The organism is Lysobacter hankyongensis, assembly GCF_039543145.1.
GTDB classification, from domain to species: Bacteria; Pseudomonadota; Gammaproteobacteria; order Xanthomonadales; family Xanthomonadaceae; genus Lysobacter_I; species Lysobacter_I hankyongensis.
In genome coordinates, this window is sequence record NZ_BAABJE010000005.1 from 228324 (window position 1) to 283637 (window position 55314).

The following is a 55314-nucleotide window of genomic DNA, read 5'->3' on the forward strand; positions in this document are numbered from 1 at the left end:
CGTCGGTGGCCCAGTGTCCGATCAGGCGCGACGCGGGGTCGCCGTGCGCGGACAGGTCCGGTGCGGGTTGCGAACAGCCGCCCGTGAAGGCGAGCGACAGGGCGAGCAGGCAGAACGCGATACGCATCGGATGCTCCAGTGCGTGCGACGTCAGCGGGCGGGCGATGCGTTCGTTTCGACGGCCGCGGCGGGCGGCGTGAAGCCCAGTTCTTCGCGGAAGGCGTCGCCGACATCGCAGTAGGGCCGCTTCGCGTTCGTGGTGCGCACGCGTTCGAACCACCAGGTCGGGCGGCCGACCTCGCTGTCGGCATTGCGGCGCAGCGCGTACCAGGTGAAGGTCACGTCGGCGGCATCGGCGTAGCTTTCGCCGAGCGCACGGTCGGCGCGGATCAGCGTCGCCGGTTCGCCGGCCCGACCGGGCACGAGACGCAGATCGTGCAGCACGCAGTCGGCGCCGCCACGGATGGTCGCGAACTGGGTCTCGTCGTCGCCGTCGAACAGCGGCACCTGCAGCAGTCCACCATCGTCGGCCTGGAACGTCACCACGTCGAAACCGTGGGCGTTGTAATTCTCGCGACGGGCGATCGTCACCAGATCGGGCTTGCCGTCGCCGGTGAAATCGACCCGGTTGAGTCCATTGCGGAGCGGCAGCGGCTCTGCGGCCTGTGCGAAGGCGGGCAGCAGCAGGAAGGCGAGGCAGACGAGCGAACGCGACATGTGACGTACCGGAAGAGGCGGAAGGACGCGCGCGACGGGCTCAGGGCGCGGGCGTTTCGCGCGTGGCGCGACACAGCCCCGAGACCACGGTCAGCAGCCCGGCCAGGGAGACGACGTTGAGCACGACGCGCAGCGAGGTCAGCACGTCGACCATGCGCTGGATGTCGCCACCGGCGGCCTCGAATGCGAACGACTGCGCCACGTTCAGCGCGAAGCCGGCCAGCGAGGCGACCAGCATCACCGCGATGCCGATCATGCCCAGGCGACGGCCCGCACCGGGACGCGCGTTGCCCGCCAACAGCGCGAACGCCACGCCCAGCGCCAGCAGTTCGGGAATCGCGAAGGACATCAGGGTCAACCACTGCATGCATGCACTCCCGGAGTTCGAAGTCGGACGGATCCGCAGATCAGTCGGCGGTGATCAGCGCGGCATGCCGCGCCTGCAGCTCGGTGTAGACCGGGTCGGTATCCGGACGGACGCCGTGCCAGAGGAAGAAGCTCTCCGCGGCCTGTTCCACCAGCATGCCGAGGCCGTCGACGGTCGTGTGCGCATGCGCCGCGCGCGCCCAGGCGAGGAACGGGATCGCGGCTTCGCCGTAGCTCAGGTCCACGGCCGCGGTACGCGGGCCGACCAGCGACATCGGCAGGGTCGGCAGCGTGCCGTGGCGCGTGGCCGACGTGGCGTTGAGGATCAGGTCGAATTCGCCGAGCGTGCCCAGATCGTCGAAATAGCGCGCATGCATGCGCCCGGGCTCGCCGAGCTGGTCGATCAGCGCGTCGGCCTTCGTGCTGTCGCGATTGACCACGAACACATCGCCCACGCCCGCTTCCAGCAGTGCCGGGGCCACGCCGCGGGCCGCGCCGCCGGCGCCGAGCAGCAGCGTGCGCCGGCCGCGCAGGTCCAGGCCCTGGCGCCCGGTGAGATCGCGCACCAGACCGACGCCGTCGGTGTTGTCGCCCAGCCAGCCGTTGTCGTGGCGGATCAGCGTGTTCACCGCGCCCGCGCGCCTGGCGCGGTTGCTCAGCAGGTTGCACAGCTCGGCCGCGCGCTGCTTGTGCGGCAGGGTCACGTTCGCGCCCTGCCCGCCGCTCTTCGCGAACGACGACAGCGCCGCCGCGAAATCGCCGGGGGCGCATTCGATCGCGACGTAGTCGAGCTCGATGCCGCTCTGCTGGCCGAAGGTCCGGTGGATCTTGGGCGAGAGCGAATGCAGGACCGGGTGTCCGAAGACGGCATAACGTTTCATCGGCGACTCCTCAGTCGTGCGCGTCGCGCAGCCAGCGCGCCGCATCCAGCGCGAAATAGGTCAGGATGCCGTCGCAGCCGGCACGCTTGAACGCCACCAGCGCCTCCAGCGCGCAGGCGCGTTCGTCCAGCCAGCCGTTGCGCGCGGCAGCCTTCAGCATCGCGTACTCGCCGCTGACCTGATAGGCGAAGGTCGGCACGCCGAATTCGTCCTTCACCCGGCGCACGATGTCGAGGTAGGGCAGGCCCGGCTTGACCATGATCATGTCGGCGCCTTCGTCGAGATCCAGCGCGACCTCGCGCAGGGCTTCGTCGGAATTCGCCGGGTCCATCTGATAGCTGTACTTGTTGCCCTTGCCGAGCGCGCCGGCCGAGCCCACCGCGTCGCGGAACGGGCCGTAGAAACTGCTGGCGTATTTCGCGGCGTAGCTGAGGATGCGGGTGTGGATGTGGCCCGCGGCCTCCAGCGCCTCGCGGATCGCGCCGATGCGGCCGTCCATCATGTCGCTGGGAGCGACGACATCGGCACCGGCGCGCGCGTGCGACAGCGCCTGCTGCATCAGCGCCTCGACGGTCTCGTCGTTGACCACGTAGCCGCTGTCGTCGATCAACCCGTCCTGGCCGTGCGAGGTGTAGGGGTCCAGGGCGACGTCGGTGATCACGCCCAGTTCCGGGAACCGCTGCTTGAGCGCGCGCACCGCGCGCTGCATCAGGCCCTCGTCGTCCCAGGCGGCCACGCCGTCGAGCGATTTGGCTTCCGGCGCGGTCACCGCGAACAGCGCCAGCGCCGGCACGCGCAGCGCGCTGGCCTCTTCGGCGACCTTCAGCAGTTCGTCGATGGACAGGCGTTCGATGCCGGGCATCGAGCCCACCGGTGCGCGGCCGGGCAGTTCGTGGACGAAGACCGGATAGATGAGATCGTTCGCGGTCAGCACGTGTTCGCGCATGAGCCGGCGCGAGAACTCGCTGCGGCGCATGCGGCGGAGGCGGGTGTAGGGAAAGGTCATGGCGGGATGATACGCGCGACGGCATGCGTCCGGCTTGATCGGACGCAAGGCCGACCGGCCGCGACCCGCGCCGCATCCGGTCCGATCCGCCGCGGTGCAGGCTCTACAATCGACCGATGCGATTGCTGCGAACCCTGCCGCCGATGGCCCGCGCCTGCCTGCTGTTCCTCGGCGGGTTGGCGCTGCTGTGCTGGCTCGGGCCGCTGTGCATCGGTTTCGATCCGCATCGTCCGGACTGGGACGCGCTGTCGGTCGCGCCGGGCACCGCCGGGCACTGGTTCGGCACCGACGCCATCGGCCGCGACGTGCTGGCGCGCACGCTCGCCGGCGGGCGCCTGTCGTTGACGATCGGACTGCTCGCCAGCCTCGTCGCGCTGATCGTCGGCCTCGGCTTCGGCGCCAGCGCCGGCCTCGCCGGCGGCCGGATCGAGCGGCTGATGCTGCGCGTGCTCGACATGGCCAGCGCCCTGCCGTTCCTGCTGATCGTGATCCTGCTGCTGACCCTGTTCGAGCGTTCGCTGTGGCTGTTGCTCGTGGCGATCGGCGGCTATGTCTGGATCGATCTGGCGCGGGTGATGCGCGCCGAGGCCGCGCGCCTGCGCGAGACGCCGTTCATGCTCGCGGCCACCGCGATGGGCGCGAGCTTTCCGCAGCGCCTGCGCTGGCACGCGCTGCCGAACCTGCTGCCGCTGGCGTTCGTGTATCTCGGCCTGATCCTGCCGCAGGCCATTCTGGTCGAGAGTTTCCTCGGCTTCCTCGGCCTGAGCGTGGACGAACCGTCGGCCAGCTGGGGCACGCTGTTGTCCGAAGGTGTGCAGGAACTCGACAGCGCGCCTTGGACGCTGCTGTTTCCGGCGGGCTTTCTGGTGGCGACGCTGGCGGCGTTCCAGTTTCTCGGCGACAGCCTGCGCGACTGGCTGGACGTGCGCGGCGACGCGCGGCGCGACATGCCGCGCGACATGCCGCGCGAGCACGAATCGGCCGCGGCATGACGCTCGCGCTGCGCCAGCTCGACGTACATGCCGGCGCGCGCCGGCTGCTCGGGCCGCTCGATCTCGCGCTTGCGCCGGGGCGGTGCCTCGGCGTGGTCGGCGAAAGCGGTAGCGGCAAGAGCCTCACCGCGCTGTCGCTGCTCGGGCTGTTGCCGCCGGGCCTGCATGCGCGCGGCGCGCTGACGCACGACGGCGCCGACATCGTTTTCGGTTCGCGCGCGCATGCGGCGCTGCGCGGTCGCGTGCTGGGCTGGGTGCCGCAGGACCCGCTGGCCGCGCTGCATCCGCTGCGCACGATCGGCGCGCAACTGCGCGAAACGTTGCGCGTTCACGATCAAGCGGAAACGCAAGCGCGCGCGCTGCTGTCGCGGGTGCGCCTGCCCGATCCCGACGCCGCGCTGAAGCGGTTTCCGCACCAGTTCTCCGGTGGCCAGCGCCAGCGCATCGCGATCGCGCTGGCGCTGTGCAGCGCGCCGCGGTATCTCATCGCCGACGAACCGACCTCGGCGCTCGACGCGCGGATCGCGCGCGAGGTGCTCGATCTGCTGGACGCGCTGCGTCGCGAGGACGGACTGGGGCTGATGCTGATCAGCCACGATCTGCCGCTGGTCGGTGCCTACGCCGAGGACGTGCTGGTGCTGCGTCGCGGCGACGTCGTCGAACGCGGCGCGACCCGCGCCGTGTTCGCGCATCCGCAGCATGCGTACACGCGCGAGTTGATCGAGGCGGATGGTTTACCCGTAGGAGGGCCTTCAGGCCCGATCTCTTCCGAAACCGCCATCGACTCAAAGCTCGGGCCTGAAGGCCCTCCTACGAAAAACCAGGCTTTGCTGCGCGGCGAAGCTCTGTCCATGCGCTACCCGCGTTCGGCGACGCCCGCGCTCGACGGCGTCGACATCGCGCTGCATCGCGGCGAAGGGCTCGCGCTGCTCGGCGAGAGCGGCAGTGGCAAGAGCACGCTCGGGCGCGCGCTGCTGCGCCTGCTGCGCGGTGCGCAGGGACGCGTGTGGCTGGACGAGGTCGAACTGACCGCGCTGTCCGGCCGTGCGCTGCGGGTGATGCGCAGGCGTATCGGCGTGGTGTTCCAGGATCCCTACGCGTCGCTCGATCCGCGCATGCGCGTCGGCGACATCGTCACCGAACCGCTGCGCATCCAAGATTTCGGCGATGCGGCCGCGCGTGCGGCGAAGGCCGGCGAATTGCTGGTGGCGGTCGGGCTGGAAGCGGAGATGGCCACGCGCTGGCCGCACCAGTTTTCCGGCGGTCAGCGCCAGCGCATCGCGATCGCGCGCGCGCTGGCCTGCGATCCCGACCTGCTGGTCTGCGATGAAGCGGTCTCGGCCCTCGACGCGCATCACCGCCGCGAGATCCTCGCGCTGCTGGCGACGCTGAAACGCGAACGCGGTCTGGCGCTGCTGTTCGTCACCCACGATCTCGCCGCCGCGGCCGCGGTGGCGGAACGCATCGCGGTGCTGGACGCGGGGAAGATCGTCGAACTCGGCGATGCCGCCGAGGTGCTGCGCAACCCGCGGCATGCGCATACGCAGGCGCTGGTCGACGCACGGCGGTTGTAGGGCGGGCCCTGGGCCCGCCCTACGCCATCGTGCGTTCGAGCGGCGTCAGATAACGCCGCCGCCCATGCTCAACCGGATCACGGCGACCACGATCACGATGGTGTTGAGCACCAGCCCGGCCTTGGCGCGGCCGTTCTTGCCGCTCTTGCCGAACAGCACGCCGAGCGCGGCGATGATCGCGCCGACGCCGGCGAAGGGGATCCACAGCCAGTTGAGCCAGCCCAGCAGCGGAATCAGGCCGATGAACATCAGGAGCATCGCGACGATGCCCCAGAGCAGACTGATCAGACCCATCGTGACGTTCCCCTCGGGAAGGGCCGCGGATGCGCGGCCGGTAGGAGCGTAGATGGATGCGCCGCCGCCGGAATCAAGCGCCGGGGCGCAGGCGTTCAGGCATGGACGCCGTCGATCTCCACCGCCAGCTCGCGCCGGCAGATCGCGGCGTGCAGCAGCAGCCGCGGCACGCTGTTGCCGAAGCGGGCGTCGAGCGCCTGCGCCACCACCGGTAGGTCTTCGGCGTCGCGCACGTACACCTTCAGCCGGGTGCCGCTGCCGAAGCCGGCCGGCAGCGACGGCTGGTGGCGGCGCGCTTCGGCCAGCAGCGCGTCGAAGTTGGCGAAGGTCTCGCCGATCTGCGCCTGCAGTTCGCCGATGTGCTGCGAGGCGTGGCCGACCACGCTGGCCGTGCCGGACAGCAGCAGCGGCAGGGTGCTGCCCGCCGGCGGCAGCATGGCGCGGGCGAAGCTGGGCGACTGCGGGCCGTACTGGCGGGGATAGCGGTAGGCGCTGACCTGGCGCGGGTTCTCCACCGGAATGCCGCGGCGGCTGGCCGAGAGCCAGTACACCTGCAGCGTGCGTCGGCCGTCGCAGCGGCCGATGGCGGTGGCCGCGGGCAGCTCGAAGGTTTCGAAGCGGCCCATGCCGCGGGCGCGGCCGACGCAGAAGCGGCGGTAGCGCTCGGCGTCGCCGTCGCCCAGGGTGATGGCGTCGAGATAGTTCCAGACCCGCAGCAGGTGCGGGGTGCGGCTGCCGGAGACGAAGCCGATCAGTTGCGCGTAGGCGCGTTCGGCGGCGTCGCCGACGTCGCTGTGGTCCGGATGCTCGCCGGGCGGTTCGTCGACTTCGATGACGCCGAAGGTCAGCTGGCCGTCGCTGGCCCAGCGGATCTCGCCCTGTTCGGAGGTGCCTTCGCGGCCATGGTCGACCGGGCCGGTGCAGCGCCAGTGTTCGAACGGCGCGATGCCGTACGGCTGCAGCGGCACCCGCAGATAGCGCGGGTCATCGCAGTGCGGCGCGTCGTTGCCGAAGCCGAACACGGCGAGGGTGTCGCTGCCGAGCAGCGACTGCGGCGAGTCCGCCTGCAGATAGTCGATCGACAGGGCGGCGGGATAGGGCATGGTGGCTTCCATCAGGAGTCGGGCTGCAGGGTATCGCCACGGAATGCGGTGCGTCGCTCGCGTCGCCGTCGCCGCCATTCGCGCAGCGCCTGCGGTGCCATCGTGACGGCGGTGACGAAGTAGATGCACCGGAACAGGCGCAGGCGGCGGATCACCGCCGGGTTGTCGAACACGTCGCCGGCGAGCATCGAGATGACCGCCTGTTCGATCTGCAGCACGTTCCGCGGGTTGGCGAACAGATGCCGCATCACCGGCGTGGTGAAGCGGTAGATGAACCACGAAAATTCCTTCAGGCCGCGGTCGAAGCCGCGCGTCATCGCACGCTGCAGCGCCTGCTCGCGCGCGGGTTCGCGCAGGATGGCGTCGACCGTGTGCGCGGCGCGCTCGGCGCTGTGCATGGCGAGATACACGCCGGAGGAGAAGATCGGATCGATGAAGACGTAGGCGTCGCCGACCGTGGTCCAGCCCGGTCCGCACATCCGGGTCGAGACGTAGGAATAGTTGCCGGTGGCGTGCACCGGCGCCGCGCGCTCGGCGCCGCCCATCCGCATCCACACCGTGGGAATCTGCTGCAGGGTCTCCAGCAGGAAGCCTGCGCGGTCGCCGCTGCGCCGTTTCAGATACTCGGGCGAACACACCGCGCCGATGCTCATCAGGTCGTCGCGCAGCGGAATCATCCAGACCCAGCCGTGGGCGAAGCGTTCGATGGTGATGTTGCCGGCGTCCTCGCCGGGCCGGCGTTCGACGCCGCGGAAATGGCTGAACAGGGCCGCGGACTGGTGTTTCGGGTTGCGGCGCTTGAGCTTGAGCCGGTTGCCCAGGAAGGTGTCGCGGCCGCTGGCATCGATGAGATGGCGCAGCGAGATCGCATATTCGGTGCCGTCGTCGCCGCATGCGCGGGCCCCGACCGGGCGACCGTCGGGGCCGAAATCCACCGCCGTGACCGTGATTCCCTCGCGCGCGTCCGCGCTGGCGTCGCGCGCCGCCCGGAACAGCAGGGCGTCGAATTCGTCGCGCCGCACCTGGAAGGCGTGGGTGCAGCCCGGGGTCAGGGCCCGGTCGAACCTGAACACGTGGGTCGTGCCGTCGGCGGCGGGCCGGGGGAAATCGGCGCCGATCTTGCGCACGCCGATGGCTTCGACCGCCGCCAGCACCCCCAGGCGGTCGAGGATCGGCAGATTCATCGGCAGCAGCGATTCGCCGATGTGGAAGCGCGGGTGACGGTCTTTTTCCAGCAGCAGCACCCGCCGGCCGAGGCGGGCCAGCGCGATCGCGGCGGTGCTGCCGGAGGGGCCGCCGCCGATGATCAGGACGTCGCAGTCCAGAGGGGTGGGCGCCGATGCGGGGCGCTCGCGATCCCCGGCGTCCGCGCCGAGAGGGACAGTCATGCTCTTCTTGTTGCAATGCGAGGCTGGCATCATACCGCGTGGCGTGCCGCCGCCGCCCCGACCGGGCGGCGAAACAGGCTCCGGTACGCATTCCCCCGCGATAGAGCGTGTTGATCGACGGCCCGGCATCGAACGCGTGGTCCGCCCGCCCGGCCGTCGGACAGGCGCCGCGGTGCGGCGCTCGACCGGCGGCTTTCCGATGCCTTCTCCGTTCTTTGTCCTCAATTACTGCCGAAACTGGATCCTTGTCATGCCTGAGCTGAGCCCTCCCGAACGCGAACTCGCGGAACTGCTGGTCGAGAGTCTGAATCTCGACGGCGTTTCCGCCGCGGAGATCGACCCGGAGGCGCCGCTGTTCGGTGCCGGCCTGGGCCTGGATTCGATCGACGCGCTCGAACTGGCGCTGGCCATCAGCAAGAAATACGGCTTCCAGCTGCGTTCGGACAACGACGACAACCGTCGCATCTTCGGCTCGCTGCGGGCGCTGTCGGCCCATGTCGAACAGCACCGGACGGTGTGATCGCCTGGCTGCGGTTGCTGCTGCTGCCGGCCTACGTCGCGCTGGCGCATTACGCGGGCGCGCTGCAGTCGCCGCTGCTGGCGGTATTGGCGCTGGCGGACCTGGTCCTGCTGGTGCTCATCGAACCCCTGGTCAAGCCGCGGCTCTGGGCGTGGCTGGCGCTGGCCGTCGTCGCGGCCGGGTTGGCCGCGCTGTCGCGCACGCCGCTGGCGCTGCTGCCGCTGCTGCTGGTGCCGCCGCTGTTCACCGCGATCTTCGCCTGGTGCTTCGCGCGCAGCCTGCGTGCGGGCCGGGTGCCGCTGATCACGAAGGTGGTCGCGGCGCTGTACGGGACCACGCCGGAAGGCCTGTCGCCGCGGCATCGCGGCTATACCCGCGGCCTCACCGCCACCTGGGCCGGGCTGCTGGCGGCACTGACCGTGCTGAATCTGGTGCTGGCGCTGGTCGCCGTGCCCGGCGGCATCCTGCCGCGGCTCGGTGTCGATTCGCCCTGGCCGATCACCGAGGCCCGGGCGTCGCTGATCGCGAACGTGGGCAACTACGGCCTGCTGATCGGTTTCTCGGTCGCCGAATATCTCGTCCGCAAACGGGTGTTCCCGGTGCGGCCCTACGGCAACGTCTTCGACTTCGCGCGCCGCATGGCCGCGCTGGGGCCGGCGTTCTGGCGCGATTTCTTCCGTTGAGGCGCGCCGCGTGACCCACGAACACACGATCCAGAACGACATGGTCCACAACGACATGGTCCGGGGCGACATGGCCCGGGACGGCGTGCCGCGCGCCGATCTGCCCGTGCAGCGTCTGCCGCGGCCCGAGCCGAGATGGCTGCGGGCGCTGTGGTCGGTCTGGAACCTGCCGCAGCTCGCCTTCACCCTGCTGTGGACCGCCGGTCTGATTCCGATCGCGCTGGCGCTGCGGGTCGCGCGCGGCCCGACGCTGCCGCTGCGGATGGCGTCCCGGGTGTGGGCGCCGGGGTTGCTGTACGGCGCGGGCGTGCGCTTCACGGTGGAAGGCGCCGACGCCATCGACTGGTCGAAGCCGTATCTGATCGTGGCCAACCATCAATCGGTGATCGACATCTGCGCGCTGTTCCGCGCGGTGCCGGTGCCGCTGCGATTCCTGCTGAAGCGCGAGATGACCCGGGTGCCGTTCGTGGGCCGCTACGCGAAATCCACCGGCATGCTGTTCATCGATCGCGACAACCGCCGCGCCGGGCCGCGGATGCTGCGCGATGCCGCGGCGATGCTGCGCGACGGCAACTGCCTCTGCGTGTTTCCCGAAGGCACGCGCAGCCGCGACGGCCGCGTGGCCGCGTTCAAGGGCGGCCCGTTCCAGGCCGCCATCGACGCCGGCGTCGACGTGCTGCCGGTCGCGATCACCGGCGCCGGTGCGGTGTTGCCTGCGAGCGGCCTGTTCCGGGTGCGTCCGGGCCGGATCGCGGTGCGGTTCGGTACGCCGCAGTCCACCGCGGGCGCCGGGCGCCAGGCGCTGGCGCACGGCGCCCATGCGGCGGTGATCTCGCTGCTGATCGATCCCACCGCGGAGCGCTGAACGATGCCGACCTCCGACGCATTCACGATCGCGCACGATCATCCGAGCCTGCCGGGCCATTTCCCGGGCCGGCCGATCGTGCCCGGCGTGGTGGTGCTGGACCGGGTGATCGCGGCGATCGAGGCCGCGCACGGCGGCATCGGCGCGCTGCGGCTGCCGCAGGCGAAGTTCCTGCAGCCGCTGCTGCCGGGCGAGACCGCGCGGATCGACATCGAACCGATCGTCGTCGATGCGACGGATGTCCCGTCGCGCTGGAAATTCCGGGTGCTGCGCGGCGATGTCGCCATCGCCAGTGGCGAGGTGCAGGCGGCATGAGCACGTCGTGGAAGCAACGGCCCGAGGGCGGCGGCTGGTTCGCCCTGTGGCTGATTCGCAACATCGGCCGCTACGGCGGGCGCCGCATCGCGCGCCTGCTGCTGTATCCGATCACCCTGTATTTCCTGATCCGCCGCGGGCCCGAGCGTGCGGCGTCGCGCACCTGGCTCGGCCGCGCGCTGGGCCGTCCGGCGACGCTGTGGGACGCGGCGAAACACGTGTACACCTTCGCCGCGACCATCCTCGACCGGGTGTTCCTGCTCGGCGACGGCCGCATCGACGTGGCGCGGCGTTTCGACGTCACCGTGCGCGGCCTCGACGACCTGCACGCGCACCTCGACCAGGGCCGCGGCATGCTGCTGTACGGCTCGCACCTGGGCAGCTTCGAAGTGCTGCGCGTGCTGGCGCGGCAGCGGCCGGAATACACCATCCGCGTGGTCCTCGACAAAGCCCACAACGCGGCGCTGACCCAGCTGCTCGACGCGCTGAATCCGGAGGTCGCCGCCACCGTGATCGATGGCGGCCAGGACGGCCCCGGGCTGATGCTGGCGATCCAGAACGCGATCGCCGAGGGCGCGCTGGTCGCGCTGCTGATCGATCGCGCGCATCCCGGCGGCCAGACCGAATTGGCGCCGTTCTTCGGCCACGATGCGCCGTTCCCGACCGCGCCCTGGCTGATCGCCGCGGCGCTGAAGGCGCCGGTGACCCTGGGCTTCGGCCTGTATCGCGGCGGCAACCGCTACGATCTGATCTTCGAGAACTTCAGCGACGACATCGTGATTCCGCGCGCGCAGCGCGCGCAGGCGATTCCGGCGCTGATCCACCGCTACGCCGCGCGGCTGGAGGCGGTGGCCCGCAGCGCGCCGTACAACTGGTTCAACTTCTACGATTTCTGGGCGGCCGAGGAGCCGCGCGCGCATGCCGACTCCGCTCCGCCCACCGCACCGAAAGATCGTGCTTCGCAAGACCGCGCCGCGTAACGTCGCCCTCGCGCTGCTGCTGAGCGCGATGGCGTCGGTCGCCGCGGCGCAGTCCGTTGGCCGTGATGCCGTCGATGCCGGCTGGGTGTTGCAGGCGCTGGCGCGGCCCGCGCCGATGCGCACCGCCTTCGTCGAAGTGCGCGGTTCGGCGCTGCTGAAGGCGCCGCTGCGGCTGGCCGGCGAATACCGCCGTCCGGATGCCGCCACCCTCGTGCGCGAAGTGCGCAGCCCGTATCGCGAAACCACCACGCTGCGCGCCGGCGAAGCGGTGATCGCGCGCGACGGCAAGACCCCGCGCCGGTTCGCGTTGTCGCGCGTGCCGGAACTCGCGGGGCTGCAGACCAGTTTCGGCGCGCTGCTCGCCGGCGACCGCGCGGGCATCGAGCGCACCTACACCGTCGCCGCGCGCGGCAGTCGCGAACGCTGGACGCTGACCCTGGTGCCGAAGGACAAGGCGCTGGCCGCGCGCGTGCGCGACATCGTGCTGTACGGCCAGGGCGCCGAACTGCGCTGCATCGAAACGCGTCCGGCGAAGGGCGAACTGCAGCGCACGCTGCTGGCCAGCGCCGCGCAGGCGGTGACGCCCACGACCGACGGCGCGGGTTTTGAGCGGTTGTGCCGGAATGGTGTGAAGTGATCGGCGACCGATCCCCGCGGTTGTCATCCCGAGCCGGAGGCGAGGGACCCGTTTTTGCTGTCCGGTTTCGACAACAGCAGGTCCCTCACCTTGCTTCGCAAGGATTCGGGATGACATCTGTCGATGATGCGGGGATGGACATGATCGCCTTCCGCCGTATCACGCTCGCACGGCAACCCTGTCTCCCTCCCCGACATGCGAGGGAGAGTTGGGGTGGGGGCGCATGAGCGCTTTCCGTCGCACCGCGCTCGCGCTGGTCTGGCTGGCGATCCTCGCCATCGCCGGCTACGCGATCTCGCAGCGTCTGCAGGTCAGCGGCGATCTGCGGAAATTCATGCCCTCCGCCCAAACCCCCGCGCAGAAACTCCTGCTCGACGAACTCGGCGAAGGCCCGGGCTCGCGGCTGTTGCTGATGTCGCTCGGCGGCGCCGATGCCGAAACGCTCGCCGCGCAGTCGCAGGCGATCGCGGCGACGCTGGCGGCGGATGCGCGCTTCAGCCTGGTCGCGAACGGCGGCGAGGATGCGCTCGCCGCGATTCCCGAGCGCCTGCGTCCGTATCGTTATCTGCTTTCGCCGACGCTCGATGCGCAGCGCTACGACGAAGCGTTCCTGCGCGAAGAACTCGATGCGCGCGTGCAGGATCTCGGCTCGCCGGCGGCGGCGCTGCTCGAACCGCTGCTGCCGGCCGATCCGACCCTGGAAACCCTGCGCATCGCCGAGGCCATGCAGCCGGCGACCGCGCCGCAGCGGCTGCACGGCGTGTGGTTCGACCAGGCCGGCAGGGAAGCGCTGCTCGCGATCGAAACGAAGTCCGCGGGTTTCGATCCCACCGGCCAGCAGGCCGCGGTCGCCACGATCGAGGCCGCCTTCGCCGCGGCGCGCGGCAACACCGCAGCGACGATGACGCTCACCGGCCCCGGCGCGTTCTCGGTCGAGATCGGCGGGCGCACCCAGCGCGAGGCGAGCTGGATAGGAATGGTCGACAGCATCGGCCTGATCCTGCTGCTGCTGATCGCGTATCGCAGCTGGCGCACGCCACTGTTCGGCGTGCTGCCGCTGGCCAGCGCGGGCCTCGCCGGTCTCGGCGCGGTCGCGTTCGTGTTCGCCGATGGCGTGCACGGCATCACCGTCGCCTTCGGCTTCACCCTGATCGGCGTGGTCCAGGATTATCCGATCCATCTCTTCAGCCATCAGCGCGCCGGCGTTTCGCCGTGGGCGAACGCGCGCGCGATCTGGCCGACGCTCGCGACCGGCGTCGCCTCGACCTGCATCGCCTACGTCACCTTCCTGTTCTCCGGCGTCGACGGTCTGCAGCAGCTCGCGGTGTTCACCATCGTCGGGCTCGGCGTCGCCGCGCTGACCACGCGCCTGCTGTTGCCGGCGCTGATCGATCCGGCACCGCGCGATCCCGCCGCATCGCCGCGACTGGCGCGGCTGTGGTCCGCGGTCGCGCGCGTGCCGCGTCCGCGCGGCTGGCGACTCGCGCTGCTCGCGGTGTTCGCGCTGGCGGTGCTGCGCTTCGCGCCGGGGCCGTTCTGGCAGAACGATCTGTCGAAACTCACGCCGGTACCGGCCGATGCGCTGGCGCGCGACGCGCATCTGCGCGACGAACTCGGCGCGCCCGACGTGCGCTGGCTGCTGGCGGTGCGCGGACCCGATGCCGAGACCGCGCTGCGCCGCGCCGAAGCGCTGAAGGCGCCGCTGGACGCGCTGGTGGCGCAGGGCGCGCTCGCGGGTTACGACAGTGCCGCGAACGTGTTGCCCAGCGCCGCGACCCAGCGCGCGCGCCAGGCCGCGCTGCCGACGCCCGACGCGCTGCGTGCCGCGCTCGACGCCGCGGTTGCGGCCACGCCGTTCCGCGCCGATGTCTTCGAGGCTTTCCTCGCCGATGTCGAGACCGCGCGTACCGCGAAGCCGCTGGCGCCGCGCGATCTCGTCGGCACGCCGCTGGCCACGCGCATCGGCGGTCTGCTGATCGAGAACGACGACCACGCGGTCGCGCTGGTGTCGATGACCGGCCTCGACGATCCCTCGCGGGTCGCCGCCGCGGTCGGCGGTCGCGAGGGCGTCGCGCTGATGGATCTGAAGACCGCGTCGGAATCGCTGGTCGTGGCCTATCGCGGGCGCGTGCTGTTCGCGCTCGGCATCGCCGCGCTGCTGCTGGCGGCGACGGTGTGGCTGGCCCTGCGCGCGCCGCGCCGCGCGCTGCGGGTGCTGCTGCCGATGGCGCTGACCACGCTGCTGATCCTCGCGGTGCTGCGCGGCTTCGGCGTCGAGCTGACCCTGTTCCATCTGGTCGCGCTGATCCTCGCCGCCGGCCTCGGTCTCGATTACGCGCTGTTCTTCGAACATGCCGGCGACGATTACGAAGACCAGCTGCGGACGCTGCACGCGCTGATCGTGTGCAGCCTGATGACCCTGCTGGTGTTCTTCCTGCTGGCCTTGTCCAGCATCCCGGTGCTGCGCGCGATCGGCCTCACGGTCACGCTCGGCGTGATCGGCAATTTCGTGCTGGCGCTGCTGATCGCGCGGCATCCTGCATCGGCTTTCGTAGGAGGGCCTTCAGGCCCGAGCTCTTCCCCGGGTGGACCTTTGGGCGCGATTCCGCAACAGATCGGGCCTGAAGGCCCTCCTACAGGAAAAGAGCGATGATCTCGCGCCACGCCATCGAAGCGATGATCCCGCACCAGGGCGCGATGTGCCTGTGGGATGCGGTCGTCGACTGGGACGACAGCCATATCCGCCTGCGCAGCGACGGCCATCGCGATCCCGCGCATCCGCTGCGCAGCGACGACCGCCTGCGCGCGGTGCATCTGTGCGAATACGGCGCGCAGGCGATGGCCGTGCATGGCGGCCTGCGCGGCGCCGCGGCCGGCGGCGCGCCGAAGGTCGGTTTCCTCGTCGCCCTGCGCGACGTGACCCTGCACGTCGCGCGCATCGACGATCTGCCCGGCGCGCTGGACTGCGAGGCCGAACTGCTGGCCGAGAGTCCGGCGACGCAGCAGTACGCCTTCCGCATCGTCCACGCCGGCGCATTGCTCGCGGAAGGGCGGGCGGCGGTGATGTTGCAGGGATGAGCCTCGCATGTCGCTGAAATATCGATGGTCATCCCGAACGCAGTGAGGGACCTGTTGTCGAACGCATTCGGCAACCTGCGAAAGCAGGTCCCTCGCTTTGCTCGGGATGACAGCACCTGGAGACCGCAGAAGAAATGATCATGTCGAACAACACACCCCGCCGCGCCCTCGTCACCGGCGGCAGCGGCGATCTCGGTGGCGCGATCTGCCGGCGGCTCGCGGCCGACGGCGCGCACGTCATCGTCCATGCCAACGGCAACCTCGCGCGCGCCGAAGCGGTGCGCGACGAGATCCTCGCCGCGGGCGGTTCCGCCGAGGCGGTGGCCTTCGACGTGTCCGACGGTGAGGCCACGCGCGCCGCACTCGATGCGCTGCTCGAAGCGGGCCCGATCCAGATCGTGGTCAACAACGCCGGCATCCACGACGATGCGCCGATGGCCGGCATGCGTCCGGAACAGTGGACGCGCGTGATCGACGTGTCGCTGCACGGGTTTTTCCACGTCACCCAGCCGCTGCTGCTGCCGATGGCGCGCAAACGCTGGGGCCGGATCGTCAGCATTTCTTCGGTGGCCGGCGTCATCGGCAATCGCGGCCAGACCAACTATGCCGCGGCCAAGGCCGCGCTGCACGGCGCCACCAAATCGCTGGCGCGGGAAATGGCCAGTCGCGGCATCACCGCCAATGTCGTGGCGCCCGGCGTGATCGCCGGCAGCATGGCGAAGGAAGCGTTCCCGCCGGAACAGATCAAGCAGATGGTGCCTGCCGCACGCGCCGGTACGCCGGAGGAAGTCGCCGCGCTCGTCGGCTTCCTGTGCGGCGATGGCGCGGGGTACATTAACGGCCAGGTGATCGGCGTCGATGGCGGGATGAGTTGAGCGGTCGCCTGTCCATTCACGCAGAAGGGGGGCAAGCATGTTGAAAAGAATCGTCATGATCGCGCTGGCGGCAGCCGCGTTTTCGGTCGCCGGTCCGGCGGCCGCGAAGCAGAAGATCGAACCGCCGAAGATCGCCGAAGACGCGAAGAATCCGCCGCCGAAGACCGCGCTCAATGCCTACCGGCGTTTCGAGATCTCGCCGGTGACGATGGGCGCACCGTTCGACGAATACGAGGCGAACAAGCTGGCGATGCAGAAGCTGCAGGCCAACATCGACGAGCGGGTCAACCCGCTGCTCGCCGAATGGAACGCCAAGCCGGCCGGCGATGCGCCGCGAACGCTGAAGATCGATTCCGAAATCGCCTACATCCGCTTCATCACCGGCGGCAAGCGCTTCTTCGGCGGCGCGTTCGCCGGCGGTTCCGGCGTGCTGCTCAAGGTGAAGCTCACCGATGCGGCGACCGGCGAAGTCGTCGGCGAACCGCAGTTCTACCAGTACGCCAATGCGTTCAGCGCGACCTACACCTTCGGCGCGATGGACAAGCACATGCTGATCCGCCTCTCGGGCATGCTCGCGAATTACCTCAAGAGCAATTACGACGCGCCGGTGGAAACGATGGTCATGGTCGCACCGGGCCACGAGGAAGAAGACACGAAGTAAGCCCGCCGTTGCAGGTCGCGAACAGCACAAGGGCCGCAATTGCGGCCCTTGTGCTGTCCGGGTTTCGAGTCGGGCTGGCTGGCGTCGCGACGTAGGCTGGCGCTGAGCGCAGCGAAGCCCAGCACCGGTGATGTGTCCCGTTGGCGATGCTGGGCTTCGCTGCGCTCAGCGCCAGCCTACGCGACGGCAGCCTACGGATGCCGGATCACGCGGCCGCGTACCAGATCGGCGCGAGCGAAACGTCCGGCGTCGTCGCGCCGAGCAGCGCGTCGAGGCCGCAGCCGTCGATGTCGGGATGCGCGGCGCGGGCGCGCTGCAGGGTTTCGGCGGCCAGCGCGTCCATCCGCGCGACGTTGTCGCGGATGCGCTGCGCGAACGCGGGATTGTCGAGCGCGTCGTGCAGCGCGCGGTTCATCTCGTGGAACCAGTCGATGTCGAACTGATCGAGCAGGCGGCCGTCGAGGGATGCGCTGTCGGGCGTTCCGGCCGCGCGATTGGCCTCGCCCCAGGCGCGCAGCAGGGCCTGCATCGCGAGATTCAGCGCGCGCCCGCGTTCGAACTGCGGACGCAGACGGCCGAGCAGCGTGATCTCGGTGAGCTTGTCGCCGCAGAACAGCGGCGCCAGCAGCGCCCAGTAGTAGGTGTAGTCCCAGATCACCTTCACCGGCATCACCTGGGCGTCGCCGAACAGCGGATACTGGTCGCGGTACAGGGTCATCGTGTTCTCGAAGAACCCGAAATACAGCTGCTGGTAGATCTCGGCGTAGGGCGCGAAGGCGTGGCCGTCGCGATCCTTCGCGATCAGATCGCAGATCAGGGTGTTGGCGATGCCGATGTAGTCGCTGCCCGGCGAATAGAACGGATCGAGGAACACGCCGGCCTCGCCGGTCAGCGCCCATCGGTCGCCGCTGAACACCTGTTTGCAGCCGTGCGAGAAATGACGCAGGAACAGGAAATCCTGCAGGCCGTGCTCCGGCCGGTCGAGGGCATCGGCGACCCGCGGCTGGTGTTCGCGCAGCCAGGCCATCGCCTTGTCGTGGGTGTTCATCGTTTCCAGCGGGTGCATGACTGCGTCGCAGACGATGCCCAGCGAATGCGCGCCCGACGACAGCGGGATCAGCCAGAACCAGTAGCCCGGGCCGCACATGTGATTGGTCGAACGCCAGCGGTCCGGCGGCGTGCAGCGCGACAGCCAGTCGCTGTCGTCGGACCAGTCCTTCGGATCGATGACGCCGTCGACCCGCCACCACACCGCATTGGCGTCGTGGACTTCGGGCGCGGCGAGATCGAACTTGCGCTTCAGCAGGCCGGCGCGGCCGCTCGCGTCGACGACCCAGCGCGCGGTCGCGGACACGGTGTCGCCGCGATGCTCCCAGGTGATCGCGTGCGGCGCGTCGTCGCCGGAGGCCATCGCGAGGCCGCGCACGGTCGCGCCGTCGTGGAAGCGCACGCCGAGCCGGCGCGCTTCCTCGCCGAGGAAATTCTCGAAGCGGCCGCGATCGATCTGCCACGACGGCGTCGGCAGGATCCGGCTCACGCCCAGTTCGGTGCAGCGGTCGATGTCGCGGCGGCCGTCGCTGAAGAAGAAGCGGAAACCGAACTTGCGGATGTGTTCGGTCTCGAGATGTTCGCGCAGGCCGAGCACGTTGGCGAAATAGTGCGCGCCGATCTCGACCGTGGATTCGCCGACCTTGAACGCCGCTTCCGGCACCGGATGCGTGCGCCGTTCGAGCACCGCGATGTCGATCGCGGGGTCCCGGCGCTTGAGCTGGATCGCCAGCGTGAGCCCGGCGAGACCGCCGCCAAGGACGACGACATCGTGATGGCGGGTGTCGGGGATGGCATCGTTCACGGTCATCGTTTCGCGCTCTCGGTGTGTGCGCCGGCGGCGGATGCGCTGCCGGCGAATTCGCCCGTGGGATCGTCGATCACCGGCGGATGCGCACGCGCGCGGCGATATTCGCGGATCACGTGCCCGTACGACCACACCTGCGCGACGACGTGCGAGGTGATCGCGTAGAGATCGCGGAACAGGCGGAAATGGCTTTTGCGGAACTGCTGCGGCGCGTCGGCGGCCTGGTAGCGGGTTTCGATCGGCACGCCGACCACGCCCGCGCCGGCGAGGCGCGCGGCCGAGATCAGCAGCTGCGCTTCGTACACGAAGCCTTCGCCGGCCACGTCGCGCAAGGTGAACACCGACGCCGGATACAGGCGCTGGCCGCTCTGGGTGTCGCGCACGCGATAGCCGCAGCCCCAGGCGATGCCCCAGTCGCCGAAATCGTTGCCGATGCGGCGGTAGATCGGCTGCGACGCGCGCTTGCGCAGGCGCGCGCCGATGATCACGTCGCCGGGATGACGGTTGGCGGCGGCGATCAGCCGCGGGATGTCGGCGGCCGCGTGCTGGCCATCGCCGTCCATGGTCGTCACCGCGGCCATGCCCAGGCGCTCGGCTTCGCGGAACCCGTCGCGCAGGCTCGCGCCCTTGCCCATGCGCTGCGGATGGCGCAGCAGGGTCACCGGCAGGTCCGCGATCTTCGCGACGGTGTCGTCGTCGGAGCCGTCGTCGATCACGATCACGTGGTCGCATTCGCGCAGCGCGCCTTCGACCACTTCGCGGATGCGCAGCGCTTCGTTCAGCGCCGGAATGACCACGGCGACGTTGTGGCGATCGAGCACGGGCGTCCTGGCGTCAGTCATGGAAGATCTCCACCGTCATCGCGCGTCCGGGACCGGCGTTGAGCGTCGCCCGCGTCGCGCCCGAGGCCAGCGCATCGAACAGCGGCAGCATCGGCGTCATCGGATTGTTGCCGGCATGGCGGCCCAGCGCGCCGGGCGCATCGGCCTCGCCGTCGCCCAGCGTCGCGCGGATGCGCGGGCCCCGGCCGTCGCGCGACAGCAGCAGCGCGCCGCCGAGCAGACCGCCGGCGTCGTGCACCGACAACAGCGGCCCGACCGAGCCGGTGTCGTAGCCGACCAGCAGCACCGCCTCGGCGCCGGCATCGAGCTGCATCAGCGCTTCGAGCAGGCCTTCGGCGAAGCTGGCGTCGTAGGCGCTGATCGCGGTCGCCGCCTGCATGCAGTGCGCGCCGATGGTCCAGTAGCCGGCTGCGGCGTTGTGCACCGAATTGTGGAATTTCGTCGGCGAGATCGCGCGCGGATCGTCGGCGAGCGTCGCGCACATGTAGTCGGTGATCGACAGGTCGCCGTGGGTCGAGGTGAACACCGACGGCAGCGTCGCCGGGTCGCGGCCCGCCGCGCTGCAGGCCGCCAGCGCCACGTCCAGCGCGACCGCCACCGATTCCGGCGCGCGCCGGCGTTCGTTCGGCGGCAGCAGCTGCGGCGACGGTTTCGTCGCGACGTTCTCGGGCAGGGCGCCGTCGACGACGAAGGCGCAGGCGTGCGCCCACGACGGCAGGCCGTTGTTCCAGTAACCCACGCTTTCGATGGTGGCGACGAGTGCGGTCATGTCAGCGCGGCCCCTGCGCGCCGCGCGCGAACACCAGCGAGGCGTTGTTGCCGCCGAAGCCGAAGGAATTGTTCATCGCATGGCGGATCTCGCGCTGGGCGGCGTCGAAGCGGATCTGCGGACCGCAGGCCGGATCGCGCTGCGGCGCGCCGGAGGCGTCGTTGCCGAGCATGCCGGGCAGGAAACCGCGCTCCAGCGCGAGCAGCGCGAACACCGATTCGACGATGCCGGCCGCGCCGAGCGTGTGCCCGACCCAGCCCTTGGTGGAACTGGCGTGCAGGTCGTTGCCGAACAGGCCACGCACCGCCAGCGCTTCGACGGTGTCGTTCGCGGGCGTGGCGGTGCCGTGCAGATTCAGATAGCCGACATCGTCGGGCGCGATGCCGGCGCGCGCGATCGCCTCGGCCATCGCCATGCGCGCGCCGAGACCTTCGGGATGCGGCGTCGACATGTGGTGGGCATCGCTGCTTTCGCCGTAGCCGCAGAAGCGCGGCGCGGGGTCGTCGATGTCGTCGAGACGTTCCAGCAACGCATAGCCGCCGGCTTCGCCGAGCGAAAGACCGTCGCGGCGCGCATCGAAGGGCAGGCAGGGATGCTGCGATACCAGCCCCAGCGCGTTGAAGCCGAACAGCACGCTGCCGCACAGCGTATCGACGCCGCCGACCAGCGCCGCATCGACCACGCCGGCCGCGATCAGTCGCGCGGCCTGCGCGAACACCTTCGCGCTGGAGGAGCAGGCGGTGGCCACGGTCACGCAGGGCCCGCGCAGGCCGGTCGCGCGCTGCACGAAATGGCCGAGCGAATGCGGCGTGTGCAGCAGCGGCCGGCGCAGATCGGCCGGAAATACCGGGGCGCCGGCATCGTCGCGTTCGAGCCGGGTGTAGGCCTCTTCGCTGGCGCCGATGCTGGAGGTGGAGGTGCCCAGCACGATCGCGATGCGATCGGCGCCGTGGCGCGCACGCAATGCGGCGAGACCGTCGAGAATCCCGTCCTGCTGCAGCGCCAGCCAGGCGAGGCGGTTGTTGCGGCAGTCCAGATGGGCGAGGTCGGCGGGCAACGCGACGTCCTCGATGCCGTCGACGCGGCCGATCCAGGTCTCCAGCCGCGCGTCCGCGGCGGCGCCTTCGCCGAAATCGTTGCGACGCAGGCCGCTGCGGCCGGCCCGGAGCGCTTCGGCCTGGGCATCGCGGCCGTGGCCCAGTGCGGTGGTGGCGGTGTAGGCGCGGATCGCCAGCGGTGCCATCGGAGGAGGAGAGATCGCTGCGGAAGGCACCGCGTCGCCCGGTATCGGAAAGGACCGGATTATAGTCGGGCCCGCTGTTTCGCCGCGAATCCGCCCTCGCGCGCGCGTCGCGATCGTGCGTTCGGCAAGATGCCGCCGCGGCCTCGCCACGCAGCTCGTCCGGTGCGATCGACGCTTTCGGCGCTGGCTTATACTGCCGCCGCCGGTGCCGGCACCCGTTCAGTTTCCGGCGTCACCATCACTTCCAGGGGGTTTCTCGTGCGCGTTCTCGTCATGCTGTTGTCCGTCTTCTCGCTGTTCGCCTTCAGTGGCGCCGTTCAGGCCCGGCAGGCGCCGCTGGCCGATCCGGCACCGGTCTCGATCCCGGCGGGACTGACCCCGGAGCAGGTGGTGAAGGACATCAAGCGCGCGCTGATCGGTCGCGGCTGGACGATCACCGCCGAGCGTGCGGGCGAAATCGATACCACCCTGTATCTGCGCGACCATGTCGCCATCGTCCGCGTGACCTGGGACGCGCAGACCATCCGCATCGCCTACGTCGACAGCAAGAACCTCGACTACAAGGTCCGCAACGGCAAGACCTACATCCACCCGAACTATCTGGGCTGGGTGAGCAACATCGCCAAGGACATGGGCACCAATCTGCAGCTGTCCGCGCTGGATTGAGCCTGTTCCGGGCGGGGCGCGGGTTTCTCCGCCCCCGCCCCGCCGCTTCTCCGCCCGACGACAGAGGACGGGCCGCGTGACCCGTCTCGACCACCGCCGCCGCCTTTTTCTCGATCGTGACGTGCTGCATGCCGGCGTCGTGGCCGGCGCGGTCTGCGTGCTCAGCGCGGGTCTGGTGTATCTGGGTTATTTCGCGCATGTCGTGCGCACCGCGCGACGCGCGCCGACCGCGCCCGCGCGCGGCGACACCCTGCTGCTGTTCGGCAAGCATGCGCCGGGCGGCCGTCTCGACGCCGACTTCGCCGCACGCATCGGCCGCGCCGCCGAAGTGTGGCGCACGCGCCCACCGCGGGTCATCGTGCTGCTCGGCGGCAGCGCGCCCGGCCATCCGGCGGAAGCCGATGTCGCCCGCGCCGCGCTGCTGGCCGAAGGCGTCGCCGACGACGCGCCGCTGCGGCTGGAGAAGACCTCGCGCGACACCCTGCAGAACCTGCGCAATGCGCGCACGCTGCTCGCCGATGCCGCCCACGGCGGTCCGGTCGTCCTGCTCAGCAACCGCTATCACCTCGCCCGCTGCGCGCTGTTCGCGCGCCAGCTCGGCTTCGACTGGGAACTGTGCGCCGCCGAGCCCGCACTGCGGTTCACGCCGACCACCGTCTTCCGCCTCGCCGGCGAAGCCGCGTATGTCTGCTGGATCGATCTCGGCACGCGCTGGGCGCGCTTGATCCGTCACCGGCGGATGCTGGAGCGGGTGACCTGAGCGCGGTGGTAGAACGGCCTTCAGGCCGCCCTGCCGGCGATCTTGCAGGCTCGGCGAGATTCCAAACAGGCTCTTGGGCATGGATGTCGGAAACGTCCGGGTTTCCGGTAAGTGCTTCCCGGGTCTCGCCGGTGGCGAGACCCGGGCTACGGGTTGGTGCGGAAGCCGATGGTTGCCTGCATGTAGGTGGCACAAAAAGCGCCCGTGTCCCGGCGCTTCATGATTGTGTGGATCGCATGATCCGCTGCGGCGATCGATCGTGACCGATCCGTGATCGCGAATCGGGCCTCAGCGCTTCTGCGACTGCGCCGGCACGAACTGTTCGCGCACCGCTTTCGCCAGTTGATCCGGTGGCAACAGGCCCTGGTCGAGCAGGAAGTTGTTGAAGGCGAGGCGATCGAACTTGTCGCCCAGCGCCAGTTCGGTTTCCGCACGCAGTTCGAGGATGCGGGTGTAGCCGTAGAAATAGCTGCCGGCCTGGCCGGGCGCGTTGAAGGTGTAGCGATCGAGTTCCTGGCGCGCCATCGGTCTGGACAGGCCCACGTCTTCGATCAGCACCTTCTCGGCGCGCGCGCGGTCGATCATGCCGAGGTTGAGCATCGGGTCGAGCATCGCGCGCGCGGCGCGCAGCAGCCGGAACTGCAGCGCGATCAACTGGCCATCGAGCGGTTCGTGGGGAATCATTTCCGCTTCGGCGTACAGCGCCCAGCCTTCGACGTTCACCGAGTTGAACGCGAACAGCGTGCGCGCCAGCGACACGCCGCGTTCGACCATCGCGGTGAACTGCAGTTCGTGGCCGGGACGGCCTTCGTGCGCCGACAGCGTCCACGCCACCGCCGGATAGTTGAAGTCGTCGTAGGCCTCGTGCGCATCGCCGGTCGCGGGATTGCTGAGCGGCAGCACGAACTGGCCCTGCTGACCGGTGTTGCCCACCAGCGGCGCCGGCAGGAAGTGCGGCGCCGGCTGCGCCGCGCTCTCGGCTTCGGTGCCGAGGCGCATGACCATCGGCCGGTTCGGCACGTCGACGATGCGCTCGCGCCGGATGATCGGGTCGATCGCGTCGATCACGGTGCGATAGCGCGCTTCCAGACGATCGTTGGGAATGGTGTCGCGCTTCAGCGCGCGGATCACGCCGCGGTAGTCGGTGGCCTCGATGCCTTTTTCCTTCGCCACCAGCGGCGCCAGCCGGTCCATCGCCGCGCGGGTTTCCATGAATGCCAGGCGCGCGCGCTGGATCAACAGCTGCGGCGGGATGTCGATGCCCACCTGTTTCAGCTGCAGCGCGTAGAGTTCGGCCGGCAGGCGGGTGTCGGTGCGCGCGGTGGGCAGCACGTCGGCACGCACCCATGCGGCGTATTCGGCGATCTGCCCGTCGAGCGTCTTCAGCGCCGCGTCGCTGCCGGCAACCTTGTACTGCGCGAACAGCTTGCGGATGCCCTGGGCGTAGGTCTCGGCATTGGTCAGCGCCTGCTCGACCTCGAGTCTGGTCGGGCGCAGCAATGCGGCATCGGCGGTGCGTTCTTCGTAGCGCTTGCGCGCCTGCGCGAAGATCGAGTCGCCACCACGACTGCCGATGTACGCGTTGAGTCGATCGAGCGCTTTCCTGCGGCGTTCGGGCGGGGTCTGGTCGGACAGCAGCCCGCGCATGCCGGAGAACACGAGTTGCGGCGCATCGGTCCACGGCAGCTGCAGGCGTTCGCCCACCGCGCTGGCTTCGATCGCGTCGTCGGCCGCGCCGATCATGATTTCGAGGTCCTGGCGGACGTTGGGGTCGCGTTCCAGCTGCAGCTTTTCCTGCAGCGCCGCGCGCGCGTCGCCGATGGCCTTGCGGAAACGCGCGCCGTTGTCGGGGCCGAGGTCGGCGACCTTGTCGTCGTAGCCGGGCACGCCGAAGAAGGTGGCGGATTCCGGCTGGAAGCGCAGCTGCGCGTCGAGCAGGATCCGGGCATGGGCATTGCTGGCGGCGACCCAGGCCGGCACGGGTCGCGCAGCGGTTGTGTTCGTCGAGGGTTGGGGGGCGGCAGGCGCGGCATGCACGGACAGCGACGCGGCGAGCGCGCCGGCGATTGCGAAAGCGAGGGCGAACGGTTTCATCGGGGGACATCTCAACGGAGGTGGGCGAACGCTACGCCTCGACGGCGAATGCGCCCACCGTCGAAGGTCACGGCATTCACTGTGCCGCCCGGCCGGCGCAGGCGCTGAGACCGTGCCGCGGCGCGATACCGCGACACGCTCCCGTGGAATCGCGGTCGCGATCAACCCCGTTGCGCCGCCTGCGGCGTTCAGGCACATGAGCGGCCGCACAACCGGTGGCCGCGCGCACCGTTCCGGACGACCGCTCCGGACAACGGCGTCCGAAGACAGCACCGAACAACAGAACCGAGGAGTCGCCCATGTCCATCGTTCCACGCATCGATACCCCCTGCCCGCTCGCCGCCGACGAACAGCGCACCATCGACGGCCACTGCGGCCGTTGCGACCGCGAGGTGCACCGCCTCGACACCCTCGACGGCGATGCGCGTCGCGCGCTGTTCGCCGCCGCGACCGGCCCGCTGTGCGTGTCCTATCGGGCGCCGGCCTCTCGGGCGCCGCGACGGGTGGGCCGGATCGGCGCCGCCATCGCGGCCACGCTGATCACCGCCACCGCCTATGCGGCCGACCCGTCGTCGCCGGGCACCGATGCGCAGGCGGAACGCGCCGCGCCGACCACCGGCAGCCGCATCCAGCGCGCCGAACCGCGCGATCTCGACGAAGTGCTGGTGATCGGCGCGGTGAACGATCCGCAGGATGCGCGCCTGCCCGAAGACACCGGCGTGCCGGCGCTGCCGGTCCGCGGGGACACCGCGCCGCGGACCGGCAGCCGGATCCAGCGCGGCGAGCCGCGCGATCTCGACGAGGTGCTGGTAATCGGTGCGGTGAACGATCCGCAGGATGCGCGCCTGCCGGCCGACACCAGCGTGCCGGTGTTGCCCGTGCAGGAAGCGGCATTGCAGGACGATGACGTCCTGATCATGGGCGGCGTGTCCGATCCGACCGCGGTCGAGTGGGTCGATGTCGAGACCGCCGCGCCGGAATTGCCGATGGTGACCGACGCGACCACCGGCGACGGGCGCTGAACCTCCGCGCTGAACGTGCGCAACGATCGACGACGCCGGCATCGCAGCATGATGCCGGCGTCGCGAGGTTTCGAAGTCCTGGAATTCAGTCGGTGTGCGCGACCGTGCGGCGGATGCCTGCGGCGTCCACCACGCGCAGGTCGCGCATCGCACGGTTGAGTCCGCGCAACGCGTTCGGATCGCCGTCGCCGACGATCAGCGCGATGTGGCCCGCGCCGAACGCGCCCAGGGCCGCGTCGTAACTGACCCAGCGCTGGCCGTCCCACACCTGTACCCAGGCGTGCGGACTGAACACGTGCGGCTGCCCGCTCATCCGTCCGGAATAGGCCAGGCCGTGCGCGATCCGCGCCGGAATGCCGAGCGCGCGCGCGCCGGCGGCCAGCAGCACCGCGAATTCGGTGCAGTCGCCGCCGCGGTTCTTCAGTGCGGTCGCGGCGTCGTGGTAATGGCGGAAATCGATCGGCCCGGTCATGTGCGCGCGCACCGCCGCGGTCAGCGTCTTCATCCGCGTATGCACCGACAGCCCGCGGCCGTGGCTGCGCGCGAACGCGCGGATCTCGCGGTGGTCGCTGCGCACCCAGGCATTGGCGCGCAGATAGTGCTGCAGATCGTCCGCCGACGGCGCGGCCTCGTCGCCGCAGGCGGTACAGACCGCGAGCGTGAGATCGTCGCCGGACGCGGTCACGCGCTGCTCGCCGGTGTCGGGAATGCGCCACTGTCGCCCGTTGTCGAACCGCAGCCGATAGCGGATTTCGCCGTTCAGCGCCGCGGGCGGCAGCCGGTAGGGCGACTTCACCAGCAGGCTGAGCAGGAAGGCCCGGGCCTGTTCGGCGGTCGGCGTTTCGGCGAACGCGGGCGCCGCCGACAGCAGCGCGGCGAGGACGGCGGACAACAGCAGGGGCTTCGGACGCATCGCGACGGTTCCGGGCGGAGACGACCGCAACAACGCGCCGCCGCGCGCGGTGGGGTTGGCGCGGCCGCGGTTGCGCGGTCCGCGCGCGTGCCGATCAGCGCTTCAGACAGCGATCGAGATACGTCTGCGTCAGCCGATAGCGGTGCAGCGCGTCCCTGCCGCGCAGGCCGTGCTTGGCGCCGGGATAGGTCATCAGCTCGAACGGCACCGCGCGCTTCTGCAGCAGACTCATCAGCTTGGTCGAATTGCCGAACAGCACGTTGTCGTCGGCCATGCCGTGGATCAGCAGCAGCGCGTCCGGGCGGATGCCGTCGATGTGGGTGAAGACGCTGGCCTCGCGGTAGCCGTCGACGTTCGCGGCCGGCAGGTCCATGTAGCGCTCGGTGTAGTGGGTGTCGTACAGCGCCCAGTCGGTGACCGGCGCGCCGGCGACGCCGCAGGCGTAGTCGTCGGCGGCCTTCGCCAGCAGCATCAGGGTCATGTAGCCGCCGTTCGACCAGCCGTGCACGCCGATGCGTTCGCCATCGACCCACGGCTGCGCGCGCAGCCAGGCCACGCCGGCCCGCTGGTCGGCCACTTCCACCGTGCCCTGTTTCGCGTACAGCGCGCCGCCGAACGCCGCGCCGCGCCGCGGCGTGCCGCGGTTGTCCAGCGAGAACACCACATAGCCCTGCTGCGCCATGTACTGGTTGAAGAAATGGTCGCCGCGGCCGGGCCAGCTGTCGGTGACGGTCTGCGCCGCGGGGCCGCCGTAGACGTAGACCAGCACCGGATAACGTTTGGCCGGATCGAAGCCCGGCGGCTTGATCAGGCTGTAGTGCAGCGGCGTTTTGCCGTCGGCGGCGGTCAGCGTGCCGAATTCCACCGGCCGGTGCGTCGCCATGTACTTCGCGTACGGGTGGTCGGGCTTCGCCGGATCGTTGTCGATCAGATTCGCCACGAACGTCCCGTCGGCGCGGTGCAGCGCGATCTGCGGCGGCATGCCGGCGTTCGACCAGCTGTCGACGTAGACGCTGGCGTTCTTCGCGAAGCTGGCGGCGTGCATGCCGCGTTCGGTCGACAGCGTGCGGATCCGGCCGCCGGCCAGCGGCACGACGTGCAGCTGCGACTGCCGCGCGTCGGCCTGGCCGTCGGCGGTGCGGCCGGCGCTGAAGTACACCAGGCCCTTCGCTTCGTCGACCGCGAGCAGCGCGTCCACCGGCCAGTCGCCGCGGGTCAGCGGCTTCAACTGCCGGCCGTCTTCGCTGGCCAGATACAGATGCTCGAAGCCGCTGCGCTCGCTGCTCCACAGGAACCGGCCGTCCTTGAGGAAGCGCAGCGCGTCGTGCAGCGGCACCCAGGTCTTCGCGGTTTCGACGATCAGCGCGCGCTGTATGCCGGAGGCGAGTTCGACCTCGATCAGTTCCAGCCGGCGCTGGTCGCGCGACTGGCGCTGGAAGGTGAGCCGCCGCGGGTCGCGCCAATCGACGCGGGCGAGATAGATGTCGGCATTGTTTCCGAGGTCGACCCACCGCGGCGTGGCGCCGCGCTTCGGCGCGATCGTCGCCAGCCGGATCGCGACGTTGGTGTCGCCCGCGGCCGGATAGCGCTGCTCGACGACCTCGGTGCGATCGGGATAGACCTCGTAGCGCTTCTGCACCGGCACGCCGCTTTCGTCGATGCGCGCGAACGCGATCGCGGAGTCGTCCGGCGCCCACCAGTAACCGGTGTGGCGGCCCATTTCCTCGTCGGCGACGAACTCGGCGACGCCGTTGCCGATGGTGCCGCTGCCGTCGGCGGTGAGCTGGATTTCATCGCCGGTGGCGACCTCGATCACCCACAGGTTGCGGCCGCGGATGAAACTCACGAAGCCGCCCTTCGGCGAGACCTTCGGGTCGGTGGCGAAGCCGGCGCCGGTGGTGAGTTTGCGCACTGCGGTCCTGCCGGATTTCGACAGATCGTAGAGATACAGCTCGCCGCCCAGTGGGAACAGCAGCGTCTTCCCGTCCGGCGACCACTGGTAATCGACGATGCCCGACAGCGCGGCGGTGCGCTGGCGTTCGCGCCGCGCCTTCTCCTCGTCGCTCAGCACTTCCTCGCCGGGCAGCACGTCGGCCGAATCGACCAGCAGCGCGGTCTTGCCGGTGGCGACCTCGAAGGCCCACAGATCCAGCCGGTTGCGGTCGCTGTCCTTGCCGCGCAGGAAGGTCACCCGCGAACCGTCGGGCGCGATCTGCGGCTTCAGCAGCGTCGGCCCCGACAGGGGCGCGTCGCCGGTGATGGCGTCGAGAGTCAGCCCCGGCGTGGGCGGTGGCGTGGAAGCGTCGGCGAGGGCAGGCGTGGCGAGCATAAGACAGAGCAGGGCGGCGGACAGGCGCATGGGTGGGCTCGGAGCTGCGGCAGAGCGGAAGCTTAGCCGCAACCGCCGGGCGCCGATATCGCCCGTAGACCATAGGGTGCGCCCTGGGCGCACCGCTCGACATCCGCATCGTTTCATCGGTGCGCCCAGGGCGCACCCTATGGGGATTGCGGCGACGGGACGGCCGTCAACGCCCGAACAACGCCTTCCGCGCCTCGTCGCTCAGCGGCTGCCCGGCCTCGGGATGGATGCGCTTGGTCCAGGCATAGGCGCGCGCGGTCGCCGGGCGGTCGCGGATCGCGTCGCGCCAGCGCCGCACCTCGGGATACGGTTCCAGATCGATCGGCGCGGTCTTGTACGGATCGATCCACGGATAGCAGGCCATGTCGGCGATGGTGTAGGTGTCGCCGACGATGAACGCGCGGTCGGCGAGACGCTTGTCGAGCACGCCGAGCAGGCGGTGGGCCTCGCGGGTGTAACGGTCGATCGCGTACGCCAGCTTCTCCGGCGCGTAGACGTTGAAGTGGCCGTACTGCCCGGTCATCGGGCCGAGGCCGGCCATCTGCCAGAACAGCCATTCGAGGGTAGCGATGCGGCCGCGCGGATCCTGCGGCAGGAAGCGGCCGGATTTCTCGGCCAGATACAGCAGGATCGCGCCGGATTCGAACACGCTCACCGGCGCGCCGCCGTAGGCGGGCGCGTGGTCGACGATCGCGGGCATCCGGTTGTTCGGCGCGATCGCCAGGAAATCGGGCTGGAACTGCTCGCCGGCGCCGATGTTCACCGGCTTGATCTCGTAGGCCAGCGGCGCGCCGGCATCGACCAGTTCTTCCAGCAGCAGGGTGATCTTGTGGCCGTTGGGCGTGGGCCAGTAGTGTAGATCGATCATGGGGGCGGCATCCGTCGCGGGGGAAGCGCATCAGTCTACGGCGCCGCGCACGGCCCGGGCACGCGGTCGCGAAATGCAGTGTCCCGATGCGGCTTGGCGCGCCCGCCACCCGCCGCTACGCTATGCCGGCTTTTCCGCCCGCCACAGAGCGCAGATCATGTCGACCCCTTCGCTGAACCCACTGCCCCGCCTGATCTTCGCGTCGCGCTGGCTGCAGTTGCCGCTGTATCTCGGCCTGATCGTGGCCCAGGGCGTCTACGTGTTCCTGTTCCTGAAGGAACTGTGGCATCTGATCCACGACGCCAACACCCTCAGCGAGCAGGGGATCATGCTGATCGTGCTCGGCTTGATCGATGTGGTGATGATCTCCAACCTGCTGGTGATGGTGATCGTGGGCGGCTACGAGACCTTCGTCTCGCGCCTGAATCTCGAAGGCCATCCCGACCAGCCGGAATGGCTCAGCCACGTCAACGCAAGCGTGCTCAAGGTGAAGCTGGCGATGGCGATCATCGGCATTTCCTCGATCCATCTGCTGAAAACCTTCATCGAAGCCGGCCAGCTCGGGCTGCCGCTGTGCACGGCCGCGCTGACGCAGGCGGGGGCGCTGTGCACCAAGGCCACCGAAGCCGGCGTGATGTGGCAGGCGGTGATCCACGCGCTGTTCATCCTGTCGGCGATCGGGATCGCCTACACCGACAAGCTGATGTCGTCGACCCCGGGCAAGCACGCGCCGCACTGACCCTCGACTCCGGTAGAGCGGCCTTCAGGCCGCTGCAGTCTGAGGCTTCGATCACGGCAGCGGCCCGAAGGCCGCTCCACCGGTCCCGCATGCGAATGGGCCATGCGGGCCATCGCGTAGAATGCACGGATGGATGTCTCCCACCTGCTCGACGGCCTGAACACCGCGCAGCGCGACGCGGTCAGTGCCGAACCCGGCCACCTGCTCGTGCTCGCCGGCGCCGGTTCCGGCAAGACCCGCGTACTGACCCATCGCATCGCCTGGCTGCACGAAGTGTACGGCGTGCCGATGCACGGCATCTTCGCGGTGACCTTCACCAACAAGGCCGCGGGCGAAATGCGCCATCGCGCCGAATCGCTGCTGCCCGGTGGCAGCCGCGGCATGTGGATCGGCACCTTCCACGGCCTCGCCCATCGGCTGCTGCGCCTGCACTGGCAGGACGCGAAGCTGCCGGAAGCCTTCCAGATCCTCGACAGCGACGACCAGCTGCGGCTGGTGAAGCGCGTGGTGCAGGCGCTGGAACTGGACGAGGCGCGGTTCCCGCCGCGGCAGATCGCGTGGTGGATCAACGCGCAGAAGGACGAAGGGCGCCGCCCGCAGCACATCCAGCCGGAGAAGGACGAGTGGGGCAGCGTGATGCTGCGCGCCTACACCCTGTACCAGGAGCGCTGCGAGCAGTCGGGGCTGGTCGATTTCGCCGAGATTCTATTGCGCGCGCACGAACTGCTGCGCGACCATCCGCCGCTGCTGCAGCACTACCGCCACCGTTTCCGGCAATTGCTGATCGACGAGTTCCAGGACACCAACAGCCTGCAGTACGCGTTCATCCGTCTGCTCGCCGGCGACGATGGCCAGGTGTTCACCGTCGGCGACGACGACCAGGCGATCTACGGCTGGCGCGGCGCGAAGGTCGAGAACGTGCAGCGCTTCCTGCGCGATTTCCCCGGCGCCCGGACCATCCGGCTCGAACAGAACTACCGTTCGACCGCCAACATCCTCAGCGCCGCCAACGCGGTGATCGAACACAACCCGTCGCGGCTCGGCAAGCAGCTGTGGACCGACAGCGGCGAGGGCGAGCCGATCGATCTGTACGCGGCGTACAACGAGATCGACGAAGCGCGGTTCGTGATCGAGCGCATCCGCCAGTGGGTGCGCGACGGCGGCAGCCACGGCGAGACCGCGATCCTCTACCGCAGCAACGCGCAGTCGCGCGCGTTCGAAGAGACCCTGCTCGGCGAACAGATCCCGTTCCGCGTCTACGGCGGCATGCGCTTCTTCGAGCGCGCCGAAATCAAGGACACCCTGGCCTATCTGCGCCTGATCGCCAATCGCGACGACGATGCGGCGTTCGAGCGCGCGGTCAACACGCCGACCCGCGGCATCGGCGAGCGCACGCTCGACGAAGTGCGCCGGCATGCGCGGCACCACGGCCAATCGCTGTGGAAATCCGCGGCCCAGGTCGCGCGCGGCGACGCCCTGCCCGGCCGCGCGCGCAACGCGCTGGCCGCGTTCGAGGCGCTGATCGACGCCATCGGCGCGGAATCCGTCGATCTGCCGCTGAAGGACAAGATCGACCACGCGCTGGCGCGCTCGGGTCTGCGCGAGCATTACGCCGCGCTGTCGAAGGGCTCGCTGGATTCGCGCACCGACAACCTCGACGAACTGGTGTCGGTGGCCTCACGCTTCGTGAAGGGCGACGACGAGGAGACCGCGGCGCTCAGCGAGCTGGTCGCGTTCCTCGCCTACGCCGCGCTGGAAGCCGGCGAAGGCCAGACCGAAGCCGGCGAGGACGGCGTGCAGCTGATGACCCTGCACAGCGCCAAGGGCCTCGAATTCCCGCTGGTGTTCCTCGTCGGTCTGGAAGAAGGCCTGTTCCCGAACAACAAGTCGATCGACGAGGCCGGACGGCTGGAGGAAGAGCGCCGCCTCGCCTACGTCGGCATCACCCGCGCGCGGCAGAAGCTGGTCATCACCTATGCCGAGGCGCGGCGCCTGCACGGCCAGGACATGTACGGCTTGCCGTCGCGGTTCCTGCGCGAGATTCCGTCGACCCTGATCCACGAGGTCCGGCCGAAGATCCAGGTCGCGCGGCCGATGTACAATCCGAACGCGCGCCGCGACACCTGGCAGCAGAACCGCGGCCATGCGTCGCTGCAGGAATCGCCCGGCCTGCGCCTCGGCCAGAACGTCAGCCACGCCAAGTTCGGCAGCGGCATCGTCACCGACATCGAAGGCAGCGGCGCGCACGCGCGCGTGCAGGTGAATTTCGAAAACGAAGGCAGCAAGTGGCTGGTGCTGGCGTACGCGAATCTGCAGCCGGCGTAACTGTCCGACGGGCGACGCGTCGTCCGATCGACCCTGCCTCCGGGAGATGAGCTGATGCATGCTGTTGCCTTGATCGCGATGCTCGGGGTGTCCGGAACCGACCAGCCTGCATGCCCGGAGCTCGCGGCCACCTACGAGGAGGTCGGCGTGGTCGAACGGGGCGGCGTTGGCTTGCCAACAGGCGGGGAGGTGTCGCTCTCCCTGGCGGTGTTCCGTCAAGCCATGCAGGGATTGGCCCGGCCCGAAGCGGTGGCGCTGGCAGTGTCGCCGGGTGACCCGGTGCTTCGCGTGACCCTGGCGGGGGAGCACAGGCTGGAGAGGGCATGGCTAGTGACATGCGCGGATGGCGAGTACCGGATCCAGCATTCCAGGCAGGATCTGCCTGCGGGTGAAGGCGTCGACCTCCTCCAGGAAGCCGAGACCATTGTGCTCGAACCCGATGCCACGGGCCTGCGCGTCCGGGTCATCTCCAAAGCGCACTACCGCACATGGCCGTTCTTCCGTCGCACCGAAACTGTCGACGACCAGTATCGATTCGCGCGCAAAGCGCCATGACCCACGGGGCCCATCGGATAAGCTTCCATCATGAATACGAGCACCTCTCCCGATTTCCTCCGCGTCCGCGACTATCTCACCGGCCTGCAGGACCGCATCTGCGCCGCGATCGAGGGCGCGGACGGCGCCGCGACCTTCAGGGAAGACCGCTGGGATCGCGCCGAGGGCGGCGGCGGACGCACGCGGATCCTGCGCGACGGCGCGGTGTTCGAGCAGGCGGGCATCGGCTTCTCGGACGTCTCGGGCACGACACTGCCGCCGTCGGCGACCGCGGCGCGGCCGGAGCTGGCCGGCGCCTCGTGGCGTGCGGTCGGCGTGTCGCTGGTGTTCCATCCGCGCAATCCGTATCTGCCGACCACACATGCGAACGTGCGTCATTTCCGCGCGATCCGCGACGGCGAAACGGTGGCCTGGTGGTTCGGCGGCGGGTTCGATCTGACCCCGTTCTATCCGTTCGACGAGGATGTGCATCATTGGCATCGGGTCGCGCGCGATCTGTGCGAGCCGTTCGGCGGCGAGACGCGCTATGCCCTGCACAAGGAATGGTGCGACGACTATTTCTTCCTGAAGCATCGCGGCGAGACCCGCGGCGTCGGCGGCCTCTTCTTCGATGACCTGCACCAGGATTTCGAGCGCGACTTCGCCTATCAGCGCGCGGTCGGCGACGGCTTCCTCGATGCCTATCTGCCGATCGTCGAACGCCGCAGGGACACGCCCTACGGCGAGCGCGAGCGCCAGTTCCAGCTGTATCGCCGCGGCCGCTACGTCGAGTTCAATCTGGTGTTCGATCGAGGCACCCTGTTCGGCCTGCAGTCCGGCGGCCGCACCGAATCGATCCTGATGAGCCTGCCGCCGCTGGTGCGCTGGGAATACGGCTACGCACCGGAGGCCGGCAGCGACGAAGCGCGGCTGATGGCGTATCTGCGGCCGCGCGATTGGCTCGCCGAAACAACCACCCGGTAGAGCGGCCTTCAGGCCGCTGCTCTCCCCGGATCGCAAAGCAAAGCAGCGGCCTGAAGGCCGCTCTACAGTCCGCTCTACCGGGTGGACGATTCGTCGTCCGCCAGCACGATGCTGATCCGCCCGTTGGTCTCCAGCGTCGCCACCCGGATGCGCTCGATCTCGCTGCATCCGGTCTCGCGCATGGCTTCGAGGAAATCGGCGTTGCTCACCAGCTCGCGCCGCAGCACCTGCCGGAATACCTTGCCGTCGCGCGCGAGCACCACCGGCTCGCCTTCGATCAGCTTGCGCGCGCCCGGGCTGCGCGCGGCCACGAACGCGACGCCGTAGTTCAGCGCGATCAGGCAGACCGCGAGAATCCCCGCGCCCGCCAGCGAATTGTCGCCGCCGTTCAATCCGTTCTGCACCGCGTTGCCGAGCAGGATCAGCAGGACCAGATCGAACGGCGTGAACTGCCCGACCGCGCGTTTGCCGGAGAGGCGCACCAGCAGCATCACCAGCACGTAGATCGCGACCGCGCGCAGGACGAATTCCCACCAGGGCGAGGACAGCTGGAACAGATCGGACATCGGAAGCGCTCCCACGACGAGGCGGCCAGTCTCGCGCCGAGTCGAGGCAATGGAAAGCGCGCGTGCGCGCGACCACGCGCGTTCAATCGCGCGTACCGGATCGCAGGCGGCAAATCGCAGGCAATAAAAAGCCCCGCAGGCGGGGGAACCGGCGGGGCTTGGAACGTGACTTGGGGAGAGTCGCTCGTTCCGGGGACCGACCCTAGGGGAGAGGGTGGTCGACGACAGACGTTGCATCTGTCGCAAGTAGTTGACCACGATCGCCGCACCGAGTTCGTAAAGATTCCGATATGCAGACGGGTGAATTCAGGACGGATTCATGCCCCGTGCAAGTTTCGTTCAGTTTCGCAGGAAAACCCTGAAAAACCTGTCGGAATCAGCAGGTTGGACCCTGTCGAAAGTAACAGGTTCGACTCTCCGACATCGCGTTGCGACGACCGCCAACGCACACGCGCCGACGCGCCGTGGCGCGCGACGCACCCGAAGCGCGGCCGCCTTCAGTGCGCCTGGTCCCAGTTGTCGCCGACGCCCGAATCGATCACCAGCGGAACCCGCAGCTCCGCCGCGGCGCTCATCCGCCGGGTCGCTTCCGCGATCAGGGTGTCGACGAAACCGGCGTCGCACTCGAACACCAGTTCGTCGTGCACCTGCAGCAACATTTTCGCTTTCTCGGCATGGCCGGCGATCCATCCATCGATCTCGATCATCGCGCGCTTGATGATGTCGGCGGCGGTGCCCTGCATCGGCGCGTTGATCGCGGCGCGTTCGGCGCCGGCGCGCAGGCCCTGATTGCGGGCGTGGATGTTGTCCAGGTACAGCCGGCGACCGAACACGGTCTCGACATACCCGTTCGCCTTCGCGAACTCGCGCGTGCGCTCCATGAAATCGCGCACGCCGGGATACCGGCTGAAGTAGAGCGCGATGTAATCCTGCGCTTCGCCGCGGCCGATATCGAGCTGCTTCGCGAGGCCGAAGGCGCTCATGCCGTACATCAGGCCGAAGTTGATCGCCTTGGCGGCGCGGCGTTCGTTGCCGCTCACCTCTTCCAGCGGTTTGCCGAACACTTCCGCCGCGGTGGCGCGGTGGATGTCGGCGCCGGACGCGAACGCGCGGACCAGGGCCGGATCCTCGGACAGGTGGGCCATGATCCGCAGCTCGATCTGCGAATAGTCGCAGGCGACCAGCTTGCGGCCCGGCGGCGCGATGAAGGCCTTGCGGATGCGGCGGCCGTCGTCGGTGCGGATCGGAATGTTCTGCAGGTTCGGATCGTTGGACGAGAGCCGGCCGGTGGCGGCGCCGGCCTGGTGATAGCTGGTGTGCACGCGGCCGGTGTCGCGGTTGATCATGTCCGGCAGCTTGTCGGTGTAGGTGCTGCGCAGTTTCGCGAGGCCGCGATATTCGAGGATGATCCGCGGCAGTTCGTGCTGGTCGGCGATGGCTTCCAGCGCTTCTTCGTTCGTCGACGGCTGGCCGGTGGGCGTCTTCACCAGCGCCGGCAGCTTGAGTTCGTCGAACAGCAGCGCCTGCAGCTGCTTGGGCGAATCGAGATTGAACGTGCGGCCGGCGAGTTCGGTCGCCTTCTGCTGCGCGGCGAGCATCCGCCGCGACAGATCCGCGCTCTGCCGGCGCAGCTCCTCCGCGTCGATCAGGATGCCGTTGGCCTCCATCCGCGCCAGCACCGGCACCAGCGGCACTTCGATGGTGCGATAGACGCGTTCCAGCGTGGGAATCTCCGCGAGTTTCGCCGACAGCACGCGATGCAGGCGCAGGGTGATGTCGGCGTCCTCGGCGGCGTAGCGGGTGGCATCGTCGATCGCGACTTCCGAAAACGGAATCTGTTTCGCGCCCTTGCCGGCCACGTCCTCGAACTTGATGGTGTCGTAGCCGAGGTAGCGCTTGGCCAGCGAATCCATGTCGTGGCGGGTGGCGCTGGAGTTCCAGACGAAACTTTCCAGCATGGTGTCGTCGGCATAGCCGTCGACGTCGATGCCGTGGCGGCGCAGCACGTGCAGGTCGTACTTGCCGTGCTGGCCCAGTTTGCGATGCTTCGGACCTTCCAGCAGCGGGCGCAGCGCGTCGAGGGTCTCGTGCAGGTCGAGCTGCGCCGGCGCGCCGGGATAGGTGTGGCCGACCGGGATGTAGCAGCCGTTGCCTGGCGCGGTGGAGAAACTCAGGCCGACCAGGTTCGCCTGCATCGCGTCGAGCGCATCGGTCTCGGTGTCGAACGCGAATTCGTCCGCGGCGTCGAGCATCGCGATCCAGGCGTCCAGGCGCTCGCGGGTCTGCACGGTCTCGTAGTCGCCCTTCACCGACAGCGACGGATCCGGCGCTTCGTCCGACGGTTGCGCAGCGCGGGCATAGCCGGCGGCGGTGTTGCGCAGGCTGGCGTCGTTCGCGCCGGCCGCAGCCTCGTCGCCGGCGCCGCCGAGTTCCTTCAGCGCCTGGTTGAAGCCGTAGCGCGCGTAGAGCCGGCGCAGGTCCTCGACATGGCGCTCGCGCAGCGCCAGCGTGGCGGGGCCGCCGTCGAGTTCGACATCGGTCTTGATCGTCGCCAGCTGGCGGTTCAGCGGCAGCCTCGGCAGCGCCGCGCGCAGGTTGTCGCCGATCTTGCCCTTGATCGCACCAGCATTCGCGATGACGTTGTCCAGGGTGCCGTATTCGTTGAGCCATTTCGCGGCGGTCTTCGGGCCGCATTTCTCCACGCCCGGGATGTTGTCGACGGTGTCCCCCATCAGCGACAGCAGGTCGACGATCTGGTCCGCGCGCACGCCGAACTTCTCGATCACCGCGGGGTCGCCGTCGAGGCGGCTGCCGCTCATGGTGTTGACCAGGGTCACGCCGGGGCGGACCAGCTGGGCGAAATCCTTGTCGCCGGTGGAGATGGTGACGGTCATGCCCTCGGCGGCGCCCTGTACGGCCAGCGTGCCGATCACGTCGTCGGCTTCCACGCCGGGCACGCGCAGGATCGGCAGGCCCAGCGCCTGCACGATCGCCATCATCGGCTCGATCTGCGCGCGCAGATCGTCGGGCATCGGCGGACGGTTGGCCTTGTACTGCGGGTCGAGGTCGTCGCGGAAGGTCGGGCCGGAAGCGTCGACCACGAACGCGATGTACTCGGGCTGCTCCTTGATGTGCGCGCGCAGCATGTTGACGATGCCGAACAGCGCGCCGGTGGGTTCGCCCTGGGCGTTGCTCAGCGGCGGCAGCGCGTGGAAGGCGCGGTAGAGGTAGGAGGAACCGTCGATCAGTACGAGTCGTGTCATCCGTGGATTCTACCCCCGACCCGCCGCCGCCGAACCGTGCGGAATGCGGTGCGCGCGTCGGCGCGGACGGTTCACGCCGGCGGACGTATGATGCGATTCCCCCACCCGCCGGAGATCGCCATGCGCCGTTCACTTCCGTTCGTGCTGTCGCCGGTGTTCGCACTGATCCTCGCGCTGGGTGGCTGCGCCAGCACCGGCGGCGGCGCCGCCATGGATGTCCCGCCCGACGCCGTGCCCGCGACCCGGGTGATGGACAACGGCGACGAAATCACCGAGTACCGCGTCGCCGGCCAGTTGCGGATGGTCAAGGTGCAGCCGGCGCGCGGTCCGGCCTATTACCTCTACGACCGCAACGGCGACGGCCGCCTCGATGAAGAGAAGGGCGTGTCGCCGGTGTATTTCAAACTGTTCGAGTGGTGAGGCCCGCGCGCATGCGGCGTCTGCCATGGTCGTTGTGCGTCGTGTTCTGGTGCGCGCCCGCGCTCGCCTGCATCAACGCGATCGGCACGGACCGCGAGGGCCGCCGGTTCGAGCCGATGGAGTACACCGGCGAGGAGCTCGTCGTCTCGCTGAGTCCGCCCGAGGATCGTGCGGCCCGGGCGTACCGCGCCGAACGCGAGCGCGAAGTCATCGCCGCCGCGCGCAAGTCGCCGGATCTGCGCACCCTTACCGATCTGGGCATCGTGCTGCTCCGTCGAGGCCGTCATGCCGACGCCGTGCGCCTGTTCGTCGAGATCGAGCGCCTGTATCCCGGTCGTTACCAGACTGCAGCCAACCTCGGCACGGCGCTGGAACTGCTGGGTCGCGACGCGACCGCGTTGCGCTGGATCCGGATCGGCATGCGCCGCAATCGCGATGCCCACGAGGGGACCGAATGGTTGCATGCGCGGATCCTGGAAGCCAAGCTCGCGCTGCAGCGCGACCCCTCCCATCTCGCGATGCGATCGGTGGCCGGGGTGACGTTCGCGCCGGTCGCGCTGCCCGATCTGCCGACGGTGTATCCCGCCGGCAACGACGGCCGTCCGGTGGCGCCGGACCAGTTGAATCTGGCCTTCACCTACCAGCTCGCGGAGCGACTGGACTTCGTGAAACCCGAAGATCCGATCGTCGCCGACCTGGTCGAGGACTGGGCCACCCTGCATTTGGCCGGCGGTTCGGTCGAGACGGCGGATGCGCTCTATCGACTGGCGCTGCGTTACGGCGCCGCTCCGACCCCGCTGCTGCGCAGGCGTCAGGCGAAGGCGCGAGAGATTCTGGCTGTCGACCGCGGTGCGGGCGATGGCGAATGCCCGATCTGCCGGCACCTGGAACCACCACCGCCGCCACAGCGATAGGCGGGACGACGACTCACGCCACCCGCGCGCACACCCACGCATCCACCCGCGCGACGCCCGCCCGCAGCAGTGCGTCGGCCGCGGCATGCAGGGTGGCGCCGGTGGTCATCACGTCGTCGATCAGCGCCACGTGCGCCGGCAGGGCGATGCCCGGGCGCACCGCGAACGCCCCCTTGAGGTTGCGCCGCCGCGCTGGGGCATCGAGACGCGACTGCGGGGCGGTCTCGCGGACGCGCGCCAGCAGGTCGTCGCGCAGCGGCAGGGCCAGGTTGCGGGCCAGCGGCCGCGCCAGTTCCAGGGTCTGATCGAAGCCGCGGGCGCGCAGCCGGCGGCGATGCAGCGGCAGGGGGATCACCGCCTCCGGCCGTGCGGCCCCGGCCAGGGCTTCGGCCATCAGGTCGGCACAGAGCCGGCCGGCAGCCAGATCGTCGTGGAACTTCAGCCGCGGCAGCAGGCGGTCCAGCGGCGCTTCGTAACGGAAGACCGCATGGGTCTCGGTCAACGGCGGCGGCCGGCGCCGGCAGCGGCCGCAGGCCTCGACGGGCTTGAGCATGGGCAGGCCGCAGCGCAGGCAGGCGCAGCGGTTCCAGGGCAGGTCGCGGGTGCAGGTCGGGCAGAGGTCCCGCCCCCCGGGCGCGATGGTCGCTGCGCAACCCAGGCAGTGCGCGGGCCACAGCCGCCCCGGGAGGGCGGCCAGCCTGCGCAGGACGAGCCTGCTCAGGACCGAGGACAGATCGAGGTTGACAGGGCTGAACATGCTTTCCAGACTGCCTGTCCCTCAAGGACGTGTCCGTCAGGAAACCCCGATGCCCGCTGTCAGCGCTTTCAGCTCTCCGCGTCACGACTGGCAACGCGCCGAAGTGGAAGCGCTGTTCGCGCTGCCCTTTCCGGTGTTGTTGCAACAGGCGGGCGAGGTGCATCGGGCGCATTTTGACCCTGCCGAGGTCCAGGTCAGCACCCTGCTGTCGGTGAAGACAGGCGGCTGCCCCGAGGACTGCGCCTACTGCCCGCAGGCCCAGCGTTATCACACCGGCGTCGACGCGACGAAGCTGATGGATACCGCCTCGGTGGTGGAGAAGGCGAAACAGGCCAAGGCCGCCGGCGCCTCCCGCTTCTGCATGGGCGCCGCCTGGCGTTCGCCGAAGGACCGCGACATCCCGAAGGTCGCCGAGATGATCCGCGAGGTGAAGGCCTTGGGGCTCGAAACCTGCGCCACCCTCGGCATGCTCAGCGGCGAACAGGCCACGGCGCTGAAGGCCGCCGGCCTCGACTACTACAACCACAATCTGGACACCGCGCCGGAGTTCTACGGCGAAATCATCCAGACCCGCGAATTTCAGGACCGCCTCGACACCCTCGGCCATGTCCGCGACGCCGGCATGAAGACCTGCTGCGGCGGCATCGTCGGCATGGGCGAATCGCGCGCGCAGCGCGCCGGTCTGCTGCAGATCCTGGCCAACCTGCCGGCGCATCCGGATTCGGTGCCGATCAACCGCCTCGTGCAGGTCGAAGGCACGCCGCTGCACGGCACCGCCGAGCTGGATCCGTTCGAGTTCGTGCGCACGATCGCGGTCGCCCGGATCATGATGCCGAAATCGATGGTGCGGCTGTCCGCCGGCCGCGAGACCATGTCCGACGAACTGCAGGCGCTGTGTTTCCTCGCCGGCGCCAATTCGATCTTCTACGGCGAAAAACTGCTGACCACCGGCAACCCCGACACCGAGCGCGACCTCGCGCTGTTCGCGCGCCTGGGCCTGCGGCCGATGCAGGTCGTCGAGACTGCGAACACCTTCCATGCCGACATCGTCGACGCCGCCCTCGCCGGCGGCGACGGTGGCGATGGTCCGCCCTGTACCCGAGCCGCCTGATCGAGCACCTGCCATGACCCGCCCGCGCCTCACCGAACGCATCCTCGCCGCCCGCGTGCAACGCACGATCCAGGGCCGCGTGCGCCAGCGACGCACGGTGACGCGGCGCGACGGCGTGCGCTGCGAGGTCGACGGCCGCTGGCTGACCAATTTCGCCGGCAACGACTATCTCGGCCTGTCGCAGCATTTCGGCGTGGTCGACGCGCTGCAGGCCAGCGCCTCGCGCGACGGCGTCGGCAGCGGCGCCTCGCACCTGGTCAGCGGCCATCACGCCAATCACGACGCGCTGGAGAAGGAACTGGCCGACTGGATCGGCGCGCCGCGCGCGCTGCTGTTCGGCAGCGGTTACCTCGCCAATCTCGCGGTGCTGCAATCGCTGCTCGGCGAAGACGACGTTTGCGTGCAGGACCGGCTCAACCACGCCAGCCTGATCGACGCCGCGCGGCTCGCCGGCTGCAAACTCCGCCGCTATCCGCACGCCGATCCCGAAGGCGCGTTGCGCCAGTTGCGCACCGTGCCCGACGGCGCGGCGATGATCGTCACCGACGGCGTGTTCAGCATGGACGGCGATGTCGCGCCGCTGCGCGAACTGTCGCTGGTCGCGCGCGTGCAGCATGCCTTGATGTATGTCGACGATGCGCACGGCGTGGGCGTGGTCGGCCCCGATGGCCGCGGCTGCGTGGCCGAGGCCGGGCTCGAAGCCGCCGGTCTGCTGCAGCTCGCCACGCTGGGCAAGGCGCTGGGCGGTTACGGCGCGGTCGTGCTCGGCAGCGAGGAGATCATCGGTCATCTCGCCGAAACCGCGCGTCCGTACATCTACACCACCGCGTTGCCGCCGTCGCAGGCCGCGGCCACGCTGGCGGCGGTGAAGCTCGCGCGCCGTGATCACTGGCGCCGCGAAAAACTGCAGGGCCTGATCGCGCATTTCCGCCAGACCGCGATGTTCCGCGATCTGCCGCTGCTGCCGTCGACCGGTCCGATCCAGCCGCTGATGTGCGGCGACGAGAAGCGCGCCACCGCGCTCGCCACCGCGCTCGAAGCGCAGGGCTTCTGGGTGCCGGCGATCCGCCCGCCGACCGTCCCCGACGGCAAGGCGCGGCTGCGCATCACCCTGTCGTCGCTGCACACCCAGGCCGAGGTCGACGCGCTGATCGATGCGCTGTGCTGGGCCCGCGACGCGGTCGAGATGGGCTTCGGCGCGGCCGGAGCCGCGGTGGCGTGATGCCGATGGCGGTTTCGCGAGGCGATCGCGACGCGCGCATTCCGGTCTGGATCGCGCTGTCGGAGTTGTATCTGGATACCGATGTGTCGGTCTTCCGCGATGCGATCGCGGAGACGCTCGCCGCATCGCCCTATTCGGTCGATGACTTGCGCGACATCCTGATGGACGACGTGCACCCGGCATTGCATGCCAATCTCATGTCGGTCGCAGGCGAATGGGCCGGTTTCGACGAGGCCTGGCTGATCGAACGGATCGAAACGGTCGGTCGCCAGCCGCGCTGGCGTCGTCGCATGAGCCGCTGGTTCGCGCGTGATATCGACGCGCAGTGGCGCGCGCTCGAACCGATGATCCTCGCCGCACGGAACGCCGAACCGCAACGATGAGCGCGCGCCTGCACACCACGATCAGCGGCGAAGGCCCGCCGCTGGTCCTGATCCACGGCTGGGCGATGCATGGCGGCGTGTTCGCGCCGCTGGTCGAACGCCTGCGCGATCGTTACACCCTGCATCTCGTCGATCTGCCCGGGCACGGCCTGAGCCGCGACGACGCCACGCCGCTGGCCTTCGATGCCGTCTGCGACGCGCTGCACGCGCAACTGCCGGTGGCGCCGTGGATCGGCTGGTCGCTGGGCGGCATGTTCGCGCTGCATGCCGCGGTGCATGCGCCCGAACGCGTGCCGGCGCTGGTCGCGCTGTGCAGCAGCCCGTGTTTCGTGCGCGGCCCCGACTGGCGCTACGGCGTGTCCGCCGAGATCTTCCGCGACTTCGCCAAGGGCCTCGGCGACGACTATCGCGCCACCCTCGACCGCTTCGTCGCGCTCGAAGCCTTCGGTTCGGACCACGCGAAGGACGAGATCCGCGCGCTGCGCGCCGAGCTGTTCGCCCGCGGCGAGCCCGCGGCGCGGGTGCTCGTCGACGGCCTGCACATCCTCGAAACCGCGGACCAGCGTCCGCTGTTGCCGCAGCTGCGCGTACCCAGCCTGTGGATCGCCGGTCGCCGCGACCGTCTGGTCGATCCGCGTGCGATGCGCGAGGCCGCGGAGATCGTCGAACGCGCGGGCCACGCGCCTGCGACCTTCGCGCAGATCGAACACGCCGGACACGCGCCGTTCCTGACCCATGTCGATGAGGTTGTCGGGCATCTCGCCGAGTTCCTCGTCGACTTCCCCGCCGCGACCGGCGGCGACGCGTGAACGCTCCCGTCGACGCCGCGCTGTTCGACCGGCGCCACGTGCGCCGCGCGTTTTCGCGCGCGTCGTCCAGTTACGCCGACGCCGCGAAGCTGCAGCACGAGGTCGAAGCGCGGCTGCTGGAATCGCTGGACTACTACGCCGAAGGCCGCGCCGTCGACGCGCAGGCGCCGGCGGTCGTCGTCGATCTGGGCTGCGGCCCCGGTGGCGCGTCGCGGGCGATGCGCGCGCGCTGGCCGAAGGCGCGGGTGCTGTCGCTCGATCTCGCCCTGCCGATGCTGCGCGCGCACGTCGACGCGCCCGCGGGCCTGCTCGATGCGCTCCGTCAGCGCCTCGCGCGCGCGCCCGAACGCGTCTGCGCCGACGCCCGCGCGCTGCCGCTGGCCGAGCACAGCGTCGATCTGCTGTTCTCGAACCTGTGCCTGCAGTGGATCGAGGATCTGCCCGCGGTGTTCGCGGGGTTCCGTCGCGTGCTGAAGCCGGGCGGCATGCTCGTCGTTTCGACCTTCGGTCCCGACACGCTGTACGAACTGCGCGGCGCCTTCGCGACCGCCGACGCGGTGCCGCACGTCAGCCCGTTCGCCTCAATCGCACAGTTCGGCGACGCGCTCATCGCCAGCGGCTTCCGCAATCCGGTGCTCGACCGCGACGAACTGGTCACCCGCTACGACGATCTGCCGGCACTGATGCGCGAACTGCGTGCGATCGGCGCCACCAACGCACTGCGCGCCCGCCGCCACACCCTCACCGGCAAGGCCCGCTTCGCCGCCGCCGCGAACGCCTACGAACCGCTGCGCGACCACGGCCGCCTCCCGGCCACGTGGGAAATCATCACCGCCCTCGCCTGGGCCCCCGAACATGGCGTCCCGATCCGCGAAGGCGGCGAGGACATCGCGCGCTTCCCGGCCAGCGGGATTCCGGTGCGGCGACGTTGATCGATCTGTCCGCCGTCGTCGTTCTGGCCGCGGTCGCGACCTATCTCGTCTGGCTTGGTTTGGCCTGTCTTTTCGCGCCTGCCCGCGCCGCGCGTTTCCTGACCGGGTTCGCGACATCGCCGGCCACGCATATCCTGGAAATGGTGTTGCGCCTGCTGGCCGGCTGGGCCTTTCTGCGGTACGCGCCGCGCACGAATTATCCCGCGGCCTTCGTCGGCATCGGCATCGTCCTCGTCGTCACCACGGGCTTGCTGCTGCTGGTCCCGTGGCGATGGCATCGCCGTTTCGCGCAGCGCGCCGTCCCGGTCGCGCTGCCATTTCTGAGCCTGATCGGCATCGTGTCGCTGGCGTGCGGCGGTGCGCTGCTGATGGCGACGCTGGGCCGCGCCGGTTGAGGGTCGAGACGAAGACGCTCCCCGCGGACGGCCCCGCTTGTTGATCGCCGACGGCGTTGGCTATGCTCGCGACAGGCGCTGCACAGTCGCACGGAGACCCGTCATGCCCCGATTCTCCGCACAGCGCTTCGCATTCCTCTTCATCTTCATGCTGATCGCCGCCGGCGCCGCCGCGGCGAAACCGCCTTCGCTGCCGGTCTGCCTCAAGACATCGGCGAAGACCGGCGCGCCCTTGCCCGCGGTCACCTACAGCGACATGCATGGACTATGGGGCGGCACGACACTGACGCTCGAAGCCGATGGCCGCTATACCCGTGCGCAGGCGGAGCCTGGACAGCCGCCGCAGCGCGTCGACGCACGCGTGGATCCCGCGCGGCATCGCGCCCTGGTCGGCCTGTTGATCGAACTGAAGATCTGGCAACAACGCGTGCCCAAGCGCATCGCGGTGCCCGACGAAAGCACCGCATCGCTACGCATCCGCTGCGGAACCGCCGAGGCCGCGATCTGGGAGTGGTACAACGATCTCGACAAGCATCGCCGCATCGCCCGTGTGCGCGATGCGTTGCGGGCGTTGGAGCCGGCAGCGGCGCCATGAGCGGTCCCGATTTCCGGGTATTCCAGCGATGCTGCGGAATGCCAGCGATTGACTGCCTGGAATCGTCAGTGGCAGCCTCCGTGTTACGCCCCGATTTGAGTTCTAGTCGTAGTTAGGTCACAGAATCCACATCCCTTTGCCGGAATGACCGATGAAAACTCGACAACTTCGTTTATTCGTTGCCTCGCCCGGAGACGTGAAATACGAGCGCGACAGTCTCAGACATGTCGTTGAGGAGTTGAACACTACTGTCGGCGCGTTTAAGCAAATGACGTTCGAACTCGTTCGCTGGGAGACGCACTGCAACCCAGGCCTTGGACGAGCGCAAGGCTTGATCAATGACCAAATCGGAAAGTACGACATATTTCTGGGAGTCATGTGGCGCCGGTTTGGCACGCCTACAGGCCTAGCCGAGTCTGGCACGGAGGAAGAGTTCCGAAGAGCGCTAGAACTTTGGCAGCGAGACAAGGAAATCCAAGTTCTGTTTTATTTTTCTCAGGCACCGTTCGCCCCAAGGACACAGCTGGAACTAGATCAGTGCGGGAAAGTGCTCAGATTTCGATCCGAACTCGAATCGCTGGGTCTCGTATGGGAATACGGCAATTCCAAGGACTTTTCGGACGTTGTGCGCCCTCACCTAGCGCGGATTGCTCTCAACCTCCCAGATGAATCTTCCAATCCAACACAACGGTTGAGCATTTCGCGTCCTGTCAAAGTTTTCATCGCCTCATCCGTTGAAGGTCTCAGTTTGGCGCAGCGAGTTCAGGACGGTCTGACACAAGTCGGCATCGAATCAGTTGTCTGGACAGAAGCCTTTCCAGCGGGAAAAACTGTGCTGGGCGCACTGGACGAAATACTTACTGCCTGCACAGCTTCAGTGATGGTGCTTACGGCGGACGATGCTGTTATCGCTCGCGGACAAGACAGGCGAGTGCCTCGTGACAATTTGGTGTATGAGCTTGGGCTATTCCATGGGAGGAACGGCCGCAATCGAACATTCGTGCTCGCACCGGCAAGCGTTACGCTCCCTTCTGACCTATCGGGCATGGTCTACCTACGCATGGATCCAGAGCGAGCAGAAGCGGCGATACATCAGCTCCAAAGAGAACTAAGTGCGCTCAAGCCTGCGGCCTAACAATTCGTTCAAGCCAGCCCCATGTCATGGCGGCGGCCACCTGCCTGCGCTACGCTAGCACGCGTCCGCCGCCCCGCTGCGGGGCGGCTTAACTCAGGCGTTAGGTCTCTCATGACACCTCTTCCGCGTTGGAAAGAATGGATCAAGATTGTAGGTGATGATGTTTCCAACATCCTACTTGCACGAGCCCTTTTTCTATCTTTTCAAGACCTTATTGACGAAACACCAAAACTACAAAAGTCAGATTACTTCCATGACTACTTTAGAGAATCCTACATCTCTCATCTTGGCATTGGGCTGCGGCGACAGTTCAAATTTCAGAAGGACAGTATTTGCCTGAAGAAACTCCTATGCGAGATTCGCGAGCAAAGTCACCTAATAAACCTAGATTATTACGAATCACTGTACTCCGATTCGGCAATGAAAAAATATGCCGCTAATGATTTCTACTCAATCATTGGCTCAAACAATAAAAGTCTATCTCCTGAGGTCATTGAGATCGATATTGAATCCCTCAATGCTTCTGCATCTACTGTTGAAAGCTTTCTTGATAGAAGAGTTGCACATTTTGACCGCAGACCTCCATCAAGAATGCCAACATACGATGATCTTCATGGCTGTCTAGACGTTCTAGAAAGACTTACTGTCAAATACCACATGCTCCTCACAGCCGAGTCTTATGAAACTCTAGAGCCCGCGGTTCAATACGGGTTCTTGGACATATTTAGGGATGATATTGGAGAGACCTAAAAATTCGTTCAAGCCGCCCCCACATCGTGGCGTCGTCCACGTGACTCCGCTACGCTAGAGCACGTCCGCCGCCCCGCTGCGGAGCGGCTTAACTTAGGTGTTATCCCTGATGCGCGCCACCTCAAGTCTCACAGCACTATTCTTCCTTGTCTTCATGTTCCAAAGTGAAGCGCTGTCGAAGGAGTCGGTCCCGGAATGGCTTGTTGGCTACTGGCATTACACCTTTGATGACGGCTCAACGACAGATGCAATTGAATTCAGGAAGAATGGAGAATACGTCGATTACTCGAAGGACTGCATCCCCGTTGGAACGGGACGGTTCGAGCTGAAGAATGGAAGTATCTACATAATTCGAACCCGTTCCGGCATTGATAAAATTTCATCACCAATGGTGCCAACAGGCGATCACAAGCATCTTGTCGTCGTACTGAAAAATAACGGCAAGCGTGCTTCTTTTTGGCGCTCACAAGTCTGCGTTAGAAATAAGGGCTAAAAATTCGTTCAAGCCGACAGCACATCGTGGCGTCGGCCACATGCCTACGCTACGCTAGTACGCGTCCGCCGCCCCGCTGCGGGGCGGATCAACTCAGGTGTTAGGCGTCAATGGAAGTTCTTTCGTTATCAATCCAAAACCAGTTTCTAGTCGAGTTGAGTCATCTCAAACCAGACTCGAAATTGGAAAGCACAGAAGTCCTTCGCTATCTGCATACAACCGAGAAGCGAGGCGACAAGTCGTTTCCTATTCATGAATGCCTCGGGCTGGCTAAAATTAACTTGTCTGAGCAGGCCTGGTTCTTGCTTGGATTGTTTACGAAAACGCGAAAGTGCGATTGGGGGCTCGATACTATGGAGTGTGGTGACAGATTGAATCCACCACGCCCACCATTCCACTTCTTTGATTGCAGACCCACTCCGACTGAAATTGCAACTTTCATTGCCGAGAGGCATGCATTTGAAGTGCGTTCGGATCAACGCGTCCTTACGGATTTTTCCGCTGGAGATGCATGCCGATTTGACGCCTAAAAATCCGTTCAATTCGTTCAAGTCGACCTCGCATTGTGGCGTTGGCCATGTGCCTTGGTGTGCGCGAGTACACCCTGCCGCCTCGCTGCGGAGTGCCTTGATTCAGGTGACAGGCGCCAGACAATGATCCCTGCCGATGTTCATCATTCGCAAAACCAGTTCGTTGATGATCTCTTCCTGGACGTCGCGGATTTGCGCGTGGTTTCGGTCGGAAACGAAAGATATGAAATCACTGCCGTGCTGCCGAACCGCCAGAGGATTCTGATCGCGATGCGCACCGCTCGAAAAGGCAGAATCGACACCTCGATCGAGGCGGACAGCGAAGTGCTCGTACGACTCCCTCATGAGGTCTCTGCAGAAGGAAGGCTCTCCCTGCTGGAAGTTTCCTCATGCAGCATGCATCTGGAACAGATGGCCCGCGGGCATTACTGGCTCGGGCTCACCATCGATGGGCTGGATACCGTGCATATCGACTTCACCACCCGCGGTTATCTCAAGGTAACCTGTGCAGAGCGACCGGCGAGCCCCGACGCCGGCACTTGAACATTCGTTCAAGCCGATCAGCCGCCGACCTGCGCCATCCAGTCCTGCAGGTTGTAGCAAGTAGCCCGGGTAAGGCTGAAAGCCTTACCCGGGAGATTCGGATGGTTTGATCTCGACTTCATCCCGGGTAAGCGCGTTGCGCTTACCCGGGCTACGCCATCGCGGATCGAACGTTTCCCCAGCGATCTCGGGGGCACATCGCGGCAGATACGCAATCGAGTGAGTTGCGGCTTCAACGCACCTGCGCGATCCAGTCCTGCAGGTTGTAGTAATTCGTGACGCGGGCGATCCTGCCGTCGCGCAGTTCGAAGAACGCGCCGCCGGGGAGCACGTAGGTTTGTCCATGCGCGGGCGGCAGGCCTTCGTCGGCGACGAGATATTCGCCATGCACGACGTATTCGGCCGCGGCGCGCGCGCCATCCGGGCAGGCCATCACCACGATGTCGCGCAACTGTTCGTGATAACTGCGGTCCATGCGCGCGAGGAAGGCGGCGAAGGCGTCGCGGCCGGTTTCGCGCGCGCCCTGGTTGAGGTCGTGGGCCACGTCGTCGGTGAGCAACGCCAGCATCGCGTTCCAGTCGCCGCGGTTGAAGGCGGCGTAGTAATCGAGCACGAGGGTGGTGGCGCGATCGTGGGCGCGGGTGCCGTCGATGATCATGGCGAATCTCCCTGGAGGCGGCGCGACAGGCCGGCGGACACTTCTGCGAACAGGTCGCGGTGGAAGAAGTACACCTCGGCGGCGAGGAAGCGCCAGCGGGTGTCGAAGCTGCGGTAGCGGCTGGTCGGTGTGGCCGAGCCCAGGCAGTCGATGCCGATCTCCGCGCAGATGCGCAGCGCGCGCGACAGGTGCAGCGGGTCGCTGACCACGACGGCGCGGGTGAGTTTGCGGCTGCGCATCAGCGCGGCGGCCTGGCCGAGATTGTCGCGGGTGTTGCGGGAGACGGTTTCGATCAGGATCGCCCGGTCGGGCACGCCCTGGCTCAAGGCATAGCGACGGCCGACCTGCGATTCCGCGAAGCGCGCGCCGGCGCCGCCGAAGCCGCCGGTGAAGATCAGGGTCGGTGCGATGTCGCGTTTGTACAGCGCGATGCCGTGGCGCAGCCGCTCCTCGAACACCGGCGACGGCCGCGCGTCGTAGGCGGCCGCGCCCAGCACGATGATGGCGTCGGCGCGAACATCGTCGCCGGCGGCGTCGTCGCGGCCGCCGACGTGGACGATGTAGGTCGCCACGCCGACGATCCACAGCAATGCGAGCAGCAGCAGCCGGCGCAGCCAGCGGAACGGCCCGCGACGCCGTCGCCGACGACCGTCGGCGCGCTGGATCAGCGGCGGCAGCCCACCGCGGCTCACGCCATCGCCTGCCACGGCAGGGCGTCGAGATCGACGTTGCCGCCGGAGAGCACGATGCCGACGCGTCGCCCGGCGAAGCGTTCGCGATGCTGCAGCACCGCCGCGAAGGCGATCGCGCCCGAGGGTTCGACCACCAGTTTCAAGCGTTCGAAGAGCAGACGCATCGCGGCCACGGTCGCCGCGTCGTCGATGGCCAGGAGTTCGTCGACATGCCGCTGCAGCAGCGCGAGCGTCCGCGGCGCGAGGTGTCCGCGCAGGCCGTCGCAGACGGTGCGCGCGGTCATGTCGGTGATGCAGTGGCCTTCGCGCAGCGAGGCGATGGCGTCGGCGGCGCCGGCGGGCTCCGCGCCGATCACCTCGATCTGCGGGCGCAGGGTCTTCGCGGCGAGCGAGCAGCCCGACAGCAGGCCGCCGCCGCCGACCGGGGCGAGCAGGGCGTCGAGCGCGGGTTCGCTGCGCAGCAGCTCCAGCGCCACCGTGCCCTGACCGGCGATGACGTCGGCGTCGTCGAAGGGGTGGACGAGATGGGCGCCGCTCTCGGCCCGCAGCGCCTCGGCCGCGGCCTCGCGGGCGGCCATGGTCGGCGCGCAGCGCACGATGCGCGCGCCGTAGCCGGCGATGCCCGCCAGCTTCACCGCCGGTGCGCCCTCCGGGACCACCACGGTCGCCGGGACGCCGCGCAGGCGGCTGGCGAGGGCGACGGCCGCGCCGTGGTTGCCCGAGCTCTGGGTGAGGATGCCTCGGGCCGCGGTGGCGGCGTCGAGAGCGAAGATCGCGTTGCAGGCGCCGCGGAACTTGAACGCGCCGACCCGCTGCAGGTTCTCGCACTTGAAATGGAGCTCGCACCCGGCCAGTTCGTCCAGCGATCGCGAGCGCAGCACCGGCGTCCGCTTGGCGTGCGGGGCGATTCGCGCGGCGGCGGCCAGCACATCGGCGAAGGCGGGCAGCATGGGGCCGGACAACGTCGAGCCGGGCGATGCGTCGCCGTGCGGCAGGGAATCGGGCGTCGTCACGGCGGCGGTCATGCCGACATCGTAGCAGGCGAGGTCGGCGCGACCGGGCGCCCGCGAACCCGCTCGCGAGGGCTTCGCTTAAGGACGGGTTCAATCGATCGGGCGGATGCTCGACACTGCGACGGACCGATCCGTCGGCGACATTCCACAGGGGTCCATCATGTTCCGTCTTGGTCTGCTTGCGACACTCTCCGCGCTGATTCTGACCGGTTGCGTCAGTACCTACGCCTATCGCGATGGCGACGGCGGCGATTACTACTATTCCGACCCCGAAATCGAGTACTACGACGCCTATGGCCAGCCCTACAGCACCATAGGCTACGGCTATCCGGGCGGCTGGTACGGCAGCATCGGGTATGGCTACGGCTACGCGCCCTATCTCTATTACCCGCCGCATTACTGGCACCCGCGCCGCCATCATCGGCCGCCGTACGGGCATCAGCCGCCGCCGCCGGGTCCGCCGCCGGGCGTGATCGTGAATCCCCCGGGCGGCAACCCGCCGGGTGGCGGTGGTGGTGGCGGGAATTTCCGCGATCGCGACCACGACCGCGAAGGCGGCCCGTGGCGTTACATGGACGACATCGCGCGGCGTCCCAGAACGCCCCAACCGCCGCCGCCGGGCGTGGTGGGCGGCAGCAAACCGAGGACGCCGGTGTCGGTTTCGCAGCCGCCGCGGCGCATGCCATCGCCGCCGCCGGGCGCGAGCAATCCGCCGCCGCGGCCGCAGATGGAATCGCCGCGACCCTCATCGCCGCCCGGCGGTCGGATCGGACCGCGGGAACGAGAATCCCGTCGCGATACGACGCCCTGAAAGCGCTTGCCAAGAGACCGAATTGGTCGCAAGCTAACGACGAATGACCGGTTGCGTCGGATTACGACGTACCACGGTAAGAATCGCCGACCCCGGCGGGGAAATCCGGATCCCCCCTGTTCCGCTCCCCGTCGGGCGTCGGCACCTACTCAGCGGCGCATGCGACCTCAACGGTGCATGCGCCGCTTTCGTTTCGGACGACGGCAACGGCCGCGGCGCGAGCCGACCCGGATGGGCCGGATCGCGGGCAAAAAAAAGGGGCCGAATGTCCCCCGACATTCGGCCCCTGGCTCCCTCAGCGCGCACGTGGCCAGCCCTGTTCCACCCCGGCCAGCGCTTTCGCGCCTGCCGCACTGAGTGCCAATTGGGATAAGCAGGTTGCGTGCCAACTTTGGTCGCGCGCCTGCAGGACGGGCCGGCGGCGATACACTTCCATCCGCCGCGCGGCCCGATCGCGACAACCGACAAATGCCTGCATGAACGACTTCTACACCTTCGACGTGATCGTGATCGGTGGCGGCCACGCCGGGACCGAGGCCGCGCTCGCGTCTGCGCGCGTCGGCGCACGCACGCTGCTGCTGACCCACAACATCGAGACCGTGGGCGCGATGAGCTGCAACCCGGCCATCGGCGGCATCGGCAAGGGCCATCTTGTGAAGGAGATCGATGCGCTCGGCGGGGTCATGGCCCGCGCCGCGGACGCGGCCGGCATCCAGTGGCGCCGGCTGAACGCATCGAAGGGTCCGGCGGTGCGTGCGACGCGCTGCCAGGCCGACCGTTCGCGGTATCGCAGCTTCATCCGTCGCGCGGTGGAGACCGCGCCGAACCTGACCGTGTTCCAGTCCGCGGTAGACGACCTCATTCTGGAAGGCGATGCGGTCCGCGGTGCCGTCACCAACACCGGCCTGCGCTTCCATGCCCGCGCGGTGGTGTTGACCGCCGGCACCTTCCTCGCCGGCAAGATCCACATCGGCGAGACCCAGTACGCCGCCGGGCGCATGGGCGATCCGCCGGCGGCCACGCTGGCCGCGCGCCTGCGCGAGCGCCCGTTCGCCATCGACCGCCTGAAGACCGGCACGCCGCCGCGCATCGACGGCCGCAGTCTCGACTATTCGCGGATGGAAGCGCAGCCCGGCGACGATCCGAGGCCGGTGTTTTCGTTCATGGGCAGCACCGCCGATCATCCGCCGCAGGTGCCGTGCTGGATCACGCATACCAGCGAGCGCACCCACGAGATCATCCGCAACGCGCTGCACCGTTCGCCGCTGTACAGCGGCCAGATCGAAGGCATCGGCCCCCGTTATTGTCCGTCGATCGAAGACAAGGTGGTGCGTTTCGCCGAGAAGGCCAGCCATCAGATCTTCGTCGAGCCCGAAGGCCTGGATGTGTTCGAGATCTATCCGAACGGCATCTCCACCTCGCTGCCGTTCGACGTGCAGCTGGATCTCGTGCGCAGCATCCGCGGCTTCGAGAACGCGCACATCACCCGTGCCGGCTATGCCATCGAATACGACTTCTTCGATCCGCGCGGGCTGAAGACCTCGCTGGAGACCAAGCTCGTCGAGGGCCTGTTCTTCGCCGGCCAGATCAACGGCACCACCGGCTACGAGGAAGCGGCGGCGCAGGGCCTGATCGCCGGCCTCAACGCCGCGCGCCACGTGCGCGGTCTGGCGGCGTGGTCGCCGCGGCGCGACGAGGCCTACATCGGCGTGCTGATCGACGATCTGATCACCCACGGCACCACCGAGCCGTATCGCATGTTCACCAGTCGCGCCGAATATCGCCTGCAGTTGCGCGAAGACAACGCCGATCTGCGGCTCACCGGGACCGGCCGCACCCTGGGCCTGATCGACGACGCGCGCTGGGCGCGCTTCTCGCGCAAGCGCGATGCGGTCGCGGCCGAAACCGAGCGGCTCGGTGCGGTGTGGGCGGCGCCCAACAATACGCTCGGCCGCGAAGCGGTGGCGACGCTGGGCATCGACCTGAGCCGCGAGACGCACGCGCTCGATCTGCTGCGCCGGCCGGAACTCGATTACGCGCGGTTGATGACGGTGCCGATGCTGGGTCCGGGGGTCGACGATGCCGATGTCGCCGAGCAGGTCGAGATCGAGGCCAAGTATTCGGGCTATCTCGCCCGCCAGCGCGAGGAGATCGCGCGCCAGCAGCGTCACGAACACACCGCGATTCCCGCCGACTTCGATTACGCCCTGGTGCGCGGGTTGTCGAACGAGGTGCAGCAGAAGCTCGCCCGCGTGCGGCCCGAAACCGTCGGCCAGGCGCAGCGCATTCCGGGCATGACGCCGGCGGCGATCTCGCTGCTGCTGGTGCATCTCACCAAACGGCGCGGCGCGGCGGCCTGAGGCCGTCGCGGGCTCAGCCGAACAGGCGATGCAGGGTGCGCTGCATCCAGCCGC

At 68.5% G+C, this 55314-nt stretch carries 56 protein-coding genes and 1 pseudogene (2 of these 57 running past the window's edge); 34 read left to right on the forward strand and 23 right to left on the reverse strand.

The genetic code is table 11. From position 1 onward, the window contains the following. The 5 genes in view from ABD974_RS06960 to hemB are tightly spaced (at most 40 nt apart) and all read right to left on the reverse strand, a layout consistent with a single transcriptional unit that may run on beyond the window. On the reverse strand, window positions 1–127 hold the 5' end (the start) of the coding sequence (locus ABD974_RS06960; protein WP_345302580.1) for a hypothetical protein. 284 nt of this gene lie to the left of the window's left edge; the window shows 127 of its 411 coding nt (coding positions 1–127); the start codon lies at window positions 125–127; the stop codon falls past the left edge of the window. Between the two features lie 23 nt (window positions 128–150). Continuing rightward, window positions 151–717, reverse strand: a complete 567-nt coding sequence (locus ABD974_RS06965; RefSeq protein WP_345302581.1) for a carbapenem self-resistance protein CarG family protein — start codon at window positions 715–717, stop codon at window positions 151–153. 40 nt (window positions 718–757) lie between these two features. Beyond that, entirely contained in the window at window positions 758–1084 is a 327-nt protein-coding gene (locus ABD974_RS06970; protein WP_345302582.1) for a hypothetical protein, read from the reverse strand. 40 nt (window positions 1085–1124) lie between these two features. Next, window positions 1125–1964: a shikimate dehydrogenase gene (gene aroE, locus ABD974_RS06975; protein ID WP_345302583.1), complete on the reverse strand. Its 840-nt coding sequence runs from the start codon at window positions 1962–1964 to the stop codon at window positions 1125–1127. A 10-nt stretch (window positions 1965–1974) separates the two neighbouring features. Continuing rightward, the gene (hemB, locus tag ABD974_RS06980) at window positions 1975–2970 is read right to left on the reverse strand and encodes a porphobilinogen synthase (RefSeq protein WP_345302584.1); all 996 of its coding nucleotides are present in this window, start codon (window positions 2968–2970) and stop codon (window positions 1975–1977) included. A 116-nt stretch (window positions 2971–3086) separates the two neighbouring features. Between hemB and ABD974_RS06985 the strand changes: the two genes are divergently transcribed. Together ABD974_RS06985 and ABD974_RS06990 are read left to right on the forward strand one after the other, a co-directional pair. Further along, entirely contained in the window at window positions 3087–3962 is an 876-nt protein-coding gene (locus tag ABD974_RS06985; RefSeq protein WP_345302585.1) for an ABC transporter permease, read from the forward strand. After that, complete coding sequence (locus ABD974_RS06990) at window positions 3959–5536, forward strand: ATP-binding cassette domain-containing protein (RefSeq protein WP_345302586.1); 1578 nt, start codon at window positions 3959–3961, stop codon at window positions 5534–5536. The genes ABD974_RS06985 and ABD974_RS06990 overlap by 4 nt, the downstream gene beginning before the upstream one ends. A gap of 45 nt (window positions 5537–5581) precedes the next feature. Here ABD974_RS06990 and ABD974_RS06995 read toward each other — a convergent pair whose 3' ends face one another. The 3 genes from ABD974_RS06995 to ABD974_RS07005 all read right to left on the reverse strand — a co-directional run bounded on the left by ABD974_RS06995 (window position 5582) and on the right by ABD974_RS07005 (window position 8321). Further along, on the reverse strand, window positions 5582–5830 hold the full coding sequence (locus ABD974_RS06995) for a hypothetical protein (protein ID WP_345302587.1): 249 nt from the start codon (window positions 5828–5830) through the stop codon (window positions 5582–5584). 95 nt (window positions 5831–5925) lie between these two features. Further along, window positions 5926–6945, reverse strand: coding sequence for a chorismate transformation FkbO/Hyg5 family protein (locus ABD974_RS07000; protein WP_345302588.1), 1020 nt, complete (start codon window positions 6943–6945; stop codon window positions 5926–5928). After that, window positions 6945–8321, reverse strand: coding sequence for an NAD(P)/FAD-dependent oxidoreductase (locus ABD974_RS07005; RefSeq protein ID WP_345302589.1), 1377 nt, complete (start codon window positions 8319–8321; stop codon window positions 6945–6947). The genes ABD974_RS07000 and ABD974_RS07005 overlap by 1 nt, the downstream gene beginning before the upstream one ends. Before the next feature lie 250 nt (window positions 8322–8571). Here ABD974_RS07005 and ABD974_RS07010 point away from each other — a divergent pair, with 250 nt between their 5' ends. The 10 genes and pseudogenes from ABD974_RS07010 to ABD974_RS07055 all read left to right on the forward strand — a co-directional run bounded on the left by ABD974_RS07010 (window position 8572) and on the right by ABD974_RS07055 (window position 16935). Further along, complete coding sequence (locus tag ABD974_RS07010; protein WP_345302791.1) at window positions 8572–8841, forward strand: phosphopantetheine-binding protein; 270 nt, start codon at window positions 8572–8574, stop codon at window positions 8839–8841. Continuing rightward, window positions 8841–9524 carry a COG4648 family protein gene (locus ABD974_RS07015; protein WP_345302792.1) on the forward strand — a complete coding sequence of 228 codons (684 nt, stop codon included), beginning with the start codon at window positions 8841–8843 and terminating at the stop codon, window positions 9522–9524. Before ABD974_RS07010 ends, ABD974_RS07015 begins: the two co-directional genes overlap by 1 nt. A 100-nt stretch (window positions 9525–9624) precedes the next feature. Then, window positions 9625–10389 (forward strand): lysophospholipid acyltransferase family protein, encoded by a 765-nt coding sequence (locus tag ABD974_RS07020; protein ID WP_425562647.1) that lies wholly within the window; start codon window positions 9625–9627, stop codon window positions 10387–10389. Between the two features lie 3 nt (window positions 10390–10392). Further along, window positions 10393–10704: an ApeI family dehydratase gene (locus ABD974_RS07025; RefSeq protein ID WP_345302591.1), complete on the forward strand. Its 312-nt coding sequence runs from the start codon at window positions 10393–10395 to the stop codon at window positions 10702–10704. Continuing rightward, window positions 10701–11684 (forward strand): lysophospholipid acyltransferase family protein, encoded by a 984-nt coding sequence (locus ABD974_RS07030; protein WP_345302592.1) that lies wholly within the window; start codon window positions 10701–10703, stop codon window positions 11682–11684. Before ABD974_RS07025 ends, ABD974_RS07030 begins: the two co-directional genes overlap by 4 nt. A 28-nt stretch (window positions 11685–11712) precedes the next feature. Beyond that, the gene (locus ABD974_RS07035) at window positions 11713–12321 is read left to right on the forward strand and encodes a LolA-related protein (RefSeq protein ID WP_345302793.1); all 609 of its coding nucleotides are present in this window, start codon (window positions 11713–11715) and stop codon (window positions 12319–12321) included. 223 nt (window positions 12322–12544) lie between these two features. Continuing rightward, a pseudogene (locus tag ABD974_RS07040) lies at window positions 12545–14863 on the forward strand (MMPL family transporter); the annotation flags it as partial. A 107-nt stretch (window positions 14864–14970) separates the two neighbouring features. Continuing rightward, complete coding sequence (locus tag ABD974_RS07045) at window positions 14971–15399, forward strand: hotdog family protein (RefSeq protein ID WP_345302593.1); 429 nt, start codon at window positions 14971–14973, stop codon at window positions 15397–15399. A 140-nt stretch (window positions 15400–15539) separates the two neighbouring features. Continuing rightward, entirely contained in the window at window positions 15540–16274 is a 735-nt protein-coding gene (fabG, locus tag ABD974_RS07050; protein ID WP_345302594.1) for a 3-oxoacyl-ACP reductase FabG, read from the forward strand. 37 nt (window positions 16275–16311) lie between these two features. Then, window positions 16312–16935: a hypothetical protein gene (locus ABD974_RS07055; RefSeq protein WP_345302595.1), complete on the forward strand. Its 624-nt coding sequence runs from the start codon at window positions 16312–16314 to the stop codon at window positions 16933–16935. A gap of 205 nt (window positions 16936–17140) precedes the next feature. Here the strand turns inward: ABD974_RS07055 and ABD974_RS07060 are convergent, their stop codons facing one another. Genes ABD974_RS07060 through ABD974_RS07075 form a run of 4 tightly spaced genes read right to left on the reverse strand, consistent with a single transcriptional unit; the run spans window position 17141 to window position 21644 of the window. After that, window positions 17141–18793 carry an NAD(P)/FAD-dependent oxidoreductase gene (locus ABD974_RS07060; RefSeq protein ID WP_345302596.1) on the reverse strand — a complete coding sequence of 551 codons (1653 nt, stop codon included), beginning with the start codon at window positions 18791–18793 and terminating at the stop codon, window positions 17141–17143. Beyond that, complete coding sequence (locus ABD974_RS07065; RefSeq protein WP_345302597.1) at window positions 18790–19632, reverse strand: glycosyltransferase family 2 protein; 843 nt, start codon at window positions 19630–19632, stop codon at window positions 18790–18792. Before ABD974_RS07065 ends, ABD974_RS07060 begins: the two co-directional genes overlap by 4 nt. Next, window positions 19625–20401, reverse strand: coding sequence for a beta-ketoacyl synthase chain length factor (locus ABD974_RS07070; protein ID WP_345302598.1), 777 nt, complete (start codon window positions 20399–20401; stop codon window positions 19625–19627). Before ABD974_RS07070 ends, ABD974_RS07065 begins: the two co-directional genes overlap by 8 nt. A 1-nt stretch (window position 20402) precedes the next feature. Next, a complete protein-coding gene (locus ABD974_RS07075) occupies window positions 20403–21644 on the reverse strand; it encodes a beta-ketoacyl-[acyl-carrier-protein] synthase family protein (protein WP_345302599.1) in 1242 nt (413 codons plus the stop codon). Window positions 21645–21902: 258 nt separating this feature from the next. Between ABD974_RS07075 and ABD974_RS07080 the strand changes: the two genes are divergently transcribed. Both ABD974_RS07080 and ABD974_RS07085 read left to right on the forward strand, forming a co-directional pair. Further along, entirely contained in the window at window positions 21903–22310 is a 408-nt protein-coding gene (locus tag ABD974_RS07080; protein WP_345302600.1) for a hypothetical protein, read from the forward strand. A gap of 76 nt (window positions 22311–22386) precedes the next feature. Continuing rightward, window positions 22387–23070, forward strand: a complete 684-nt coding sequence (locus ABD974_RS07085; protein WP_345302601.1) for a YdcF family protein — start codon at window positions 22387–22389, stop codon at window positions 23068–23070. A 288-nt stretch (window positions 23071–23358) separates the two neighbouring features. Here the strand turns inward: ABD974_RS07085 and ABD974_RS07090 are convergent, their stop codons facing one another. Beyond that, window positions 23359–25164 (reverse strand): DUF885 domain-containing protein, encoded by a 1806-nt coding sequence (locus tag ABD974_RS07090; RefSeq protein ID WP_345302602.1) that lies wholly within the window; start codon window positions 25162–25164, stop codon window positions 23359–23361. A 299-nt stretch (window positions 25165–25463) separates the two neighbouring features. Between ABD974_RS07090 and ABD974_RS07095 the strand changes: the two genes are divergently transcribed. Beyond that, window positions 25464–26186 carry a hypothetical protein gene (locus tag ABD974_RS07095; protein ID WP_345302603.1) on the forward strand — a complete coding sequence of 241 codons (723 nt, stop codon included), beginning with the start codon at window positions 25464–25466 and terminating at the stop codon, window positions 26184–26186. Window positions 26187–26271: 85 nt separating this feature from the next. On the opposite strand, the gene ABD974_RS07100 is transcribed toward ABD974_RS07095, so the two are convergent. From ABD974_RS07100 to ABD974_RS07110, 3 genes are all read right to left on the reverse strand, one after another. Next, window positions 26272–27099, reverse strand: coding sequence for a transglutaminase-like domain-containing protein (locus tag ABD974_RS07100; protein ID WP_345302604.1), 828 nt, complete (start codon window positions 27097–27099; stop codon window positions 26272–26274). A 94-nt stretch (window positions 27100–27193) separates the two neighbouring features. Continuing rightward, window positions 27194–29458 (reverse strand): S9 family peptidase, encoded by a 2265-nt coding sequence (locus ABD974_RS07105; RefSeq protein WP_345302605.1) that lies wholly within the window; start codon window positions 29456–29458, stop codon window positions 27194–27196. 166 nt (window positions 29459–29624) lie between these two features. Then, window positions 29625–30326 (reverse strand): glutathione binding-like protein, encoded by a 702-nt coding sequence (locus ABD974_RS07110; protein WP_345302606.1) that lies wholly within the window; start codon window positions 30324–30326, stop codon window positions 29625–29627. A gap of 157 nt (window positions 30327–30483) precedes the next feature. Here ABD974_RS07110 and ABD974_RS07115 point away from each other — a divergent pair, with 157 nt between their 5' ends. From ABD974_RS07115 to hemF, 4 genes are all read left to right on the forward strand, one after another. Next, window positions 30484–31065: a TIGR00645 family protein gene (locus tag ABD974_RS07115; protein ID WP_345302607.1), complete on the forward strand. Its 582-nt coding sequence runs from the start codon at window positions 30484–30486 to the stop codon at window positions 31063–31065. A gap of 129 nt (window positions 31066–31194) precedes the next feature. Then, complete coding sequence (gene uvrD / locus ABD974_RS07120; RefSeq protein ID WP_345302608.1) at window positions 31195–33390, forward strand: DNA helicase II; 2196 nt, start codon at window positions 31195–31197, stop codon at window positions 33388–33390. Between the two features lie 54 nt (window positions 33391–33444). Next, a complete protein-coding gene (locus ABD974_RS07125) occupies window positions 33445–33945 on the forward strand; it encodes a hypothetical protein (protein WP_345302609.1) in 501 nt (166 codons plus the stop codon). Between the two features lie 30 nt (window positions 33946–33975). Beyond that, the gene (gene hemF / locus ABD974_RS07130) at window positions 33976–34908 is read left to right on the forward strand and encodes an oxygen-dependent coproporphyrinogen oxidase (RefSeq protein WP_345302610.1); all 933 of its coding nucleotides are present in this window, start codon (window positions 33976–33978) and stop codon (window positions 34906–34908) included. A 74-nt stretch (window positions 34909–34982) separates the two neighbouring features. Here hemF and ABD974_RS07135 read toward each other — a convergent pair whose 3' ends face one another. Next, on the reverse strand, window positions 34983–35474 hold the full coding sequence (locus ABD974_RS07135) for a DUF421 domain-containing protein (RefSeq protein ID WP_345302611.1): 492 nt from the start codon (window positions 35472–35474) through the stop codon (window positions 34983–34985). Window positions 35475–35971: 497 nt separating this feature from the next. Then, window positions 35972–38737 carry a DNA polymerase I gene (gene polA, locus ABD974_RS07140; RefSeq protein WP_345302612.1) on the reverse strand — a complete coding sequence of 922 codons (2766 nt, stop codon included), beginning with the start codon at window positions 38735–38737 and terminating at the stop codon, window positions 35972–35974. A 120-nt stretch (window positions 38738–38857) separates the two neighbouring features. On the opposite strand from polA, the gene ABD974_RS07145 reads away from it, so the two are divergent. Together ABD974_RS07145 and ABD974_RS07150 are read left to right on the forward strand one after the other, a co-directional pair. Beyond that, complete coding sequence (locus tag ABD974_RS07145) at window positions 38858–39157, forward strand: DUF2782 domain-containing protein (RefSeq protein ID WP_345302613.1); 300 nt, start codon at window positions 38858–38860, stop codon at window positions 39155–39157. 11 nt (window positions 39158–39168) lie between these two features. Next, window positions 39169–40071 carry a tetratricopeptide repeat protein gene (locus ABD974_RS07150; RefSeq protein WP_345302614.1) on the forward strand — a complete coding sequence of 301 codons (903 nt, stop codon included), beginning with the start codon at window positions 39169–39171 and terminating at the stop codon, window positions 40069–40071. A gap of 13 nt (window positions 40072–40084) precedes the next feature. Here the strand turns inward: ABD974_RS07150 and ABD974_RS07155 are convergent, their stop codons facing one another. Beyond that, the gene (locus ABD974_RS07155; RefSeq protein ID WP_345302615.1) at window positions 40085–40828 is read right to left on the reverse strand and encodes a ComF family protein; all 744 of its coding nucleotides are present in this window, start codon (window positions 40826–40828) and stop codon (window positions 40085–40087) included. 49 nt (window positions 40829–40877) lie between these two features. Here ABD974_RS07155 and bioB point away from each other — a divergent pair, with 49 nt between their 5' ends. The 11 genes from bioB (at window position 40878) to ABD974_RS07210 (ending at window position 49726) form a co-directional block, all read left to right on the forward strand. Continuing rightward, entirely contained in the window at window positions 40878–41939 is a 1062-nt protein-coding gene (bioB, locus tag ABD974_RS07160) for a biotin synthase BioB (protein WP_345302616.1), read from the forward strand. Between the two features lie 13 nt (window positions 41940–41952). Continuing rightward, window positions 41953–43161: an 8-amino-7-oxononanoate synthase gene (gene bioF / locus ABD974_RS07165; RefSeq protein ID WP_345302617.1), complete on the forward strand. Its 1209-nt coding sequence runs from the start codon at window positions 41953–41955 to the stop codon at window positions 43159–43161. A gap of 5 nt (window positions 43162–43166) precedes the next feature. After that, entirely contained in the window at window positions 43167–43544 is a 378-nt protein-coding gene (locus ABD974_RS07170; RefSeq protein ID WP_345302618.1) for a DUF7079 family protein, read from the forward strand. 8 nt (window positions 43545–43552) lie between these two features. Next, window positions 43553–44353 carry a pimeloyl-ACP methyl ester esterase BioH gene (bioH, locus tag ABD974_RS07175; protein ID WP_345302794.1) on the forward strand — a complete coding sequence of 267 codons (801 nt, stop codon included), beginning with the start codon at window positions 43553–43555 and terminating at the stop codon, window positions 44351–44353. Beyond that, window positions 44350–45285: a malonyl-ACP O-methyltransferase BioC gene (gene bioC, locus ABD974_RS07180; RefSeq protein WP_345302619.1), complete on the forward strand. Its 936-nt coding sequence runs from the start codon at window positions 44350–44352 to the stop codon at window positions 45283–45285. Before bioH ends, bioC begins: the two co-directional genes overlap by 4 nt. Beyond that, the gene (locus tag ABD974_RS07185; protein ID WP_345302620.1) at window positions 45282–45680 is read left to right on the forward strand and encodes a hypothetical protein; all 399 of its coding nucleotides are present in this window, start codon (window positions 45282–45284) and stop codon (window positions 45678–45680) included. The genes bioC and ABD974_RS07185 overlap by 4 nt, the downstream gene beginning before the upstream one ends. A gap of 103 nt (window positions 45681–45783) precedes the next feature. Beyond that, window positions 45784–46275, forward strand: coding sequence for a hypothetical protein (locus tag ABD974_RS07190; RefSeq protein WP_345302621.1), 492 nt, complete (start codon window positions 45784–45786; stop codon window positions 46273–46275). 151 nt (window positions 46276–46426) lie between these two features. Next, complete coding sequence (locus ABD974_RS07195) at window positions 46427–47410, forward strand: TIR domain-containing protein (RefSeq protein WP_345302622.1); 984 nt, start codon at window positions 46427–46429, stop codon at window positions 47408–47410. A gap of 420 nt (window positions 47411–47830) precedes the next feature. Beyond that, window positions 47831–48160 (forward strand): hypothetical protein, encoded by a 330-nt coding sequence (locus ABD974_RS07200; protein ID WP_345302623.1) that lies wholly within the window; start codon window positions 47831–47833, stop codon window positions 48158–48160. A 109-nt stretch (window positions 48161–48269) separates the two neighbouring features. Continuing rightward, on the forward strand, window positions 48270–48653 hold the full coding sequence (locus ABD974_RS07205; protein WP_345302624.1) for a hypothetical protein: 384 nt from the start codon (window positions 48270–48272) through the stop codon (window positions 48651–48653). Between the two features lie 653 nt (window positions 48654–49306). After that, on the forward strand, window positions 49307–49726 hold the full coding sequence (locus ABD974_RS07210; protein WP_345302625.1) for a hypothetical protein: 420 nt from the start codon (window positions 49307–49309) through the stop codon (window positions 49724–49726). Between the two features lie 232 nt (window positions 49727–49958). Here ABD974_RS07210 and ABD974_RS07215 read toward each other — a convergent pair whose 3' ends face one another. The 3 genes from ABD974_RS07215 to ABD974_RS07225 are packed head-to-tail and all read right to left on the reverse strand — an operon-like array spanning window position 49959 to window position 52026. Next, on the reverse strand, window positions 49959–50384 hold the full coding sequence (locus ABD974_RS07215) for a ketosteroid isomerase-related protein (RefSeq protein ID WP_345302626.1): 426 nt from the start codon (window positions 50382–50384) through the stop codon (window positions 49959–49961). After that, window positions 50381–51076: a YdcF family protein gene (locus ABD974_RS07220; RefSeq protein ID WP_345302627.1), complete on the reverse strand. Its 696-nt coding sequence runs from the start codon at window positions 51074–51076 to the stop codon at window positions 50381–50383. The genes ABD974_RS07215 and ABD974_RS07220 overlap by 4 nt, the downstream gene beginning before the upstream one ends. Next, window positions 51073–52026: a pyridoxal-phosphate dependent enzyme gene (locus tag ABD974_RS07225; RefSeq protein ID WP_345302795.1), complete on the reverse strand. Its 954-nt coding sequence runs from the start codon at window positions 52024–52026 to the stop codon at window positions 51073–51075. Before ABD974_RS07225 ends, ABD974_RS07220 begins: the two co-directional genes overlap by 4 nt. Window positions 52027–52249: 223 nt before the next feature. On the opposite strand from ABD974_RS07225, the gene ABD974_RS07230 reads away from it, so the two are divergent. Next, window positions 52250–52900: a hypothetical protein gene (locus tag ABD974_RS07230; protein WP_345302628.1), complete on the forward strand. Its 651-nt coding sequence runs from the start codon at window positions 52250–52252 to the stop codon at window positions 52898–52900. Between the two features lie 476 nt (window positions 52901–53376). Then, window positions 53377–55260, forward strand: coding sequence for a tRNA uridine-5-carboxymethylaminomethyl(34) synthesis enzyme MnmG (gene mnmG / locus ABD974_RS07235; RefSeq protein ID WP_345302629.1), 1884 nt, complete (start codon window positions 53377–53379; stop codon window positions 55258–55260). Window positions 55261–55273: 13 nt separating this feature from the next. On the opposite strand, the gene ABD974_RS07240 is transcribed toward mnmG, so the two are convergent. Continuing rightward, on the reverse strand, window positions 55274–55314 hold the final stretch of the coding sequence (locus ABD974_RS07240) for a bacteriohemerythrin (RefSeq protein ID WP_345302630.1). It continues 415 nt past the right edge of the window; the window shows 41 of its 456 coding nt (coding positions 416–456); its start codon lies beyond the right edge, outside the window — the gene reads right to left on this strand; the stop codon is at window positions 55274–55276.

Excerpts from the sequence above, each read along its gene's own strand:
- ABD974_RS07225 (WP_345302795.1), bottom strand. The coding sequence starts at position 52,026 with ATGCTGCCCGCCTTCGCCGATGTGCTGGCCGCCGCCGCGCGAATCGCC.
- bioF (WP_345302617.1), top strand. The coding sequence starts at position 41,953 with ATGACCCGCCCGCGCCTCACCGAACGCATCCTCGCCGCCCGCGTGCAA.
- ABD974_RS07150 (WP_345302614.1), top strand. The coding sequence starts at position 39,169 with ATGCGGCGTCTGCCATGGTCGTTGTGCGTCGTGTTCTGGTGCGCGCCC.
- ABD974_RS07000 (WP_345302588.1), bottom strand. The coding sequence starts at position 6,945 with ATGGAAGCCACCATGCCCTATCCCGCCGCCCTGTCGATCGACTATCTG.
- uvrD (WP_345302608.1), top strand. The coding sequence starts at position 31,195 with ATGGATGTCTCCCACCTGCTCGACGGCCTGAACACCGCGCAGCGCGAC.
- ABD974_RS07045 (WP_345302593.1), top strand. The coding sequence starts at position 14,971 with ATGATCTCGCGCCACGCCATCGAAGCGATGATCCCGCACCAGGGCGCG.
- ABD974_RS07210 (WP_345302625.1), top strand. The coding sequence starts at position 49,307 with ATGATCCCTGCCGATGTTCATCATTCGCAAAACCAGTTCGTTGATGAT.
- ABD974_RS07110 (WP_345302606.1), bottom strand. The coding sequence starts at position 30,326 with ATGATCGATCTACACTACTGGCCCACGCCCAACGGCCACAAGATCACC.
- ABD974_RS07170 (WP_345302618.1), top strand. The coding sequence starts at position 43,167 with ATGGCGGTTTCGCGAGGCGATCGCGACGCGCGCATTCCGGTCTGGATC.
- ABD974_RS07035 (WP_345302793.1), top strand. The coding sequence starts at position 11,713 with ATGGCGTCGGTCGCCGCGGCGCAGTCCGTTGGCCGTGATGCCGTCGAT.
- ABD974_RS07075 (WP_345302599.1), bottom strand. The coding sequence starts at position 21,644 with ATGGCACCGCTGGCGATCCGCGCCTACACCGCCACCACCGCACTGGGC.
- ABD974_RS07205 (WP_345302624.1), top strand. The coding sequence starts at position 48,270 with ATGCGCGCCACCTCAAGTCTCACAGCACTATTCTTCCTTGTCTTCATG.
- ABD974_RS07105 (WP_345302605.1), bottom strand. The coding sequence starts at position 29,458 with ATGCGCCTGTCCGCCGCCCTGCTCTGTCTTATGCTCGCCACGCCTGCC.
- ABD974_RS06995 (WP_345302587.1), bottom strand. The coding sequence starts at position 5,830 with ATGGGTCTGATCAGTCTGCTCTGGGGCATCGTCGCGATGCTCCTGATG.
- mnmG (WP_345302629.1), top strand. The coding sequence starts at position 53,377 with ATGAACGACTTCTACACCTTCGACGTGATCGTGATCGGTGGCGGCCAC.
- ABD974_RS07125 (WP_345302609.1), top strand. The coding sequence starts at position 33,445 with ATGCATGCTGTTGCCTTGATCGCGATGCTCGGGGTGTCCGGAACCGAC.
- polA (WP_345302612.1), bottom strand. The coding sequence starts at position 38,737 with ATGACACGACTCGTACTGATCGACGGTTCCTCCTACCTCTACCGCGCC.
- ABD974_RS07060 (WP_345302596.1), bottom strand. The coding sequence starts at position 18,793 with ATGACCGTGAACGATGCCATCCCCGACACCCGCCATCACGATGTCGTC.
- ABD974_RS07005 (WP_345302589.1), bottom strand. The coding sequence starts at position 8,321 with ATGACTGTCCCTCTCGGCGCGGACGCCGGGGATCGCGAGCGCCCCGCA.
- ABD974_RS07025 (WP_345302591.1), top strand. The coding sequence starts at position 10,393 with ATGCCGACCTCCGACGCATTCACGATCGCGCACGATCATCCGAGCCTG.
- ABD974_RS07200 (WP_345302623.1), top strand. The coding sequence starts at position 47,831 with ATGAAAAAATATGCCGCTAATGATTTCTACTCAATCATTGGCTCAAAC.
- ABD974_RS07090 (WP_345302602.1), bottom strand. The coding sequence starts at position 25,164 with ATGAAACCGTTCGCCCTCGCTTTCGCAATCGCCGGCGCGCTCGCCGCG.
- ABD974_RS07070 (WP_345302598.1), bottom strand. The coding sequence starts at position 20,401 with ATGACCGCACTCGTCGCCACCATCGAAAGCGTGGGTTACTGGAACAAC.
- ABD974_RS07145 (WP_345302613.1), top strand. The coding sequence starts at position 38,858 with ATGCGCCGTTCACTTCCGTTCGTGCTGTCGCCGGTGTTCGCACTGATC.
- ABD974_RS07030 (WP_345302592.1), top strand. The coding sequence starts at position 10,701 with ATGAGCACGTCGTGGAAGCAACGGCCCGAGGGCGGCGGCTGGTTCGCC.
- ABD974_RS07155 (WP_345302615.1), bottom strand. The coding sequence starts at position 40,828 with ATGTTCAGCCCTGTCAACCTCGATCTGTCCTCGGTCCTGAGCAGGCTC.
- ABD974_RS07065 (WP_345302597.1), bottom strand. The coding sequence starts at position 19,632 with ATGACTGACGCCAGGACGCCCGTGCTCGATCGCCACAACGTCGCCGTG.
- ABD974_RS06970 (WP_345302582.1), bottom strand. The coding sequence starts at position 1,084 with ATGCAGTGGTTGACCCTGATGTCCTTCGCGATTCCCGAACTGCTGGCG.
- ABD974_RS06985 (WP_345302585.1), top strand. The coding sequence starts at position 3,087 with ATGCGATTGCTGCGAACCCTGCCGCCGATGGCCCGCGCCTGCCTGCTG.
- fabG (WP_345302594.1), top strand. The coding sequence starts at position 15,540 with ATGTCGAACAACACACCCCGCCGCGCCCTCGTCACCGGCGGCAGCGGC.
- hemF (WP_345302610.1), top strand. The coding sequence starts at position 33,976 with ATGAATACGAGCACCTCTCCCGATTTCCTCCGCGTCCGCGACTATCTC.
- ABD974_RS07100 (WP_345302604.1), bottom strand. The coding sequence starts at position 27,099 with ATGCGTCCGAAGCCCCTGCTGTTGTCCGCCGTCCTCGCCGCGCTGCTG.
- ABD974_RS07230 (WP_345302628.1), top strand. The coding sequence starts at position 52,250 with ATGTTCCGTCTTGGTCTGCTTGCGACACTCTCCGCGCTGATTCTGACC.
- hemB (WP_345302584.1), bottom strand. The coding sequence starts at position 2,970 with ATGACCTTTCCCTACACCCGCCTCCGCCGCATGCGCCGCAGCGAGTTC.
- ABD974_RS06990 (WP_345302586.1), top strand. The coding sequence starts at position 3,959 with ATGACGCTCGCGCTGCGCCAGCTCGACGTACATGCCGGCGCGCGCCGG.
- ABD974_RS07190 (WP_345302621.1), top strand. The coding sequence starts at position 45,784 with ATGCCCCGATTCTCCGCACAGCGCTTCGCATTCCTCTTCATCTTCATG.
- ABD974_RS07135 (WP_345302611.1), bottom strand. The coding sequence starts at position 35,474 with ATGTCCGATCTGTTCCAGCTGTCCTCGCCCTGGTGGGAATTCGTCCTG.
- ABD974_RS07195 (WP_345302622.1), top strand. The coding sequence starts at position 46,427 with ATGAAAACTCGACAACTTCGTTTATTCGTTGCCTCGCCCGGAGACGTG.
- ABD974_RS07055 (WP_345302595.1), top strand. The coding sequence starts at position 16,312 with ATGTTGAAAAGAATCGTCATGATCGCGCTGGCGGCAGCCGCGTTTTCG.
- aroE (WP_345302583.1), bottom strand. The coding sequence starts at position 1,964 with ATGAAACGTTATGCCGTCTTCGGACACCCGGTCCTGCATTCGCTCTCG.
- ABD974_RS07095 (WP_345302603.1), top strand. The coding sequence starts at position 25,464 with ATGTCCATCGTTCCACGCATCGATACCCCCTGCCCGCTCGCCGCCGAC.
- ABD974_RS07115 (WP_345302607.1), top strand. The coding sequence starts at position 30,484 with ATGTCGACCCCTTCGCTGAACCCACTGCCCCGCCTGATCTTCGCGTCG.
- ABD974_RS06965 (WP_345302581.1), bottom strand. The coding sequence starts at position 717 with ATGTCGCGTTCGCTCGTCTGCCTCGCCTTCCTGCTGCTGCCCGCCTTC.
- bioB (WP_345302616.1), top strand. The coding sequence starts at position 40,878 with ATGCCCGCTGTCAGCGCTTTCAGCTCTCCGCGTCACGACTGGCAACGC.
- ABD974_RS07010 (WP_345302791.1), top strand. The coding sequence starts at position 8,572 with ATGCCTGAGCTGAGCCCTCCCGAACGCGAACTCGCGGAACTGCTGGTC.
- ABD974_RS07215 (WP_345302626.1), bottom strand. The coding sequence starts at position 50,384 with ATGATCATCGACGGCACCCGCGCCCACGATCGCGCCACCACCCTCGTG.